Source organism: Streptomyces sp. NPDC002602, from assembly GCF_042889445.1.
Taxonomy (GTDB): Bacteria; Actinomycetota; Actinomycetes; order Streptomycetales; family Streptomycetaceae; genus Streptomyces.
The window spans coordinates 1-55,698 of sequence record NZ_JBIAQX010000005.1; the positions used below are offsets into that span (position 1 = coordinate 1).

The following is a 55,698-nucleotide window of genomic DNA, read 5'->3' on the forward strand; positions in this document are numbered from 1 at the left end:
AAGGAACCTCATCCACCGAAATGGACGGGGTATCAACTTTTGGCGTTGATTTTTGGCACGCTGTTGAGTTCTCAAGGAACGGACGCTTCCTTTGTTCCTGTTTCCAGGCCCTCCGGGCGCTTCCTTCGTTTCCGACTCTATCAGACTCTTTCGTGTCCGAATCCCGGTCGAAGCGGGTTTTGCTTTTGCCTTCCAGGGGGCCGCTTTCGCGTTTTCCCTTTTCGGCGATTCCGACTCTACCAGTGGATTCTCGCGACTCCGACCACTTGCCGTTCTGCCAAAAAGGCACACGAAAAGGCGGAGAGTGAAGATCAATACTGGAGAGGGGGTTCCCGTCCATCAGCAGTTCGCGAGATGTTCACGCGGTGCGTCCCGGCGGGAGTCACGACAGTACAGGTCGACCAGTGCCCAGGCAAATCGATTCAGGCGTATGGTCTAGTCCACTACGTTGGTGTCGCGGCCGCACGTCGCAGCCCCTTCCAAGGGGTGCACTTCGTGCGGAACCGGGACATCTCATGACTTACCCTTCTCAAAGTATGCCGTCCAGGACAGGTTGTGACGGCGACACGAAGAAGCCCCACCCCTGGGAGGCCCTCCATGACCAGCGTGACGTCCCCACTTGCCGGGCGCGCCATCGGACTCGCGGCAGTGCCCGATCCGGTGTTCTCCGGCGCGATGGTGGGACCGGGCACAGCCATTGATCCCGTGCGCGAGCCCTCGGAGGCGGTGTCCCCCGTCGACGGTGTGGTCGTCTCGCTGCACCCGCACGCGTACGTGGTCGTCGACGGCGAAGGCCACGGGGTGCTCGTACACCTCGGCATCGACACCGTTCAGCTCAACGGCGAGGGCTTCGAGCTGCTCGTGAACAAGGGCGACACCGTGACGCGCGGCCAGGCCGTCATCCGTTGGAACCCCGCCGCGGTCGAGGCCGCCGGCAAGTCCCCGGTCTGCCCCGTCGTGGCGCTCGAGGCGACTGCCGACTCGCTCTCCGACGTCGTCGACGAGGGTGACGTCAAGACCTCGGACGTTCTCTTCAGCTGGCAGTGACGTGTCCGCCTCCACAAGTGGGTCGGACATTCAACGCGGCGGCGGGGCCGTCGCTCAATCGGAGACGGGTGTAATGGAGACAACGCTGCGAGGCGTCGGCGTGAGCCACGGTGTGGCGATCGGCGAGGTACGGCACATGGGCACGGCCGTTCTCGAACCGCCGGCCAAGCAGATCACCGCGGCCGAGGCGGAGCGCGAACAGGGGCGCGCCCGTCAGGCCGTGGAGGCCGTGTCGGCCGACCTCGTCGCGCGGGGCCAACTGGCCGGCGGCGAGGCCCAGCACGTGCTGGAGGCCCAGGCGATGATCGCGACGGACCCCGAGCTGATGGCGGACGTCGACCGTCGGATCGCCGTCGGCAGCACGGCCGAGCGCGGCGTCTACGACGCGTTCGCCTCCTACCGCGACCTGCTCGCGGGGGCCGGTGAGTACATGGCGGGGCGCGTGGCCGACCTGGACGACGTGCGCAACCGCATCGTGGCGCGCCTGCTCGGTGTGCCGATGCCGGGCGTGCCCGACAGCGACGAGCCGTACGTGCTGATCGCCCGGGACCTCGCTCCCGCCGACACCGCGCTGCTCGACCCCGCGCTGGTCCTCGGTTTCGTGACCGAGGAGGGCGGGCCGACCAGCCACAGCGCCATCCTCGCGCGGGCCCTGGGCGTACCGGCGATCGTGGCGCTGCCGGGTGCCGGTGAGATCGCCGAGGGCACCCTGATCGCCGTCGACGGCAGCACGGGTGACCTGTTCGTGGACCCGTCGGCCGAGAAGCGGGCCGAGCTGGAGGCCTCGGCCGCCGAGCGCAGGGCGGCTCTCGCCGCCTCGTCCGGTCCGGGCGCCACCTCCGACGGTCACAAGGTGCCGCTGCTGGCCAACGTCGGTGGTCCGGCGGACGTGCCGGCGGCCGTCGAGGCGGGGGCCGAGGGTGTGGGCCTGTTCCGTACCGAGTTCCTGTTCCTGGACGACAGCAAGAAGGCGCCGTCCGAGGAGAAGCAGGTCGAGTCGTACCGCAAGGTGCTGGAGGCCTTCCCCGAGGGGCGGGTCGTGGTCCGTGTGCTGGACGCCGGCGCGGACAAGCCGCTGGACTTCCTGACCCCGGGCGACGAGCCGAACCCGGCGTTGGGCGTGCGCGGGCTCCGGTCGCTCCTGGACCACCCGGACGTGCTGCGCACGCAGCTCACCGCGCTGGCCAAGGCCGCCGCGGGGCTGCCGGTCTACCTTGAGGTCATGGCCCCGATGGTGGCCGACCGGACCGATGCCAAGGCGTTCGCGGACGCGTGCCGCGAGGCCGGTCTGCGGGCGAAGTTCGGCGCGATGGTGGAGATCCCCTCCGCCGCGCTCCGGGCGCGCTCGATCCTCCAGGAGGTCGAGTTCCTGTCGCTGGGCACGAACGACCTGGCGCAGTACGCGTTCGCCGCCGACCGGCAGGTCGGGGCCGTGTCGCGGTTGCAGGACCCGTGGCAGCCGGCGCTGCTCGACCTGATCGCCATGTCGGCCGACGCCGCCAAGGCCGAGGGCAAGAGCTGTGGTGTGTGTGGCGAGGCCGCCTCGGACCCGCTGCTCGCCTGTGTGCTGACGGGTCTGGGTGTCACCTCGCTTTCCATGGGTGCCGCCTCGATCCCCTACGTGCGGGCGACGCTCGCCAAGCACACGCTCGCGCAGTGCGAGCGTGCCGCCGCGGCGGCGCGTGCGACGGACACCGCCGAGGAGGCCCGCGCGGCCGCCCAGGCGGTGCTGTCCGGGGAGTAGCCGGGGCACGTCTTCGATGGAGGGGCCTTCGCCGGTGGCGAGGGCCCCTCGGTCGTTTCCGCGGTCGTCTCCCCACACGTCCGGGTCAGTGGTGGGGGCCGGGATCGTCCACCTCGTAGCCGGGGCAGTACTCGACGCCCGGTTCGGGGGCCACCGGGTCACCGGTGTCGGCGTCGGTGCAGTAGGCGTTGAACACCGCCGCCGCGGAGAGGGGGACCAGCCGGCCCCGGTCCAGGCGCCAGCCGTGGACGCGGTCCTTGAACTCCTCGGTGGTGCTGCGCAGGACCAGTCCCCCGGCTCCGCCCAGGGCGATGCCGGCGGCCAGGACCGTCATGAAGTCGAGGCCTTCGCGGCCCTCGATGCGGGGTGGTCGGTCCTGGTCGGCGGTGGTGTCCGCGTGCAGCACGGCGACGAGCTGTTCCGTGTCGGTGGGGATGCTGCACACGAGGTGGTGGTGGCCGGGGCCGGCCCCGTCGACCAGGCGTTTCACCGCGTCGGCGGCCCGCTCGAAGGAGGCTCGGCCGATGTCCTCGCCGCAGTCCGCGCAGGTGCCGGCCTCGGCGAGGAGCGTGCCGGCGTACTCCCAGGTGGCTTGTCGGACGGCCTCGTCGAGCAGGAGCGGGACCAGTTCCTCGATGGGTTGGCCCTGGTACGGCAGGCCGGCGCCGCTGCCGGCGAGCCCGGCGGTGTAGCGGGTGCGGGTGTCGGCGGTGTCCGGATCCAGGCCGTGGTGGGCGCAGTAGTCGGCGTACTCCTCGGGATCGAAGAGGGCGACGGTGGTGTGGATGCCCTGGGCCGCGAGGGAGCGGAGCAGGGCGTCCATGTGGCGGAGGTAGTCCTGGTGGTCGTCGAAGGTGAAGCTGCGGTAGCCGCGCATGGCCGCGAAGTCCCCGGCGTCGGCCAGGAGGCCGACCGTGCCGGGGACTTCACGACGCAGGGTGCGGCGCAGGACCCGGTGGCGTCGGGTGCCCGGGGTGTCGTTCGAGCGGGTGTACTTCGATGGCATGGCTCCCCCTGAGTGATGCGACGATTCGCTCACTCACCGTAACCATGACCACTGACAGTCACTTTCGGGTGCGGGCCAGCTCCGCGTAGAAGTCGAGGAGTTCCGGACGGTCGACCGAGCCGAGGTTGACCGCCTTGGCCAGGGGTGCGCCCTGGAGGAGGCGCTTGACCGGGACCTCGATGCGCTTGCCCGTGAGGGTGTGCGGGACCGCCGGTACCTCGATGATCTCGTCGGGGACGTGTCGCGGGGAGAGTTCGGCGCGGATCGTCGCCTTGATGCGGTCGCGCAGGTCGTCGTCGAGTGTGGCGCCGGGCGCGAGGTGGACGAACAGCGGCATCCAGTAGCCGCCGTTCGGTTCCTCCAGGCCGATGACCAGGGACTCCTTGATTTCCGGGAGGCGTTCGACGGCCTCGTAGATGTCGGCGGACCCCATGCGGACGCCCTGCCGGTTGAGGGTGGAGTCGGAGCGTCCGTGGATGATCACCGATCCGCGGTCGGTGAGGGTGATCCAGTCCCCGTGGCGCCAGGCACCGGGGAACATCTCGAAGTAGCTCTCGCGGTAGCGGCTGCCGTCGGGGTCGTTCCAGAAGTGGATCGGCATGGAGGGCATGGGGTTGGTGACCACGAGCTCGCCGACCTCGCCGATGACCGGCTTGCCGGAGGGGTCCCAGGCCTGGAGGTCGGTGCCGAGGCCGGGCGCCTGGAGTTCGCCGATGTACACGGGGAGGGTCGCGACCCCGCCGGCGAAGCAGCTGCACACGTCGGTGCCGCCACTGACGGAGACGATCCACAGGTCCTCGGCCACCTCGTCGTGCAGCCAGCGGAAGCCGTCGGGCGGGAGCGGGGAGCCGGTGGTGGCCACGGCCTTCACGGCGGACAGGTCGAAGTCACGGGAGGGATGGACCTCCGCCTTGCGGCAGGCCATCACGTACGCGGCGGAGGTCCCGTAGAGGGTGGCCCCGGTCCGCTCCGCGATCCGCCACTGGGCACCGGTGTCGGGGAAGCCGGGGCTGCCGTCGTAGAGGACGACCGTGGTGCCGGTGAGCAGGCCGGAGACCAGGAAGTTCCACATCATCCAGCCGGTGGAGGTGTACCAGAAGAACCGGTCCTCGGGCCCCAGCTCGCAGTGCAGGCCGATCTGCTTCAGGTGTTCGAGGAGGATGCCGCCCTGGGACTGGACGATGGCCTTGGGCAGGCCGGTCGTGCCGGAGGAGTAGAGGACCCACAGCGGGTGGTCGAAGGGGACCGCCTCGAAGACGGGCTCGGTGTCGGCGGCGGTGAGGTCGGCCCAGGCGCGGGTGCCCTCGGGGGCGGGGGTGCCGAGGAGGGGGATGTGCACGACGGCGCGCAGGGAGGGGAGCTCGGCGCGCAGTTCGGCGACGGTTTCGCGGCGGTCGTGTTCCTTGCCGCCGTAGCGGTATCCGTCGACGGTGAACAGGACGACGGGTTCGACCTGCTGGAAGCGGTCCAGGACGCTGCGGGCGCCGAAGTCGGGGGCGCAGGAGGTCCAGACCCCGCCGACGGAGGCGGTGGCGAGGAAGGCGACGACGGCTTCGGGGATGTTGGGGAGGTAGCCGCTGACACGGTCGCCGGGGCGCACGCCCGCGGCGCGCAGTTCGGCGGCGAGCGAGCCGACCTGGCGGCGCAGCTCGGCCCAGGTGACGGGGGTGGGCTCGTGGGTCTCGTCGACGCTGATCAGGGCGGGTTCGTCGGCGCGGGCCGGGTCCTCGCCGGCGCGCAGGGCGTGTTCGGCGTAGTTGAGGGTGGATCCGGTGAACCAGCGGGCGCCGGGCATGGAGCGGTCGGCGAGCACGGAGGTGTACGGGGTGGTGAACCGTACGTCGAACCATTCCGCGATGGCCTGCCAGAAGGTGTCGAGCGCGTCGACGGACCAGCTGTGCAGGGCCGGGTAGCCACCGTCGGCGGGGGCTCCGAAGCGCTCGGCGGCCCAGGCCTGGAAGGCGGTGATCCTGGCCGCGGCGATCCGGTCGGGGCTCGGGGACCAGAGGGGTTCCGGCTGGGTGGCTGAGGTCATGGGTCGGCTCCCGGTCAAGTCTGTGGCTCGCGCTTCGTGTGCGTGGGTGCCGTCGCGCGTTCGGTGCGCGCGCGGCGGCTCACAGGGACCATGCCATGTGATCGACATCAGCACCAGGGTCGTCATGGGCGGCGCGTTGTCCCCCGGCGTCGCCCCGCCGGTGGGTGAACGGGAGCTGAACGCGGCCCGCGCGGCCGAGGGCCGGTGGCAGGGTGAGCGGCATGGACGGTCGTGATCTGGTGCGTGCGGTGATGGAGATCGGTACGGCGGGTGGGAGGCGCGCCTGGCGTTCGGCGTTGCGCCATCGGCGCGCGGACGCGGTGGGGCTTGCGCGCCGGGGCGCGGAGCGGGCGCGGGTGCCGGGGGTGCTCACGGGTACGGAGCCTCGGCCGGGCGGTGGTGTGCTGCGGTTCGCGCGTTCGGAGCTGCTGGTACGGGTGACCGTGGGCGGGGCGGTGTTCTGGGGCTGGGACGGGGCGGAGCCGACCCCGTCGTACGCGGTGGTGGGCGGCGGGCCGGAGCCCGATCCGCGGGCGGTGCTGGAGCCGGACACCGGGGGTGGCTGGCGGGTGGTGTCGGAGCGGGTGACGGTGGCGGTGTCCCGGCACGGGGCGGTGGAGGTGCGCACGCCGGGCGGGACGGTGTTGCGGCGGGAGTTGCCGCCGCGCTGGTGGGAACCGGTGGAGGGGTCGGCCGGCGAAGGGGCCGGCGGGGCGCGGTGGCTGGTGCGGGCGGAGGTGCCGGCGGACGCCCGGTTCTTCGGGCTGGGGGGTCGGGCGGGCGGGCCTCGGCTGCGGGACGGGTCGTACCGGCTGTGGAACACCGATCCGAAGGGTGGGTTCGGGCCGGGGGACGATCCGCTGTACATCACCATGCCGGTGCAGTGGGTGGTGGCGGACGCGGGCACGCACCTGGCGTTCCACGACAACACGTGGGACGGGCGGGTGCTGCTGCGCGAGGGTCAGGAGGGGGCCGGGTCGGGGGCGGATCGGCCCGGTACGAGCGAACTGCGCCTGGAGGGCGGGCCGTTGCGCTGCTGGGTGTTGGTGGGGACGCCGGCCCGGGTGGCGCAGGGCTGGGCGGCGCTGACGGGGTCGCCGGCGGTGCCGCCGGAGTGGGCGCTGGGGTACCAGCACGCGCGGTGGGGGTTCGGGAGCGCGGCGGAGGTGCGGCGGGTGGTGGCGGGGTACGTGTCGCGGGGGTTGCCGCTGTCGGCCGTGCACCTGGACATCGACCACTACGACGGGCACCGGGTGTTCACGGTGGACCGGGAGCGGTTCCCGGACCTGTCGGGTCTGGCGCGGGAGTTGTCGGATCAGGGGGTGCGGCTGGTGTCGATCGTCGACCCGGCGGTGAAGACCGGCGACGCGCTGCACGACGCGGGTCGGGAGGTGGGGTCGCGGGGGGCCTTCGTCCGGGACGCGGCGGGTGAGGAGGTCCGGGGTGAGGTGTGGCCGGGCGAGTGCGTGTACCCGGACTTCACGGATCCGGCGGTGCGCGCGTGGTGGGGCGGGTTGTACGAGGAGCGGCTGAAGCAGGGCTTCGCCGGGGTGTGGCACGACATGAACGAGCCGGTGTCGTTTGCCCCGTTCGGGGACGCGACCCTGCCGAGGTCGGCGCGGCACTCGCTGGAGGGGGTGGGCGGGGATCACCGGGCCGCCCACAACGTGTACGCGCTCGGGATGGCGCGGGCGGGGTGGGAGGGGTTGGTGCGGTTGCGGCCCGAGGAGCGGCCGTTCCTCTTCTCCCGTTCGGGGTGGGCGGGGATGCAGCGGTACGGGGGTACCTGGTCGGGGGACGTGGAGAGCGGGTGGGAGGGGCTGCGGGCCTCGCTGGCGCTGGTGTTGGGGCTCGGTTTGTGCGGGGTGCCGTACTCGGGGCCGGACGTGGGCGGGTTCGGGGGTTCGCCCTCCCCCGAGTTGTACCTGCGGTGGTTGCAGTTGGGGGCGTACCTGCCGTTGTTCCGGACCCACTCGGCGATCTGGGCGGGGCGGCGGGAGCCGTGGGAGTTCGGGCCGGAGGTGGCGGAGCACGCGCGGGGGGTGTTGGCGGAGCGGGAGCGGCTGCGGCCCTACCTGGTGTCGCTGGCCCATCTGGCGCGGCGGACCGGGGCCCCTTATGTGCGGCCGTTGTGGTGGGGAGCGCCCGAGGACCGGGTGTTGCGGGACTGCGAGGACGCGTTCCTGCTGGGGGACGCGCTGCTGGTGGCGCCGGTGTTGGAGTGCGGGGCGGACCGGCGGGCGGTGCGGCTGCCGCGCGGGCGCTGGTACGACACGGTGACGGAGGTGGTGTACGAGGGGCCCGGGCAGGTGCTGTTGGACGCTCCGCCGGGCCGGATGCCGGTGTTGGCGCGGGCGGGTTCGGTGGTGCCGGTCCGGGGCGGGGACGGGTCGGTGGTGTGGGAGGTGTGGGCTCCGGCGCGGGGGCGCACGGGCGGCGGGGTGGTGATCCGTGATCCGGGGCCGGGGTTCGAGCCGGGGGTGGTGGAGCGGTACTCCGTGCGGTGGGTCGGGGAGTCGGTGGTGGTGGAGGACGAGGCCGGGGAGGTGGTGGAGGGGGTCGTGGTGCGGGGGCTCTGAGGGCCCCCGCCGGGGGGCGTCAGGCGTAGGCGCCCGCGAACCAGGCGGCCACCGCTTCGGTGTGCAGGGGGAAGGCCAGGTCGGTCGGTTCGCGCAGGAGGTGCCAGCCGGTGGTCTCGTCGGTGGCGACGGACTCCGGGAGGTCGGCGGCGGGGCGGCGGGGCAGCAGGCCGAAGAGGAGCAGGTGGCCCGCCGGCGAGCTCTTGGCGTCGGCCAGGGTGATGTCGGAGGCGGTGGCCTGAATGCCGGTCTCCTCGCGCAGTTCGCGGACCACCGCTTCGCGCCAGTCCTCGCCGAAGTCGATGAAGCCGCCGGGGAGGGCGACGCCGCCCAGGGCCGGTTCGATGGTGCGGGTGATGACGACGAGGCCGGTGCCGTCCGCGTCCTCGACGGGAAGGAGGGTGACGGCCACCGGGAGCGGGTTGCGGTAGGCGGTGGCGCCGCACGCGGCGCACCTGCGGGGCCAGGCGGTGGTGTCGAACGGGGCTCCACAGGTGGAGCAGTGGGCGTTCCTCGGCTGTTCCGGCATCCGGTGATGGTATGTCAAGGCGTATGAGGACGATGGTGGTCGTGGCATTGTCGGGTGCGCTGGTGACGGGTGTGACGGGTGTGACGGGGCCTCCCCCGCCGGGGTTGGTGGCGGAGGAGGTCGCGCCGCCGGGGTTCGTGGCGCTGGCGGACGTGGATCCGACGATCGGTCAGGACATGCGGTACGCGTCGGCGCGGAACTTCACGGGCCGGCCCGTCGAGGGGTACGAGGAGCCCGTCTGTCTGCTCGCGCGCCCGGCCGCCGAGGCCTTGCGGCGGGCTCAGGCCCGTCTCCTGCGCGAGGGACTGTCGCTGCTCGTGTACGACTGCTACCGGCCGCAGCGGGCCGTGGACCGGTTCGTGGAGTGGGCCGCGGACGAGGGGGACCAGTCGACGAAGGAGGAGTTCTACCCGCGGGTGGACAAGTCCCGGCTGATCCCGGAGGGCTATGTGGCCCCGAGGTCGGGGCACAGTCGCGGGAGCACCGTGGACGTGACGCTGGTGCGGGTGCCGGGCGGGGGGCCGGTGGACATGGGGACGCCGTTCGACTTCTTCGACCCGCTCTCCCACACCGACGATCCCCGGGTGGTCGGGGCGGCGCGGGGGAACCGGGAGGCGCTGGGGCGGGCGCTGGCCGGGCAGGGCTTCGTGAACCTTCCGCAGGAGTGGTGGCACTTCACGTACCGGCCCGAGGCCTTCCCCGACCGGTACTTCGACTTCCCGGTCTCTGTCGCGGCGGTGCGGCCCTGAGTACGGTGCCCGCATGACTTTCGGTTCGTACGAGGAATTCTGGCCCTACTACGTCGCCATGCACTCCAAGGCCGCGACCCGCTGGGTGCACCTCACGGGGACGCTCGGCGGGCTCGCCCTGTCCGTGTACGGGGTGGCGCGCGGGCGCGGGCGTTTCCTGGCCGCCCTGCCGCTGATCGGTTACGGGACGGCCTGGTCGGCGCACTTCCTCATCGAGGGGAACAACCCGGCCACCTTCGGGCATCCGGGGTGGTCGCTGCGCGGGGACGCGCGGATGATCCGGATGATGCTGGCCGGGCGGGACGCGGAGTTGGACGAGATCGCCCGGAAGTGGCTCGCCGAGAACCGGTGACCGGGAGCCTGCCCCGTGCGAGACTTTCTGACGATCCGTCAGGAGTCGATTCGGGGAGGGGCCTTGGAACGCACACGCACACCCGTCGTGAGCGGATGGTTCACCGGCACGGAGGCGGGCGGCGATTTCCGGCTGCTCGGCACCCGGTGTTCCGCCTGTACCGCCGTGTTCTTCCCGCGCGAGGACGTCTGCTGCCGCAACCCGCGCTGCCCGGGTGACGGGCGGCTCGCGGAAGTGCCGTTGTCCCCGCGCGGGCGGGTCTGGTCCTACACGGACGGGCGGTACCGACCCCCCGCGCCCTATGTGTCCGACCCCGCCGAGCCCTGGGAGCCGTACACCCTGGTCGCGGTCGAGCTGGAGGCCGAGGGGATGGTCGTGCTCGGGCAGGCGGCGCCCGGAGTGAGCGTCGCCGACCTGGCGGTCGGGATGGAGGTCGAGGTGGTCGACGGGGTGCTGAACGAGGACGCCGAGACCGTCTGGACCACCTGGCGGTTCCGGCCGGTGGAGGTGCGCGCGTGAGCGCCGACGTGGCCGTCCTCGGTGCCGGGATGCATCCGTGGGGCAAGTGGGGTCGGGGGTTCGTCGAGTACGGGCGGATCGCCGCCCGCTCGGCGCTGGCCGACGCCCGGCTCGACTGGACCGACGTGCAGTCGATCGTCGGGGCCGACACCGTGCGCTCGGGCTATCCCGGCTATGTGGCCGGGGCGACCTTCGCGCGGGCGCTCGGCTGGCAGGGCGCGCGCGTGACCAGCGTGTACGCGGCCTGCGCGTCCGGGGCCCAGGCCATCGGGGCGGCCCGGGCGCAGATCCTGGCCGGGCTGGCCGACGTGGTGCTGGTGGTGGGCGCGGACGCCGCCCCCAAGGGGTTCTTCGCCCCTGCCGGCGGGAACCGGCCGGACGATCCGGACTGGTTGCGCTTCCGGGTGCTGGGCGCCACCAACCCGGCGTACTTCGCGCTGTACGCCCGTCGGCGGATGGCGCTGTACGGGGACACCGGTGAGGACTTCGCGCGGGTCAAGGTGAAGAACGCGGCGGCCGGCGCGCTCAACCCGCACGCCCGCTACCGCAAGACCGTGACCGCCGAGGAGGTGGCGGCCTCCGCGATCGTCGCCGACCCGCTGCGGCTGTTGGACATCTGTGCCACCTCCGACGGGGGCGCCGCGCTGGTGCTGAGCAGCATGGACTACGCCCGCTCGCGGGGGGTCGCGGACCCGGTGCGGATACGGGCGGTGTCGACGGTGACGCCCACGTATCCCCGTACCGTCCTCGATCTGCCGGACATCGCGACCGATTCGATGACCGCCGTACGGCCGGCGGCCGGGTCCTTCCGGGCGTCCATCGCCCGCGCCGCGTACGAGGAGGCGGGGCTGGGACCGGACGACCTGTCGCTCGCGGAGGTGTACGACCTGTCCACGGCGCTGGAGTTGGAGTGGTACGAGGACATCGGCCTCTGCGGTGAGGGCGAGGGCGCCAAGCTCGTCCGGGAGGGGGCGACCTCGCTCGGGGGCCGGGTGCCGGTCAACACCAGCGGCGGGCTGGCCTCCTTCGGGGAGGCGGTGCCGGCGCAGGCGATAGCCCAGGTGTGCGAGCTGACCTGGCAGTTGCGGGGCACGGCCGGGGAGCGGCAGGTGCCGGGCGCGCGGGCCGGGATCACCGCGAACCAGGGGCTGTTCGGGCACGGATCGGCCGTCGTCGTCGTACGGTGACCCGCGCGCGGCGACGAGCGTGGTCCGGGGGCTTGACGACCCCTTGTGGTGGGTTCACACTCGCTGCACGGTCCCGCGCCGCGTCCGGGATCCCGTGACCCCCCATGAGAGCTGCGGCCCGTACCCCAGTCGGCGGGGGTACGGGCCGCCTCCATGCGCGGGGGTGACCCGAGAGTGGTGGGGATCGGTCGGCGAGTCCCTCGCGGGGCGTTCGTTCAGGCTCCGGCGGTCGTCATCCGGCGGCGGGCCCGGGCCAGTGACATGGCGTGCTCCACGACCCCCACCAGCACGTCCTTGACGGACTCGCGGTCGCGGGCGTCGCACAGCAGCACCGGTACCCCGGCGTCGAGGTCGAGGGCCTCCCGGACGGTCACCACCGGGTGCCGGTCGGCGCCGTCGAAGCAGTTGACCGCGACGACGAAGGGGATGCCGCGCCGCTCGAAGTAGTCGACGGCGGCGAAGCAGTCGGCGAGCCGGCGGGTGTCGGCGAGGACGACCGCGCCGAGGGACCCCTGGGCCAACTCGTCCCAGAGAAACCAGAAGCGGTCCTGTCCGGGCGTGCCGAACAGGTAGAGCACCAGGTCCTCGCGGAGGGTGATGCGGCCGAAGTCCATGGCCACGGTGGTGGTGGTCTTGCCCTCCACTCCCCCGATGTCGTCGATGCCGATGCCGGGTTCGGAGAGTTGTTCCTCCGTCCGCAACGGTCTGATCTCACTCACCGCACCGACCAGGGTGGTCTTGCCCACCCCGAAACCGCCCGCGACCAGGATCTTCAAGGTCAGCGGCTCGACCGGCGACACGGCATGCATCGCGCCGGTGCGGCTAGAGCGCCCGAAGGCCATTGATCACCTCTCGCAGAATGGATTCGTCGGGCAGTTCGGCCGGGGGTACCGGCCGGGTCACGTGGACCAGTTCGTCGTCCACGAGATCGCCGATCAGGACGCGGACGACCCCGATCGCCAGGTCCAGATCGGCGGCGAGTTCCGCCACCGACCGGGGGCGCCCCCGGCAGAGCCCGAGGATGTGGGCGTGTTCCGGGGACAGGGTCACGTCCCAGACCGGGTCGTCGGCAGCCGATTCGGCGACGACGAGCGCGATCAGGTCGAGGCGGTGCTGACCCGAGTGGCTGGTCCGGCCGCGGGTCATCGCGTACGGGCGGACGACCGGGCCCGCGTCGGCGTCGAACCAGAGCGTGGGCTCGGGCACGGTCTCGGGCACCGTCTCGGGGCTGCCGGGGATGTCGGCGGGATGGTCCTGACCTGAATGGCTCATGCCGTCCGACTCACCCTCCGGCTGGCAGCCCGGTGCGCGGGGTGGTCGCCAGGTGGTCGCCCACTCGCTTGACCATCAGGGTCATCTCGTACGCGACCTGGCCGACGTCGGACTCGGCGTCGGCGAGCACGGCCAGGCAACTGCCGTCGCCGGCGGCCATGACGAACAGGAAGGCCTCGTCGAGCTCGACCACGGTCTGGCGGACCCGGCCGGAGTCGAAGTGCCTGCCCACGCCCTTGGCCAGGCTGTGGAAGCCGGACGCCACGGCGGCCAGGTGCTCGCTGTCCTCCCGCGTCAGGTCCTTGGAACTGCCGGTGGGCAGGCCGTCACCGGAGAGGACCACCGCCTTGCGGATGCTGCCGACCTTGTCGACCAGCTCGTCGAGGAGCCAGTTGAGCGGGCCGGAGCCGCGGCCCCTGGTGTCGTTGCCGGTCTGCGGTGCGGTCATCGACCGTCCCCTTCGTTCTCGTTTCCGGGATCCGCGGCGGCGGGGGTGCCCGTCGCGGTCGCGGACTGCTGCGATGCGTGCTGATTGCGTCCCGCGGTCCAGCCGCGCTGGAGGGCGGACATGCGGGTGCGTACCTCCTCCGCGTCCCGGTCCTCGACCGGTTCGGCGGCGGCTTCGGCCGGGGCGGCGGCCGGGGAGTTCTTGAGCTGGGGCGCCAGATTGGCCTGGCGGACCCGGCGGGGCAGGCCGGCGGGGGCCTGGGCCGGCCTGGGGACCCGGGCGGCCCCGGAGGCCTGCGGGGATCCGGGGGCTTCGGGTCGGGGGGTCTCGGGTCGGGGGGTCGCCTCGGGCTGGAGTCGGCCGGCCTTGCCGACCGGCGAGAGCGGGGAAGCCGGGCGCGGTTCCACGCGGCGGCCGTGCTCCGCCACCAGGGTCGGGGCGGGACGACGGCGGGGCAGGGGCACCGTGCCCGAGCCTCGCGGGGCGTCCGGGTGGGCCGCGGACACGGTGTCCAGGCGCGGGCGCGGGGGCCGTACGGGGCCGGTCGGGGCCAACGGCTCGCGGTCGCCGTCGCCGTCGTGCTCGCGGTTGAGATCCCGCCGGCGGTCCGCGCCGCGGTCACCGATCCTGTCGCCCTTCCAGGCCGCGCCGCGCTCCGCGAGCCGGTCGGTGCTCGGGCGGCCGGCGGGGCGCAGGCCCAACAGGGCGCTGCGCGGTATGCCTCCGGGCGGGGTCTCGTCGTCGAGGGTGGCCATCGGCGGCCGGCCGCCGACTCCGGTCAGGCCGGTGATGCCGGCGGTGACCTCGTCGGGGGCGGCGGTTTCGTCGATGCCGTCCAGTCCCAGGAGGCCGAGTGGGCTCTCCAGTTCGACCGGGCCGTTCAGGACGCCGGGGGGCAGCGGCCGACCGGCCGGCGCCCCCTCGATGGAGGTGGATCCCGGCCGGCCCGCGCCCTTGCCGATCTTCGCGGCGGCGGCGGGCTTGAGGCCGTCGAGGCGGATGCCGGTGCCGTTGGTGTCGGGGGCCTCGGTGAGCAGTTCCACCGGGAGGAAGACCACCGCGGTGGTGCCCCCGTACGGGCTGGGCTGGAGGACGACCCGGATGCCGTGGCGGCGGGCGAGCCGGCTGACCACGAACAGGCCCAACCGGTCGGTGTCGGACAGTTCGAACTCGGGTGTCTCGGCGAGCCGGAGGTTGGCGTCGAGGAGCGCTTCGGGGTTCATGCCGAGGCCGCGGTCGTGGATCTCCAGGGTGAAGCCGTTGGCGACGCGTTCGCCGTGCACCTGGACCGCGGTGTGCGGCGGCGAGAACACGGTGGCGTTCTCCAGGAGTTCCGCGACGAGGTGGGTGACGTCGGCGACGGCGGGGCCCTCGATGCCGATGCGCGGCAGGCGCCGCACCTCGACGCGCTCGTAGTCCTCGACCTCCGCGACGGCGGCGCGCACGACGTCCATCAGCTGGACCGGCTTGCGCCACTGGCGGGAGGGGGCGGCGCCGGAGAGGATCACCAGTCCCTCCGCGTGGCGGCGCATGCGGGTGGTCATGTGGTCGAGGCGGAAGAGGTCCGCGAGTTCCTCGGTGTCCTCGGTGCGCCGTTCCATGGTGTCGAGCAGGGTCAGTTGGCGGTGCAGCAGAACCTGGTTGCGGCGGGCGAGGTTGACGAATACCTCGGAGACGCCCCGGCGCAGTTCCGCCTGCTTGACGGCCGCCTCCACGGCGGCGCGCTGGAGGCTGTTGAGCGCGAGGGCGACCTGGCCGACCTCGTCCTTCTCGAATTCCAGCCGGGGGGCTTCCGTCTCCACGTCGACGTGTTCGCCGGCGGCGAGCCGGCGCATGACGCCGGGGAGGCGGACGCCGGAGGCCTCGTGGGCGTCCTTGCGGAGCCGGGACAGGTCGCGGATCAGCTCGCGGCCGATGCGTACGGACAGGACGAGGGAGACGAGCAGGGCGATGAAGCCGAGGATGCCGGCGACGGCGGCCTGGACGAGGACGTTCATGGCGGCGGGTTCGACCCGCCGCTGGTAGCGGTCTCCGGCCTCGGTGCCCATGGTGGCGAGGCTGTCGAGGACCTTGCCGGCGGCCTCGTCCCACTGGGCGGCGGTGAAGGCGCGCGGGTTGCGGCGGGCGCCGGCGGTGATGAACCGTTCCTCGGCGTCGCGCAGGGCCTTGGTCTCGGGGCCGCTCCAGTAGTGCTCGAAGAGGGTGCGGTCCTCGGCCGGGAGGGTGGCGAGGTTGAACTCGTAGAGCAGCGCGCGGTTGGCGGCGAGATCCGAGACGCCGCGGACGTCGGCGGGGCTGACGACCTTGGCGGCCAGGGCCGCGGCGATGACGGCGTCCTCGCGGGAGAGCGTCTCGCGGGCCCGGGTGATGCCGACGAGGGCGCGACCCTGCTTGTCCATCTCGACGTTCTCCAGGGCGTGGAGATTCATGAGGAACTCGTGGCAGGGGTCGACGAGGCGGCTGTAGAGCTCCAGGGCCTGGTTCGTGTCGAGGCTGTTGCGGTCGACGGACCGGCGCAGTGCCTCGATGCCGCGGAAGGCTTCGAGGATGGAGCGCAGGCGTTGGGCGGTCTCGGGGGCGAGTTCGTCCATCACCTCCGGGTCCTTCGCGTTCTCGGTGATGGTCCGCACGGCGGCGTCGGTGGCGGCGCGGCTCCTGGTCAGCTCGGCGGTGGCGGCCGAGGCCCGCGGGTCGCCGATGAGGACGAGGGTCTGGCGGCGTTCCTTCTGGATGACCCGGACGACGTCCTCGATGGGGTATCCGACCTTCTCGATGACGTACGCGACGTCGAGGAGTTGGACGGCCTGTCGGCCGGTGATGACCGTCGAGAAGCCCCAGAGGGCGGTCAGGGAGACGAGCGGCACAAGGAGCAACGCCACGATCTTCCGGCGGATGGACTTCCCGCGAAAGCGCATGGCCTCCCCAGCCTCCCCCAGCTCAACCCCGTTGGCGGGGGTAGGTGTTCCGTCATTTAAACGGCGTGAGCCTACTACTGCCACCGGGCGCCTTCGAAGGCCTGTCCGGACGTTTTCGGCCGACACCTCCGGTGAAGATCACGAGTTGTCCGATAGATCCGGTCAAGTCCAGCCCGATATGTGGCACATGACACCTGGTGGCCCATCGGTTCCCGCACGGGGGCGGATGGCTGGAACTCTTCGTTCCGTGCTGTTCGGGCGCTCGGGAGAAGTCCGCGATGCGGGAATCTCCGGGCCGTCCCGGACGTCTGTCTGTTCGAGGGACGTTTTGGGGACACTTTGGTGGAGACGTTCGGATCGTCATCGTCGGGGACGCATGGCGGACCGCGTTGTGGGGAGTGAGCGGAACATGAGGATGTACGAAGAGGACGGCGCGGTGACGGAGGGGCCCGGGCACGGGCTGTGGATCGAGGAGCCGGCCGGGCGGTACCGGTTGCCCGACCCGGTACGGACGTCCGCGGTGCGGGCGGTGCTGATCGTCGCGGTCACCCTGACCCAGTCCACGATCACCTTCTTCCTCGCGTTGACCGGGTCCTGGCTGGTGCTGCCGATGGCGCTCGTCGCGATAGCGGGCACGGTCGTGGCCACGTGGGGCGTACTGGACGTACTGATCACCCGGCAGACGTGGAACCAGCGGTACGGGGTCGTCTCGGCGCCCGGCAGCGCCGCCCGCGCGGGGCGCCGGGAGCGGGGTTCGGACCGGGGGCACGCCGGTGCGGGACCGCCGGCGTCCCGGCCCGCCCGCATACGTCACCCCGCCGCCGGCCGGGGGTAGTCCGGCCCGGAGCGGGGTGGCGGGGGTACGAGGCGGCCTGAGCGGGTGCGGTCAGGCGCCCACCGCGGAGCGGCGGTACATGCGGGTGGCCGTGATCTCGCCGTGGATCGTCTCCTCGTCGGGCGACTGCTGGGGCAGGCCCGGACGCAGGTGCTCCTCGACGCTGATGTACTTCAGGCCCGCGCGCAGGTCCGCGTCGTTGCGCAGCCGGATGACCAGCGGGAACTCCGCGAGCGCCGTGGTGTCGAACAGGCCCGTGGTGTAGAGGAGTTGGACGCCGAGCGCGTCCGAGACGGCCCGCTGGAGCTCCAGCAGGTACGTGGCGTTCGCACGGCCGATCGGATTGTCGAGGAACAGCGTGCCCGCGTGGCGGTGCTTGTCGCGGCCCCGGTCGTTGCTGCGCAGCGCCGCCATCGTGCAGTACAGGGCGATGGCGGCGGTGAGCAACTGCCCGCCGGAGAACACGTCGCCCATCTGGCCGACCGGGACGCGCTCGGCGCGCAGGACCGCGTCCGGCTTGAGGATCTCGACCGCGATGCCCTTGGGCTCCAGTGCGGCCTGCACGCCGCGCAGCAGCAGGGACATGCCGTCGCGCCGGCCCTCGCCGAAGGAGGCCGCGCTGTTCTTCTTCACGGCAGCGCGGGTGGCCTCGTCGATGACCTCTCCCAGTCGCTCGGTGAGCGTGGCCTGGTCGGGCTCCTCGAAACGGATGCGCAGGAACTCCTGACCCGACCACTCCCCCAGGCCCTCGGGCAGTTGGGAGAGCCGTTGGGCGGAGCGCAGGGTGGCGAGGGCGGACTCCACCAGGCCGCGCAGCCGGTCGACGATGCTGCCCCGGTTGCGTTCCAGCTGTTCCAGCTCGTCGGTGAGCACGCGCAGTCGGGGCGCGAAGGCGGTGGCCCAGGCGGCGGCGTGTTCGGGCAGGGCGGAGGCGGGGAGTTCGCGGATCTGCTGGCGGGCGGGGGTGCGCACCTGCTCGTAGCGGTTGGCGTTGGCGTGCCGGACGAGGATGTCGCTCGCCTCGCGCACGGCGGATTCCGCCGCGGAGAGGTCGGCGGCGCAGCCGCGCAGGGAACGGCGTGCCTCGGTGGCCGACTGGCGGGCCTCCTCCAGGGACCCCGGGTGGGGCACCGGCTCCTGCTCGTCGTCCTGGTGGGTGTGGTCGCGCAGCAGGTCCCGGAGCAGGGCCGCGGTCTCGTCGAAGCCGCCGGCGCCGTCCTCGGCGGTGCGGTGGGCGCGCAGCAGGTCGGCGTGGGCGGCCCGGGCGCTCTCCACGGCGGCGGTGTGGGCGGCGAGCCGGGCGGTGGCGGCGCGCAGCATGCCCTGGGCCTGTTCCACGTTCTCGGGGACGAGGTCCTCGGGGAGTTCGGTGTGCGCCTCGCCCTCGGCGGGTGCGTGCCGTTCGGCCTCGCCGCGCAGTCGGCCGAGCTGCTCGCTCGCGGTGGAGGCGCGGGTCTCCAGCATCTGTACGAGGGATTCGGCGCGGGCGGCGGCGGCCTGCCGGGACGGGCCGTCGGCTCCGTCGGTGCCTTCGAGGAGTTGGGCGGCGCGGGTGCGGACCTTGTTGGTGAGACGGTCGAGTTCGGCGAGGGCGGCGCTCTCGGCGCTCTCGGCGCGGGCCTGTTCCGCGCGCAGGTCGGCGCCGACGCCGACCTTCTCGTAGAGCTGTGAGGCGGCCCGGTAGGCCTCGCGCAGGTCGGGCAGGGGGGCCTTGGCGGAGCCGTCGTCCGCCGGGAGCGGCTCGGGGGCGCCGGCGATCTCGGAGCGTTCGGACCGCAGCGCGCGGGAGGTGCGGCGGGCGTCGTCGGCGGCGCGCTGGGCGGCGCGGCGGTCCTCGTCGGCGGCGCGGGCCCGGTCCAGGCAGGCCTCGGCGCGGGCCTCGGACTCGGCGGCCTCGTCGGCGAGTTCGCGCAGCCTGGCCTGCCAGCCGGCGCGCTCGCGAAGGCGGTGGGCGAGGCCGGCGAGGGCGTCGGCGACGCGGCGGGCGCGCTGGGCGGTGTCCTGGCGTTCCTCGCGGACGCGGGCGGCGTCGGCGGCGGCCTCGTCCGCCTCGGCCCGTACGGTGCGGGCCTCGGCGAGTTCGGCGTCGGCCTCCTCGGCGAAGGCGCGGGCGGCCTCGACGTGCCGGGCGAGTTCGGCGAGGCGGCCGGGCGGGCAGCCGGTGCGCCAGGAGGCGAGTCGGGCGGCGAGTTCGCGGTCGCCGGAGAGTCGGGCGGCCAGGTCCCGGATCTCGGTGTCGCGGGCGGTGGCGCGGGTGCGCAGGGCCTGGCGCTCCGCGTCGGCGGCCTGCTCGTCGTGCATGGCCGGGTTCGGCGACACGATGAAGATGCCGGAGACGTCGTTGTCGGCGTCGGCCGGGGGCAGGGGCGCGAGCAGGGCGGCGGCGGTGCCGACCGCGACGGTGGAGCGGGGCAGCAGGGCGGCGCCGGAGAGGACCTCGCGGGCCCGGGCGTGGGTGTCGGGGTCGGTGATGACGACGCCGTCGACGAGTTCGGGGCGGGCGGCGAGGACGGCGGCGTGGTCGGCGGGGTCCACGGACTGGGCGAGGTAGCGCCAGCCGGGGAGGGCGGGGATGCCGTGTTCGCCGAGGTACTCGACGGTGGCGAGGACGTCGGGTCCGGGCGGCAGGAGTCCGCCGTCGCCGAGGGCTCCGAGGATGCGGGCGTCGTCGGCGGCGGCGGTGCGCAGCTCGAAGAGCTGGCGTTCGGCTGCCGCGACCGAGTCGGTGAGCAGGGTGCGGAGGTCGTCGGCGCCCCGGTCGAGGTCCTCGACGGTGAGGCCGCCGTGGACCGCGGGGCCGTCGGTGGTCTCGGGGCCCTGGTCGGGGTTCGGGGGCGTGTCGCTCGGGCCGTCGTCGCCGCGCGGGTGCGGGACGGTGGCGTCGGGGGCGCCCGGGAGGCCCAGGAGCGCGGCCAGGCGCGGGGCTTCGGCGAGCGAGGCGGCGGCGCGGGCCTCGGCCTCGTGGGCGGACTCGGCGGCGTCGGCGGCGTCCGCGGCGCGGGCGGCGGTGAGTTCGGCACGGGATTCCGCGGTGGCGGCCTCGCGGGCGGTCTCGGCGGCGCCGCGTGCGGCCTCGCGGGACTCGTCCCAGGCGGCGACGGCGGTCTTCTCGGCGTCGCTGGCGGCGAGGGCGGCGCGGGCGGGGTCGGCGTCGGGTTCGGAGTCGTCGAGCCAGCCGGCGCGGACGGCCTCGGCGGTCTCCTGTCGGACCTCGTCGAGGCGGGCCCGGAGGTGTTCGGCCTCGCTGCGGGCGCGCTGGGCGGAGGTGGCGGCGGAGGTGGCGTCGCGGTGGGCGGTCTCGCCGACGGCCTGGAGTTCCGCGGACCGTTCCTCCTCCTCGTTGGCGAGGGTCTCGCCTTGTTCGGCGGCGGTGTGCAGGGCCCGTACGAGTTCGGCGGCGGCGGTGGCGCGGGCGGCCAGCGCCGGGGCGGCGTCCCGTTCGGCTTCGAGGATCGCGGCGGCGACGCGGGCGGAGCGGTCGGCGGCGGACCGGTGGCGCAGCACGATCTCGGCGGCCTGCCAGGCGGAATGCAGGGTGCGGGCTTCGAGGAGTTCGCGGCGCTGGGCGGCGGCGGCCTTGTCGGCGACGGTGAGGGCCAGCGAGGCGTGCCGGTAGGCGAGTTCGGCCGACACGGCGGCGCTGCGGCCGCGGGCGGTCTCGGCTCCGGTGACCTGGTGGGCGGCTTCGGTGACGCGCTGGGCGAGGTCGGCGGCGCGGCCCCGTTCCTCGACGGCGCGGGCGGAGAGCCGCCGGGCGAGGGTGCGGGTGCGGCGTTCGGCGCCGGCGTGGACGTCGCGCAGCCGGGAGCGGGTCTCGGCGGCTTCGACGATGCGGTGCAGGAGGTCGACCGAGCCGGCGGTGAACTCGCGTTCGGCCATGAGTTCGGCGCGGCGGCCGAGTTTGTTGCCGAAGCCGTGGACGAGGTCGGCCAGTCCGTCGGTGTCGCGGGTGTCGGTGACGGCGCGCAGCAGCAGGTCGGTGAAGTCGGAGTCCTTCTTGACGGCGAAGAGGCCGGCGGCCTCGCCCTCGTCGGCGTTCATCTCGCGCTGGTAGCGGAACAGTTCGGGGTCGAGGCCGACCTCGGTGAGGTGTTCGTTCCAGCGGTCGTGGATCTCCTCCCAGTACACCTCCAGGTGCGGGTACGCCTTGCCGGCGTCGGTGAGGGCGTCGCGGAAGCCCTTCATCGTGCGGCGGCGGCCCTGGGCGCCGGACGCGCCCTCGACGGGGGGTCGGACGGCGGTGGCCTCGGCGACGGGGAGGTTGTCGAGGCCGAGTCCCGGTCCGGGGCGGAAGGAGTACCAGGCCTCGGCGAACTTGCGGGGGTCGTTGGAGACCTGGCGGCCGCGCCATTCGCTGACCTTGCCGACGACCACGCACTCGCCGGTCCGGGTGTGCTGCCATTCCAGGGCGACGTGGCCGCAGTCGTCGGCGAGCAGGAACTTGCGCAGGACGCCCGAGCTGGCGCCGCCGAGGGTGTTGCGGTGGCCGGGCAGCATCACCGAGAAGATCAGTTTGAGGAGGACGGACTTGCCGCCGCCGTTCTCCAGGAAGAGCACGCCCGCGGGCGCCGGGCGCCGGGGCGGGCCGGTGGGCTCGTCCTCGAAGAACTCCGCCTGGGCGGGCGCCGGGTGGGGCACCGGTTCGCCGACTCCGCGCAGGTCGAGCACGGTGTCGGCGTAACGCGCGCCGGCGGGCCCGATGGAGTAGAGGCGGATCCGGGACAGCTCGTACATGGCGGCGGACTCTCGTGGTCTCTCGTGGGTCGTACGGAGGACAGGTGGCGCGGTGGCTCGCTCAGGCGTGGAAGGGGAGTCCGGCGTCGGCGGCGAGCTCCAGGTCGTCGCCCTCGGGCGGCGGCAGCAGGGTGGCGGAGCCGTCGCTGACGGGGACCACGCCGAGTTCCAGCAGTTCGGCCATGGCCGCGCTGCCCGCCATGTCGCGGACCTGGAGCTGGTAGCGGGGGGTGGTGCGGTAGGTGCCTCCGGCGTCGTCGCCGGTGCGCTGGAGGAAGCCGGATTCGGTGAGGAACGCGGCGGCCTTGCCGACGATGCCGGTGGTGGAGCCGGCGAGCCGGCGGGCGTCCTTGGTGGCGCCGGTGGCGGAGCGGCGGGCGTAGACCCGCCAGCCGGCCTCCAGGCCGGGGGCGTCGGAGGCGGGGTCGGTGTTCTCGCCGAGTTCGTCGGCGCGCTCTTCGAGGCGCCGGCAGGTCTGCCGGACGAAGGCGTCGACGCCGTTGACGGTGATCCGGCCGATGTAGCCGTCGTCGGCGAGGTCCTCGGGGCGCGGGAAGGCGAGGGCTGCGACGGCGAGGTGGGCGAGGCCGTGCAGGAAGCGGTCGCCGCCGTCGGCGGTGGTGCGGCGGGCGTAGTCGCCCATCCGGACGGCGAAGACGGAGTCCTCGCCTGCGGCCACGGCCATGCCGGCGCGGGGGGAGACCTCCAGCACGATCAGGCCGAGGCCGGTGGCGACCGCGTCGGCGAGGCGGCCGAAGGCGGGTTCCTCGCGGTAGCGGCGCAGCAGTTCGGCGTACTCGGCGTCGCGGGCGGGCAGCAGCTTGGGCTGGAGTCCGAACGCGACGAGGCGCGCCGCGTCGGCGGCGTCCGCCGGGGTCACGGGGTGGGTGGTCCCGGTCGGAGCCGACGCCGCGTCGGGCTCGCTCCACGCGGGGTGCTCGGCGTGGGTCTCGCTCACGGGTGCGGCTCCTCGGCAATGCGGTACGGGTGGTGGTCTCGGTGGGCGGGGGCCGGGTCGGCGCCGGGCCGGGGGGCGGCAAGCCGCCGGGGCCGCGGGAGTGCGTGCGACGGGGGCCGCGAGCCGTCCGGGCCGCGGTCGGCCCGCGCCGGGGCGGTGGTCGCGCCGGTGGCGGTGACGCGGGTGGTGCTCACGCCGCCTCCGTGCGGTCCGCGGTCATCGCCGCGGAGTCGAGGAGCGCGGTGCCGACGATCAGGTCGGCGCCGCCGAACTCCGGGTCGTCGAGTTCGGCGCCGTCGTCCACGGCGAACAGCAGTCGTTCCTCGCCCTGGCGGTAGGCCGTGCCCACGGCGGGGCTCGCCGCGTGGACGGCCAGGAGTGCCACCAGGTACGGCAGGTCGGGGTCCTCGCGCCGGGCCTCGGCGAGCAGGCCGGAGAGCCGGCGCGGGGCGTCGTGCGGCAGGTCCAGCAGCTTCATGGCGGCGGCGAGTTGTTCCTCGCTGAACCGGCTGTCGTCGGGGGTGGCGATGAGGTCCGGTTCGGGCATCTCCACGCCGAGGTGTTCGCGTTCCTGGGGCGGGGTCAGCAGGATCTCGACCAGGTCCGTCATCCGGACCGAGACGGGGGTGCGCAGTCCCGTGCCCGCCGCGAAGAAGGCGTCGGTGACCCGTGTCGCCTGCTCCAGCGGCAGCGGCAGGACCGGGGAGACGAGTTGTCCGTACAGGTCGATGCCGGTGCGCGGCGCGGGGGCGGCGAAGGCCTGGCGGTCCTGTTCGGCTCGGAAGAGCGGACCGGCGTCGAGCAGCCGGGACTGGAGCTGGGTGTGGCGGCGGATGCAGTCCTTGACGATGTCGACGAGTTCGGCGGCGCGCCGCTTGTTGTCGGGGTCCTCGGCCTCGTCGCGTGCCTTGCGGATGTTGGTCAGGATCGCGTTCTCGTGCCGGTAGCGGTCGGCGACGTGGTCCAGCGCTTCGGCGATCATGTCCGGGACGGCCTCCAGCCAGTCCACGGCGCGGACGTTGCGGCGGGTGGCGTCCAGGGTGCGGCGCAGGGTCTCGGCGTACTGGACGGTGCGGTAGCGCGCCTGTTCGGCGGCCAGTTGGGCGTCCGCGAGGCGGCCCCGGCTGATCAGCACCTCCAGCTTGACCTCGGCGGCGATCTGCGCGCTCGTGACGTCGGTGTCGAGGGCTCCGACGAGGACGTTGACGGCCTCGTCGGTGGTGCGCAGGTAGACGGCCCCGCCGTGGCCGGGGACCTCTTCGATCAGCTTGAAGTCGTAGTCGCGGCGGACGTAGACGCCGTCCGGGCCGAAGGTGCCGTAGATCGCCCGGAAGCCCCGGTCGACGCTGCCGACGTTGATCAGGTTCTCCAGGACCCAGCGGGCCACCCGCTCGTGCTCGGCGACCGGCCGGGCGGGCGCCTGTGCCGCGACGCGCGGCAGCAGCCTGGCCACTATCTGCTCGTGGTCCGCGCCGGTGTCGAAGTCCATGTTGAGCGTGACCAGGTCGATCGCGGACAGGGCGACCTCGGCCATCGCGTAGACCCCGTACTCGCCGGCCAGATTGGCCTTGCGCACGTCGAGGTCGTGGAGCGGGGCGGTGCAGGCGAGGGCGCGCAGCCGCCGGGCCAGGCCCTCGTCGGCGGCCGGGCCCGGCGCCGGGGACGGAAGGGTCTTCGCCGGGGCAGGGAGAGTCACGACGGAAAGACTAGGCGCTGACACGGACAACATCCCAAACGGCATGGTTCGGCCGGATCGTCCCCGGTCGCTCGGAGCGGGCGCTGTTCTACGCTCACCGCATGGCTTCCATGATCACACCGATGGCCACGCCCGCGCACCCGCCCGTGATCGACCTCAACGCCGATCTCGGCGAGGGCTTCGGTCGCTGGACGCTGACCGACGACGAGGCGCTGTTGTCCGTCGTCACGAGCGCCAACGTGGCCTGTGGTTTCCACGCCGGGGATCCGTCCATCATGCGTCGCGTGTGCGAGCTGGCCGCCGAGCGGGGGGTTCGGATCGGGGCGCAGGTCTCCTACCGGGACCTCGCGGGTTTCGGCCGGCGGGCGATGGACGTGCCGGCGGGCGAACTGGCGGACGAGGTGGCGTACCAGATCGGGGCGCTGGAGGTGTTCGCGCGGGCGGCCGGTTCCCGGGTGTCGTACGTGAAGCCGCACGGCGCCCTGTACAACCGCACCGTGCGCGACGCGGGGCAGGCGGGGGCGGTCGTCGCGGGCGTGCGGATGGCGGCCGGTACGGGCGGGCTGCCGGTCCTGGGCCTGCCCGGGTCGCTGCTCCTGTCCGCCGCCGGGGAGGCGGGGTTGACCGCCGTGCCGGAGGCGTTCGCGGACCGGGCGTACACGGCGGCGGGGACGCTGGTGCCGCGCGGCGAGCCGGGGGCGGTGGTGCACGACCCCGACGCTGTGGTCGCGCGCGCGGTGCGGATGGCCGCCGAGCGGTCCGCGACCGCGATCGACGGGTCCCCGGTGGCCGTGCCGGCGCGTTCGCTGTGCCTGCACGGGGACACGCCGGGGGCGGCGGACCTCGCCCTGCGGGTGCGCCGGGCCCTGGGCGCGGCCGGGGTACGGGTGGAGGCGTTCGCGTGAGGGCGCTCGCGGTGGGCGGCCGGGCGCTGCTGCTGGAGGCGGACTCGGCGCAGGAGGTGGCCGCGCTGCACGCCGAACTGCTGCGGCGGCGTGCGGAACTGGGCGGCGTACGGGAGATCGTGCCCGCCGCGCGGACGGTCCTGCTGGACGGGGTGGCGGAGCCCGCCGCGTTGGCGGCCCGGATCGCCGGGTGGGAGGTGCCGCCGCTCGCGGGGAGCGAGGGGCCGCTGATCAGTGTCGCGGTCCGCTACGACGGGCCGGACCTGGCGGAGGTCGCACGGCTGTGGGGGGTGGGGCCGGGTGAGGTGCCGGGGATCGTGGGGTCGGTCGAGTTCCGCGTGGCGTTCTGCGGGTTCGCGCCCGGTTTCGGGTACCTGACCGGGCTCCCCGAGCGCTTCCACCTGCCTCGACGGGCCACGCCGCGTACGGCCGTGCCGGCGGGCTCGCTGGCCCTGGCGGGCGCCTACGCGGGGGTCTACCCGCGCTCCTCCCCCGGTGGCTGGCAGTTGATCGGAACCACCGGGGCCGTGTTGTGGGACGCGGGGCGGGAGCCGGCGGCGCTGTTCGCGCCGGGGGTGCGGGTGCGGTTCGAGGAGGCGGGGTCGTGAGCGGGCTGCTGGTGGTGCGGGCGGGTGCGCTGACCACCGTCCAGGACCTCGGCCGGCCGGGGTACGCGCACCTGGGCGTCCCCCGTTCGGGTGCGCTGGACGTCGGGGCGCACACCCTGGCCAACCGGCTGTTGGGCAACGCCCCGGGCGCGGCGACGCTGGAGACCACCCTCGACGGGGTCGCGCTGCGGGCGTCCGGCCCGGTCACGGTGGCGGTCACGGGGGCGCCCTGCGCGGTACGGGTCTCGGGGCGCCCGGTGGCCTGGGGGGCGCCTGTCCCGCTGCGGGCGGGGGCGGTGCTGGAGGTGGGGGCGGCCGAGTCGGGGCTGCGCGGCTACGTCGCGGTGCGCGGCGGGTTCGCCGTGCCCCCGGTGCTGGGGAGCCGGGCCACGGACCTGCTGTCGGGCCTGGGGCCGCCGGTGCTGTCGGCGGGCGTACTGCTGCCGGTGGGGCCGCCGGGCCGGGACCCGGTGCGCGGGGTCGACGCCCTGGGGGTGCCGGGGCCGCCGACGGAGCTGGTGCTGCCGCTGGGGCCGGGTCCGAGGGCCGACTGGTTCGAGCCGGACTCGGTGGCCCGGCTGCTCCGGGCCCCGTACCGGGTCTCGGCGAGGTCCAACCGGATCGGGCTGCGCACCGAGGGGGGTCCGGCGCTGGTACGGCGCCGGATCGGGGAGCTGCCGAGCGAGGGGATGGTCCTGGGCGCGGTCCAGGTCCCGCCGGACGGGCTCCCCGTGGTCTTCCTGGCCGATCACCCGGTCACCGGCGGCTATCCCGTGGTGGGCGTGGTTCCCGCGGGCCCCGCCCTGGACGCGGCGGCGCAGGCCCGGCCGGGGGTGACGATCCGCTTCGTGCGGGGTCTGTGAGGCGCCCGGGGTGTCACCGGGGTGCGGGCGGCCCGGCGAGCCGCCCGCCATGGCCCGGCGGGGTCCGGAAGAAGGGTCCGCCGGGGTCCGGGAGGGACGGCCTACACCGCCGGGGTCCGGAAGGGACGGCCTACACCGTGGACTCCGGCGCGATGCGGCTGCGCACCGCCGACTGCACGTCCTCCTCCTCCGCCGGGTCCGCCGCCAGGCGGCGCAGCCGGGGGGCGACGCGGGCGTCGGCCGTCTCCGCGTGGCGGGCGGCCACCTCGCGGGTGGTCTCCTCGCAGTCCCACAGGCATTCCACCGCGAAGCCGGCGGCGAACGAGGGGTCGGTCTGGGCCAGGGCCCGGGCGACGCGGCCGCGCAGGTGGGACGAGGCGGTTTCGCGGTAGACGTGGCGCAGTACGGGCGCCGCGCAGCCGATGGCGAGGCGTCCGGCCCCGTCGACGAGGGCGAACAGGCTCCGGGTGTCGGGTCCCGAGCCGCGCACCGTGGAACGCAGGGCGCCCAGGACGAGTCCGGCGTCCTCGGCTCCGCCGCGGGCCGCGAGGAGGGTCGCGGCGGCCGCTCCGAGGGCGTCGGGGCGGTGCACCCAGCGGCGTGCCCGATCCACGGCCCCGGGGCCGCACATGCGTTCGTAGGCGGCCACGGCGGGCTCGTCCCCGGCGGCTTCGATGAGGTCCAGGACGGCCGGGTTCTCCGGTTCGGCGAGGACCAGGTGGTGCAGGGCGGTGGCCCGGGCGGCCTCGCCCGAGGCGCCGGCCGCGGCGGCGAGGATCGCGGAGCGGTCCTCGGGCGCGGCCACGGCGGCCAGACAGCGGGCCGCGGGGACGTGCAGCGGGGTGCCGCGGCTCAGTCCGTCGGCGGCCCAGTCGAAGACGGCCTGGACTCCCCAGCCGGGCTGCGGGCCCTTGGGGGTGAGCTGGCGCTGCCAACGGTCGAAGGAACCCTGTCGGCGGGCGGCGCGCAGTCGCTCCCCGTGGGGGGCGGACTCCTCCCACAGGCACCAGGGCCGGGGTTCGTAGGCGTCGCGGATGGCGGCGGCCAGCCGCGCCTCGCCCTCGGCGGTGACGGGGAAGCGGGCGACGACGGGGCCCGCGAGGGAGCGCAACCCCTCGTCGTCGTCGCGCAGGGCGAGCTCGTCGAGGGCCCAGGCCCAGTTCGCGCCGGAGGCGGCGTAGCGGCGCAGCAGCATGAGCGCGTCGTCACGGCCGTACGAGGCGAGGTGGCCCAGGACGGACAGGGCGAGCCCCGTGCGGTGGTCCTCCTCGTCGAGGAGGTCGTCGGCGCTGAAGAGGTGGCTCTCGATGGCGCCGAGGGGGCCGTCGAGATCGAGGTAGAGCCGGGCGTAGTAGAGCGAGCGGTTCTCGACCTGCCAGTCCTGGCGCGGATCGCTGATCACGCACTGGTCGAGGGCCTCCAGGGCCTCCGCCCGGGGCGCCGCGAGTGCGTGCAGCGTGCCGTCGCCGCGGCCCCTCTGGAGGAGCCCGAGCAGGGTGCCGCTTGGCGCTATGACTGGTTCGAACATGGGAATGGCCTCAAATCAAGCTGGGGACGCAACCGGGAATCGGGATTCACAGGGCCGCGTAACAGCATGTGAGGACGTTCGCCGTCATGTTCCGCTCGATGTAGACCATTGCCTTCTCACTCTCGTCGGTGCTCCGCGACCAGGGCGGCCGGTTCGGCAGGGAGGGTATGGACACCTCTTGTGTCCAGCCCGCTCCTGCCCGTCCGTCAAGTTCGCGAATCGAATCCGACGCCATGATGACCCAGTCGGTTTGTGCACCGCGACCACATTTACGGCCGCCGTGACCAACCCGTGAGGTAGGGGACCGGTCGGACCTTGCCAGGTCACGGCCAAAACCGGACTACTTGGCTCCGAACAGTTCCAGCAGGTCGGCCTTGGCGAACATGCGCGCCGTGTCCACGGCGGAGGGGGTACCGGCCTCGGGGTCGGCCCCACCGGCGAGCAGCGCGCGGATGACGGCCTCCTCGCCCTTGAAGACGGCGCCCGCGAGCGGGGTCTGGCCCCGGTCGTTGGCGCGGTCGGCCTCGGCGCCGCGGGCGAGCAGGGCCGTGACGGCGTCGGCGTGGCCGTGGTAGGCGGCGAGCATGACGAGGGTGTCGCCGCGGTCGTTGGTGAGGTTCGCCGGGACCCCGGCGTCGAGGTACGCGGCCAGCGTCTCGGCGTCACCCTGGCGGGCGAGGTCGAAGATCTTGGTGGCCAGTTCGATGACGTCCTCGTCGGGAACGCCCTGCGGGCCGGCGCCTTCCGGGGTGTGCTCGCTCATCGTTCGTACCGCCTTTCGCTTCGCTGTCACGACACCCGTTTCCCCAGGCCGGCGGGCTGGGCAAGGCACGGCGCAGCGTCCGTGCGGGTGAAGCGTCAGAGTAGCGCCCGATCCGACACATGACGGGCGCGGCCCGAGGCAAGGATCACCCCCACCCCCTGATCGCCCGGCGCGCCAGTCGGGCGGGTCCAGTCAAGTGAAAAATTGGAGCATTCACCCGTATGCACCTTTTGTCGCATTGATACTTGCTGTGAGCCTGGAAGGACTGACGGTGACCTTCCCCACCCCACCAGGAGAACTGCTCATGGTCCTGTCCATCTCAGGTGTCGTCCTGCTCGGAATCATCTGCTTCCTCTTCTTCAAGAAGGACGGGATGAAGCTGTCGCACGCGTTCGTGTGCGCGCTCTTCGGCTTCTTCCTCGCCGGCTCCGCCATCGCCCCCAGCATCACGGCGAGCACCGCGAGCCTCGCGAGCCTTCTCGGCGGGATCAAGCTCTAGGGAACGTCGTCGAAGTGGCACCTGCCGGCCGCCCGCCGGCGGGCGGGACTTCGACGACACGCCCCAGGCCCCCGACCGCACCGTCCCGCCACCACCCCGACTCCAGGAGACGCCCGTGGCCAGGCGCCCACTCCCCCGCATCCTCAGCAGCGGCACCGTGTCGCCGGCCCGGGTCCGCGACTTCGCCCGCACGGCCGCCGACGGTGCCACGGACGTCCTCCATCCGCTCCTCGTCATCGCACGCGGCCTGCGCGTCCTGGCCGCCGCCGGGCGGCGCAAGTGGTCCGACACCCCCAAGGACAAGCGTGGTCCCGCGCTGTTCCTGGGAGTCGCCTGCGTCCTCGTCGTCGCGCTCGTCCCGTACGGCCCGCTGATCGCCCTGCTGGGCCTGATGGCGGCGGCGGGCTGGCACGGACGCGACCGCACCCCTGTCAAGACCGGCCCCAGCGAAGCCGAGACGGAGCGCCTCGCCTCCCTCTACGAGGCCCTCGTGCCGTACTTCTCCATCCCCGAGGACCCGAACCCGCTCTTCGCCCACGGCGGGGAATGGGACCGGGCCTTCAGCGGCCACGCCTTCGACGACGCGGGCCGCGTCACCCGGCTCCGCATCCGCTACCCGGCGGCCTACTTCGCCGACGGTGAGCTCGCCTCGCGGGCCCGGATCGAGGCCCTGTTGCACTCCAAGTCCGGGCGCGGTCGGGAGTACCTCTTCGACTGGGACGAGGAGGCCAACCAGCTCGACCTGAGCGTGCTGGAGGCGCTGCCGACGGGCATCGCCGCGCAACGGTTCGTCACCTCCCCCGGCGAGACCGTCCTCGGCCTCACCGACGCGGGCGGCGTCCGGCGCACCCTGCCCGTCGTGGAGGGGGAACAGACCCGGGACGTGCCGCCGGTGATCTGGCGCACCGGGCCCCGCTCCACCGAACCGCACCTGCTGGCCGTCGGCCAACCCGGCAGCGGGACGTCCACCCTGCTGCGCTCCATCGCCCTCCAGGCGCTCCACCACGACGGCGACGTGCTGATCGTCGAGGGTGGCGGCAGCGGCGAGTACTCCTGTCTCTCCGGCCGCGCGGGCGTCCTGGCCGTCGAGTGCGGCCCCGCGGGGGCACCGGCCACCCTGGAGTGGGCCGCGCACGAGACCGAGCGACGACTCGTCGCCACCCACCGGGCCCGCGAGGCGGGTCGGCCGCTGCCCGAGGACACCCGGCGCCCCCTGTGGATCCTGCTCGACCGCCCCAGCGTGCTCACCCACCTCGCGGCGGCCGAGGGGCGGCCCGACCCCCTCGCGCGGCTCCAGGTGCCGTTGCGCCACGGTCGGGCCGCGCACGTCACGGTGGTGGTCGCGGAACAGTTCGAGCACCTGGAGCTGCTCGACGACGCCGTCTGGCAGCACACCCGGGCCCGCGTCGTGCTCGGCTCGGCCTCGATCCAGCAGATCGCCGACGTGCTCGGCCTGCCCCCGCACACCACCCCGACGGCGATGGTGCCGCCCGGGCGCGGGTACGCGCGGCTCGGCACGGGCCCCGTGCACCGGGTGCAGGTGCCCGCGACCCCGGACCCGTACGACGACGCCGCGCATCCGGCGCACCGTCAGGCGGTGCTGGAGCTGCTGCCGGAGCGGCAGGCCCGGCCGACGGCGGTCGCGGAGCGCGTCACGCTGACGAAGCCGCTGCACATCGTCCAGCCCCCGGCCCAGGCTCAGGCCCCCTCGATCGATGCCCGGGAGATCACGGAGGTGCCGGCGGAGACACCGCCCGCGCGCGGCCCGTGGCCGGTCGGGCCGTAGTGGGGCCCCGGGGACGGCCTGGCCGATCGGGCCGGGCCCGGCGCCCCTTCGACGACAGGGCCTACGCGACGAACGTGCGCGGGGGTTCCGCCCCGCTGCCGCCGGCGCCCGTGCCGACCAGTCGGGCCGCCGCCGCGAGACGCGAGGCGGCCTCCTCGGCCACCGGGCCGCCGACCGTGAACGGGAGCCGGACGTAGCCCTCGAAGGCCCCGTCCACGCCGAACCGGGGGCCCGAGGGGACCCGTACGCCGACCCGCTCCCCCACCTCGGCCAGCCGGGACCCGGACAGTCCGCCCGCGCGGGCCCACAGGGTGAGGCCGCCCCGGGGCACCTGGAACTCCCAGTCGGGCAGTTCCCGACGCACCGCGGCGACGAGCGCGTCGCGGTTCTCCCGGGCCTGGTCGCGGCGGATCCCGACGGCCTCCTCCCAGCCCCCGGTCCGCATCAGCCAGTTCACCGCGAGCTGTTCGAGCACGGGCGTGCCGAGGTCGGCGTACGCGCGGGCCGCGACCAGGCTGCGGATGACGTCGGGGGCCGCGCGGACCCAGCCGATCCGCATGCCTGCCCAGAAGGCCTTGCTGGCGGAACCGACGGTGACGACCGTGGAGCCGGCGGGGTCGAAGGAGCAGACGGGACGGGGCATCTCCACGTCCGGGTCCAGCCGGAGTTCGGCCATGGTCTCGTCGGCGACGAGCACGGTGCCGGCCGAACGGGCCGCCTCCACCATCGCGCGGCGCTGCTCGTCCGAGGCGAGGGCGCCGGTGGGGTTGTGGAAGTCGGCGACCACGTAGGCGAGCCGCGGGGCGGAGTCGCGCAGCACCTGCCGCCAGACGTCCATGTCCCAGCCGCTCAGCCCGGCGGCCATCGCCACCGGTACGAGGCGCACCCCGGCGGCGCGCATGAGCTGGAGGATGTTGGCGTAGGACGGGGATTCGACGGCGATGCGCTCGCCGCGCCCCGCGAAGAGGCTGCAGATGGCGTCGATGGCACCCATGGCGCCGGTGGTCACCATGATCTGTTCGGGCATGGTGGGGATGCCGCGCTCGGTGTAGCGGTCGGCGAGCATCCTGCGCAGGGCGGGCAGGCCGGCGGGGTAGTCGCCGTGGGTGTGCGCGTACGGCGGCAGTTCCTCCAGGGCTCCCTGGACGGCCTTGGTGAGCCACGGCTCCGGGGCCGGCAGGGCGGCGCAGCCGAGGTCGATCATCGAGCCGAGGGACTCGGGCGGCAGGGGTTCCAGGCCCCGGGCGGGAAGCGGGTTCCCGGCGGGCACGGCGGTCCAACTGCCCGCGCCCCGGCGGGATTCCAGGAACCCTTCGCCGCGCAGCGCCTCGTAGGCGGCGGCGACGGTGGTGCGGCTGACGGTGAGCGCGACGGCCAGCTCCCGTTCGGCGGGCAGCCGGGCGGCGACGGGGACGCGCCCTTCGAGGACGAGGAGCCGGATGCCGTCGGCGAGGCTGCGGTAGGCGGGCGGTTTGCGCGTGCCGGACGTGGCGGAGCGCCCCTGCTGCGAGGTGATCAGGCGGGCGAGCTGTGCGGCGCCGACCGCCGAGGTCCACTGAGCCATGCTGTCCGGTCCACCTTCGTCGAATTGGCCCCGTCCGACCCCGGAGGGCGAGCGGCATTGGATTGGTTCCGCGTGATCCAGGGTGTCACGGGGCAGTCCACTCCGGCCAGGGGGCTCTCGGGAGGGCTGATGGGGGTGCGGCGGGGGCCCGTCGCGGGCGCGTTCACCCCGCGGCCATCCGGACGCTCCCGTCCCACCGGCGACAGGGGGCATACTGCCGCCGTGACGCACGTACGCCTTCGGCACCCGTATCTGGACCACCCCGCACCCATCCCCTTCGCTCACCGGGGAGGGGCCGCGGACGGGCTGGAGAACACCGCCGCCGCCTTCCGCCGGGCGGCCGACGCGGGTTACCGCTACTTCGAGACCGATGTGCACGCCTCGGTCGACGGGAAGCTGGTCGCCTTCCACGACTCCACCCTGGACCGGGTCACCGATGCGCGAGGGCGGATCGCCGAACTGCCGTGGAAGCGGATCCGGGAGGCCCGGGTGGCGGGCACCGAGCCCCTGGCCCTGTTCGAGGACCTCCTGGAGGAGTTCCCGGAGGCCCGCTGGAACGTCGACGTCAAGGCGGAGAGCGCCCTGTACCCGTTGGTGAACCTGATCGCGCGGGCCCGGGTCTGGGACCGGGTGTGCGTGGGCTCCTTCTCGGAGAGCCGGGTCGCCCGGGCCCAGAAGATCGCCGGTCCCCGGCTGGCGACCTCGTACGGGGTGCGCGGCGTGGTGGGGCTGCGGCTGCGGTCGTTCGCGATCCCGGCGGCGCTGCGCGCGGGAGCGGTGGCGGCGCAGGTTCCGGAGACGCAGGCGGGCGTCCGGGTGGTCGACCGGCGTTTCGTCCGGACGGCGCACGAGCGGGGACTGCAGGTGCACGTGTGGACCGTGAACGAACCGGAACGCATGGACTCTCTTCTCGACATGGGAGTCGATGGCATCATGACCGACCGGATCGACATCTTGCGCACGGTGCTGGACCGGCGCAGAGCCTGGGCCTGACGGCCCTTCCGGGCTCCGCGCGGGCCGCGGCGGCCGAGGCGGTACGTACAGCGAGGGGGCACCGGAGTGAGCGCGCGAGACATATCTCCACCGGAGGAAGCGGAACCGGGAACGGAGGGCGACAGAGCCGGCGCCGCCGCCCGCAAACGCGAACAGCACGGCTGGTACTTCTACGACTTCGCCTGCTCGGTCTACTCGACCAGCGTGCTCACGGTGTTCCTCGGGCCCTACCTGACGTCGGTGACCAGGGCCGCGGCGGACGTCGAGGGCTATGTGCACCCGCTCGGCATCCCGATCCGGGCCGGTTCCTTCTTCGCGTACGCGGTCTCCGCGTCGGTGCTGCTGGCCGTGCTGATCATGCCGCTGGCCGGGGCCGTCGCGGACCGGAGCGGACGCAGGAAGCCGCTGCTGGCGGTGGCGGCGTACACGGGCGCGGCGGCGACGACCGGGATGTTCTTCCTCGACGGTGATCGCTATCTGCTCGGCGGGTTCCTGCTCGTCGTGGCGAACGCCTCGCTGGCGGTGTCGATGGTGTTGTACAACGCCTTCCTGCCGCAGATCGCCGCTCCAGACGAGCGGGACACCGTCTCCTCGCGGGGTTGGGCCTTCGGCTACACCTCGGGCGCCCTCGTGCTGGTCCTGAACCTGGTGCTCTACCAGGGCCACGACTCCTTCGGGCTGTCCGAGGGCGCGGCGGTGCGCATCTGCCTGGCCTCCGCCGGCCTGTGGTGGGGCGCCTTCGCGATCATTCCGCTGCGCCGGCTGCGCGACCGGGGGGTGGTCCGGGAGGCGGGTGCCGCGCCGCCGGTCAGCGGGTGGCGGCAGTTGGTGGCCACCTTGAAGGACATGCGGCGCCATCCGCTGACGTTGTCGTTCCTGTTGGCCTACCTGATCTACAACGACGGCGTGCAGACGGTGATCTCCCAGGCCTCGGTCTACGGGTCGGAGGAACTGGAGCTGGAGCAGTCCACGCTGATCGTGGCGGTGCTGCTGGTCCAGGTCCTGGCGGTGGCGGGCGCGCTGGGGATGGGCCGGCTGGCACGCGTGTACGGCGCCAAGCGGACGATCCTCGGTTCGTTGGCCGGGTGGACGGTGACACTGGCCGCCGGGTACTTCCTGCCCGCCCGTACACCGGTGTGGTTCTTCGTGCTGGCGGCGATGATCGGGCTCGTGCTGGGCGGGAGCCAGGCGCTGTCGCGTTCCTTGTTCTCGCACCTGGTCCCGGCGGGCAAGGAGGCCGAGTACTTCTCCGCCTACGAGATGAGCGACCGGGGGCTGAGCTGGATCGGACCGCTGGTCTTCGGACTGACGTACCAGGTCACGGGCAGCTATCGGGACGCGATCATCTCGTTGGTGGTGTTCTTCGCACTGGGTTTCGTGCTGCTCGCGAGGGTGCCGGTGCGGCGCGCGGTGGAGGCGGCGGGCAATCCTGTTCCCGAGAGGATCTGACAGCGGGTCCGAGAACGAATTCGGAACGAATTTCGACGTTCAAGCCAAGGGCCGGTAGTGTACGCCTTTGGCCTGCCAGGCGGACCGTTACTGCGCGCTCGAGAAGAGCGGACGTTGGGTGACATCTGCTGCCAGATGTGACAAAACGGGCACTGGTGGGTACAACAAGGGGCGGTACGACGGGCGACGCATGACCCGGAGCGGGAATCTATACCGCCGACCGGACGTTGACCGGATGACGACGACAGCGACACCTGTCCTGTGGGCGACAAGCCCGGGAGGCACGATTCATGAGTGAGCGAGCTCTCCGCGGTACGCGGCTCGTGGTTACCAGCTACGAGACGGACCGCGGCATCGATCTGGCCCCGCGCCAGGCGGTGGAGTACGCATGCCAGAACGGACATCGATTTGAGATGCCGTTCTCGGTTGAGGCAGAAATTCCGCCGGAGTGGGAGTGCAAGGCGTGCGGCGCCATGGCACTCCTGGTGGACGGGGACGGGCCCGAAGAGAAGAAGGGCAAGCCTGCGCGAACGCACTGGGACATGCTCATGGAGCGACGCACCCGCGAGGAGCTGGAGGAAGTGCTTGCCGAGAGGCTCGCGGTCCTTCGTTCCGGCGCCATGAACATTGCCGTGCATCCGCGGGACAGCCGCAAGTCCGCCTGACAACCGGACTGAGAACAAAGCCGAGGGCCCCCGCCACATCCGTGGCGGGGGCCCTCGGCTTGTCCGGCGCTGGTCCGACTCGAGTGCCGTCCGGTTCCCGTGCCGTCCGGCTCAAGGATCGTCTCTTCAGCGGGTCGGCTCGGGGGGCAGGGGGTTCGGCTCGGGGGGGGCAGCCTTCAGGGGGTCAGCGGCGGCCGGTGGCCGACGTCCGGGCCGGCCTGGCCCGGTCCGGGCCCCGGTCGGTCCTCGCGGATGACCTCGCCCTGGACGACCTTGCCGTCGGGCCGGCGGATCCGGGCCTGCTGGAAGGCGTCGCCGAAGGTGCCGGCGGGCGCCGCGGCCATCCTGCGTTCCAGGGAGCGCGTGGCACGGCGGCTGATCAGAGCCCGGACGGGCGGGAGCAGCAGGAGCAGTCCGGCCGCGTCGGAGATCAGGCCCGGCAGCATCAGGAACAGGCCCGCGAGCATGAGCAGGCCGTTGCCCTGACCGGGCTGCTGCCTGGCCTGCTCGGGCGCCTGGCCCTGCTGCGCCCGCTGGAGGGTGTCGGTGAGGTTCTTGAAGGCCCGTCGCCCGGCGCGCTTGATGACCACTGCGCCGAGCAGCATCCCGCCCGCGATCAGCAGGGCGACGGTCAGCCCGCCTGCGACGCCGGCGACCAGGCTGAGCAGCCAGATCTCCAGGATCAGCCAGGCGGCGACCGCCAGGGGAAGCAGCGTACGGACGGGCGAGCGCCGTCGTGGGGCCGTCGAAATGCCGGTCGTCATGTCACCAGTGTGCCTGGGGCGGTGTAAAAGCGACCTCAGTCGGAGGTATCGGACATCCCTTAGGGGTTTCGGGGAGACGGGTCTCGGTAAGGGGGCCGGCCGGTCAGCTTGGCGGCCCGGGCCTTGATGCCCCACTGGGTGACCCGCCACAGGGCCTCCACCACGATGTCCCTGCTCATCTTGCTGTCGCCGAACTCGCGCTCGACGAAGGTGATGGGCACCTCGACGACCCTGAAGCCCTGGCGGATGGCCCGGCGGGCCAGGTCCACCTGGAAGCAGTAGCCGGCGGAGGCCACCTCCTCCAGGCCCAGGCCCTCCAGCGTCTCGCTGCGGAAGGCGCGGTAGCCGCCGGTCACGTCGCGGATCGGCACGTCCAGGAGCAGCCGGGAGTACGTGGAACCGCCGCGGGAGAGCATCTCGCGGCTCTTGGGCCAGTTGACCACGCGGCCGCCCGGCACCCAGCGGGATCCCAGGACCAGGTCGGCGTTGCCGAGGGCGGTGAGCAGCCGGGGCAGTTCCTCGGGTCGGTGGGAGCCGTCGGCGTCCATCTCCACGAGGACCCCGTAGCCGTGCTCCAGGCCCCAGGCGAAGCCGGCCAGGTAGGCGGCGCCGAGGCCTTCCTTGCCCTTGCGGTGCAGCACGTGGACCTGCTCGTCGGCGCAGGCCAGCTCGTCGGCGAGCTTGCCGGTGCCGTCGGGGCTGTTGTCGTCGGCGACCAGGATGTGCGCTGCGGGGACTGCGGCCCGGACCCGGCCGACGATGGGGCCGATGTTCTCGGCCTCGTTGTACGTCGGAATGATCACCAGGGTGGTGCCGAGCGGCCCGTAGGTCCGCTGTCCGCCATCGCTCACTGGGTCCCCTTGCGTGTTTCTCGTCCGGCCGGCCTCGTACGTCCCGTCACAGCAGGATGATTTTAGAACAGCGATCGGAGCCGGCGGTCCTTCGGGCCGGCCCGGCTCCCGCTGGCTGCGGGTCACCGTGACCGTTGTCTACTGGACCGCCGGGCCCCGACCTGGGGCCACCAGCCGCCGGCGAAACCTTCCCTCGCCCCCGAGGCGCGGGTGCGCTGAGCGGACGGATCCGTCCGGTACGGACGTCCTGTTGGTGGACCCGGCCGAACCTATCCGGGTCGGGCCGCCGGGACCGAACCGAGGCCGGTCGGATCACCCCTGTGGGCGTACGAAAACCTCCCGGCCGCCGACGACCGTCGCCAGGCACACCGGCAGATCCCCGCCGGGGGTCAGGTCGGGCAGCCCCGGGGTGCCCGAGCGCGGGTCGGTGGACCAGCGGGCGACCCGGTCGTCGGGGGCCTGGACGACCAGTTCCTCGGTCCGCCAGACGGCGTAGTCGGCCGGGGCCCCGGGAACGAGGATGCCGGCGTCGTCGCGGCCGAGGGCCCGCCAACCGCCGCGGGTGTGGGCGGCGAAGGCGGCCCGTACGGAGATCCGGTGCTCGGGGGTGCGGTGGAAGGCGGCCGCCCGGACGGTGCCCCAGGGGTCGAGCGGGGTGACGGGCGCGTCCGAGCCGAAGGCGAGCGGGACGCCGGCCTTCAGCAGGGCCGCATACGGGTTGAGGGTGCGGGCGCGCTCGACGCCGAGCCGATCGGCGTACATGCCGTCCTCGCCGCCCCAGGCCGCGTCGAAGGCGGGCTGCACGGAGGCGGTGAGGCCCAGTTCCGCGAAGGCGGCGATGGTGGCCGGGGTCATCATCTCGGCGTGCTCGACCCGGTGGCGGGCGGCCCGCACCCGGGCGAGGCCCACCGTGTCGGCTGCGGCCCGGACGCCTTCGACGACGGCGCTCACCGCGGCGTCGCCGATGGCGTGGAAACCGGCTTGGAGCCCCTGTTCGGTGCAGGCGGCGACGTGCGCGGCGACGTCACGGGCGTCCAGGTAGCCGGTGCCGGTGTGCGCCGCGTCGGTGTACGGGGCGTGCAGGCAGGCGGTGTGGGAGCCGAGGGCGCCGTCCACGAAGAGGTCGCCGGCGGCGCCGACCGCGCCGAGCCGCTTGGCCAGGTCGAGGTCCCGATCGGCCCAGTAGCCGAAGACGCGCGGGCCGGGGTGGCTGCGGGCGAGGTCGAGCAGGGCGGTGAAGTCCTCCGGGGAGGAGATCTCCGGGCCGCCGCACTCGTGCACGGAGCCGATGCCGAGGGAGGCGGCCCGGTCCAGGGCGGCCCGCTGGGCCTCGGCGCGCTGGGCGGGGCCGACGGCGCCGAGCGCGACCGCGCGTACGGCGTGGTGGGCGTCGGCGGTCAACGGCTCGTCGCCGGCGACGAGGCCCGCGCCCCCGGGGACGAGGTCGAGGAGCGCGGTGGTGACCACGGCCGAGTGGACGTCGATGCGGCTGAGGTAGAGCGGGCGGCCCCCGGTGGCCCGGTCCAGTTCCTCGCGGCGCGGGGCGCGGCGCTCCGGCCAGCGGGCGGCGTCCCAGCCGTGTCCGAGGAGCACCCGGTCGTCGGGGCGGCGCTCGGCGTGGGCCCGTACCCGGTCCAGGGCGTCCGCGAGGGTGCGGGCGTCGGAGAGGTCCAGTCCGGTGAGGGCGAGACCGGTGGAGGTGGTGTGCACGTGGGCGTCGGTGAACGCGGGCGTGACGAGCGCCCCGTCGAGGTCGACGACCTCGTCGACGCCCTGGGCGAAGGCGTCGGCGGCGCCTTCCGAGCCGACCCAGGCGACGTGCCCGCGCTCGACGACCATCGCGGTGGCGAACGGGTCGGCGGGGCTGTGCACCTCGCCGCCGCGAAGGAGGACGGTGCGGTCGGGTACGGGGGCTCCGGCGGCGTCGGCGGAGGCGGTGCGGTCAGTCATGGGACCCAGTCTCCCGCCTCGGCCGGCCGGGCCCGACCTCGGGTCCCCCGGGGCGGGGAGCCGGGGCCGGGCGGGGCCACGAGGGGTCAGGGGGCCGTCACACGCGGGGCGGGCGGGACTCGTACGGAGTGGACAGCACCACCGTCGTGCGGGTCGAGACGTGCGCCAGGGCGCGCAGTCGGCCCAGCAGGTCCTCCAGCTCCAGGGGCGTGCCCACACGGACCTTGAGGATGTAGTTCTCGTCTCCGGCCACGCTGTGGCAGGCCTCGATCTCCGGGACACCCGCCAGGCGTTCGGCGATGTCGTCCGGCGCGCTGGGGTCGAACGGTTTGACCGAGATGAACGCCGTCAGGGGCAGCCCGACGGCCTCGGGGTCGACCACGGCGGCATAGCCGCGGATCACCCCGCGCTGCTCCAGGCGGCGTACTCGCTGATGGACCGCCGACGTGGACAGTCCCGTGGCCTTGCCCAGATCCGTGTAGCTCATTCGCCCGTCCCGCACGAGCAGATCAACGATCTGGCGGTCCAGCTCCTCCATTGCGCTCATAGCCGCTCAACCTATTGCCCAATGCCGCTCCAGGCACAGCGGTGTCCACGGGTTGGGTGGCACCTGCGGCGGGCATGTGACCAAGCCCACAGGGGTACGGGGGCGTACCGGGGGTGGTTGTGGTTACTCGTGCCGCTCGACGGGAAGTGCTTGGTGTGGCCGTGGCCGAAGAACCTGCCCGCCCGGCCCATTCAAGGGGGAGTACATCCATGCTGAACGCCAAGCGCGCCGGTCGCATCGAACCGGAGCCTCCGGAACTGCTCGATTCCGACGAGGACGGCTACCTCGACGAGGCCGAGGGGTTCGAGATCCACCACGCGATCTGCCCCGACTGCGGCCAGTCGATCGCCCTCGTCGCGGACGAGGAGTACCTGCCGCAGCACGCCCTCTGCCCGTCCCCGTGGAACCCGTTCGGGCTCACGGTGTGCGCGGGTACGGGCCGGCCGGCTTCCGACGCGCTGCCGACCGTGGGCGGGTTCCAGCACGACGTGCAGGAACTCGACCCGATCGTGCACCTGTCGCTCCCGCAGGGCCTCGACTGGCGGACGCAGCCCTTCTCGCACGTCGGCGGTCCGGGCTCGCGTCCCGTCCGCGTGACGGCCCCGCTGCCGCCGCAGATGCGCCAGCACGCGCAGGCCGCCTGACGGGTCGCCCGCCCTACCAGTACGTTCCCCGCACCATGGCGTCGAGCGTGGCGTGGTGCAGGATCAGGCCGTCCGGGTCCGCCGGGACCTCGACCTCGCCGAAGTGCGCCTGCCGGTAGGCGATGCGCAGCATCACGATCCCGTGCCGCAGGGCGGCGTAGAGGGTGTGGAACTCCATGTCCCGCGGGGTGTGCCCGGTGAGTTCGGCATACCGGCGTTCCACGTCCTCGCGGCGCAGGAAGTCGGGCAGTCCCGGCCGGCCGAACCCGACGGTCAGGTCCTGGAAGAAGCGGTGCAGGTAGACGGTCCAGCCCAGGTCGACCTCCCGGGGGGCGTACGAGGCCATCTCCCAGTCGAGGACGGCCACCGGCTCGAAGCCGTCGGCCTGGTAGACGACGTTGCCGATGCGGGCGTCCCCCCAGTTGAGGACGGGGTCGCCCTCGTCGGCCGGCCAGAGTTCCTCCAGCCGGTCGAAGGCCCGCTCCAGGAGCGGTGAGGGGGCCAGTCCGGCCACCACCCATGCGTAGTAGGCGCGTTGGGCCTCGACGTGGCGGCGCAGTGGGCTTCCCTCCCCGGGTGGGAGGAGGAAGCGGGCCTCCCCGGTGGGGAACTGGTCGTGGAGGCGGGCGAGCAGGGAGACGCTCGCCTCCTGGAGCCGTGCGCGTTCTGCGTCGGTGGCGGAGTGCAGCCAGTTGCCGTCGTACGTGTAGGGCATGACGTCGGGCGGTACCCGGCCCTCGGCGCGGGCCATGACGAGGAAGGGCGCGCCGAGCGGGCCCGGGTCCTCCTCCAGCCAGCGCACGCGCGGCACGGGCAGGTCGGTGTGCGCGGCGACCAGGCTCATCACCCGGTACTGGCGGGGCAGGTCGTAGACGGGGAAGACGGTGTACGCGGCCGGGTCCGCGGCCAGGCGCAGGGCGCAGGCCCGCTCCGGGGTGTCGGGGTGTTCGATGTCGAAGAGCAGGGTCTCGCTGGACATGCCGTTGGAACCGGGGACGGAGATGTTGGTGACCTTCGCGCCGGGAAGGGTCGCGTCGAGCCAGGCGGCGAGGCGGCGGCCGAGTTCCTCGGGCTCGCGGGTCGAGGTGCGGGGACGTGGTGCCGTTGCCATGGCGGGTCCTGCCTTCCTTTCCGATGGAGCGTCCCCCTCGGGGCTTTCGCGACGCCCGCTCGGGGTCACGGGGCCACGGAGGTGTGGTCGGTGAAGCCGCTGGGGTCGTGACGGCCGAAGCTGCCGTGCTCGAAGATGCCGTGTCCGACCCGGCCGTCGAGGGTGAAGCGGGCCGAGTGGTCGGTGACCCCGAAGGCGGCCATGGGGTGCGCGGTGGGATCGGAGAGGTCGTAGACGCGCCGGTCGGCCCAGGCGCGGCCCTGCCAGGTGCCGTGCTGCCAGTCGGCGGCGGGCGGGTAGCCGGCGCCGACGGCGAGGGGGGAGGAGTTGAGGACGTGGACGCGGAGTTCGAGGGGTTTGCGGGTCGGGTCGGTGAGGTGGACGACGGCGCTCTCGGGGTGGCGGCTGCCGGGGCGGTAGCGGATGTCGGTGTGCGGCCAGCCGAGTTGGACGTCGTGGCGGCCGTCGCCCTCGGGGAAGACCTGGACGGCCTCGTTGAGGATGCGGTGGCCGTCGGCGTCCTCCTGGACGATGACCATGAGGAACCGGTCCTCGAAGCGGACGGGTATCCAGAGCCAGTGGAAGCCCTCGGTGCGGTGTTCCTCCGCCGCCCGGCCGCCGTCCTCGCCGGGGATCGGGCGCACGCCCCAACTGCGATCGCGGGTACCGGTCCACGCGCCGGGGGTCAGGGTGAGTTCCTCGCCCCTGACCCGGATGGTGCCGGTGACGTTGCCGGCCTGGACGAAGCGGCGGCCTTCCAGCATCAGCCGGTCGCCGCGGCGCTGCACGTGGTGGGGCTCCCAGACGGCGGGGAACTCCGCGGTCCAGGTGATGTCGTACGAGAGGCCCTCGGGGTCGTCGGGGTCGGGGTCGCAGTGGAGGCCGATCCGCTTGAGGGGCTCGTCGACGGTGATGCGGAGCGGGCCGACGGAGAGGTTCATCCGGTCGTCGCCGAGGGCGTCGGAGGCACGGACGGCGAGGAGTTCGTCACCGACGCGCAGGGTGGCGTAGGCGTCGATGACGCCCGCGTTGGGGTAGACGCCGAGGCCGAGGATGAGGACGGCCCTGCCGGCGTGGTCGAAGACGTGGAAGATGCAACGGTCGTAGGCGTTTCGATCACCGCTGACGAGGTGCTTCATCGACAACGGCGCCTGGTGGATGGGGTACTCGTCAAGCGGGACGGGCCGGTCGGCGGGCATGGCGGACCTCCTGGGCGCGGCGGCGTGGCGGCGCGTGACGTGGTGTGGCGTGGCGCGGGTTGGCCTGGTGTGCGGCGACGGCGTGCGGCGGTGTGCGGCGGTGTGCGGCTCAAGCAGATATGACGGTACGTCAGAAACTGTTTGGAGGAACAGACTTGTGGCACTACGCGACAGGAAGGCACGTCCGGACACCTCGCGCCCGAGAGACGCGGGCGGTGACGGGGAGCGCGATGTTCGTCCGCCGACCACCCGCGGACCGCCCACCGGCGGGGCGGGGCGACCGGCGGGCACGTCGCGACGCCGGGACGTCGGGATGCCGGGGCGTCGGAACGCCGGGACGCCGGGACGTCGGGGACACGTCGAACGGATGGCCGTGGGCGGGGGCCGGTTACCCGTGGGCCGATCTCGCGTTCTGCCGTGCATGACCACGCTTGAGACGTCCACGCCGAGAACGGGTCGCAGGCGGCGGCCCACGCCTCACGGATACGAAGAATCGGTTCCGCCGAGGAACCCCGACACACCCGTCCACAACGCGCTCCTGGCCCGCTGGACCGCCGAGGGCCGGACGGTGCCGGGGCGGCGCGATCCGGAGTGGTCACGGATCACCTCGTCCCCGATCTGGCCCAGCGGCCCCCTGTACGGAGGCTGAGCGGGACGGGCCGACGTACCGTCGGGACGGGCCGACCGTCCGACGAACCGGGGCCGGGCCGACCGGGCCGCGTCACGACGGCGGCCGGCCCGCCGACCGGTGCGGTGCGACGGCCGGGTCCGCCGGTCCGCGGCACGACGGCCGGGCTCGCCGGGACGGACGGCGCCCCCGGCCCGGCCCGGGCGCCTCAGCGGGTCTCGGGGCCCGCGAGGTGGCGGGCGATGACCATGCGCTGGATCTGGTTGGTGCCCTCCACGATCTGGAGCACCTTCGCCTCGCGCATGAGCCGCTCCACCGGGAAGTCGGCGGTGTACCCGTAGCCGCCGAGGACCTGCACCGCGTCCGTCGTGACGGCCATCGCGGCGTCCGTGCAGAACAGCTTGGCCATGGCGGCCTGGCGCGAGAAGGGCTTGCCCGCGTCCCGCAGGCGCGCGGCGGCGAGGTACAGCGCCCGGCCCGCCTCGATCTTGGTCGCCATGTCGGCCAGCATGAAGCGCAGCCCCTGGAAGTCCGCGATGGGGTGCCCGAACTGCTTGCGGTCCAGGGCGTAGACCAGGGCCTCGTCCAGGGCCGCCTGGGCGACGCCGATCGCGCAGGCGGCGATCCCGAGCCGGCCGGCGTCCAGGGCGGCGAGGGCGATGGTGAAGCCCTGACCCTCCTCACCGATGCGCCGGGTGTCGGGGACGCGTACGCCGTCGAAGTGCAGTTGGGCGGTGGGCGAGCCCTTCATGCCCATCTTCTTCTCGGGGACGGCAGCCGTCAGACCGGCCGCGTCGCCGGGGACGAGGAAGGCCGTGATGCCCTTGGGGCCGTTGACACCCGTGCGCGCGAGGACGGTGTAGAAGTCGGCGACCCCGCCGTGCGTGATCCACGCCTTGGTGCCGGTGATGATCCAGTCGTCGCCGTCGCGGACGGCCTTGGTGGTCAGCGAGGCGGCGTCGGAGCCGGCGGCCGGCTCCGAGAGACAGTAGGCGCCGAGCAGGCCGCCGCCGAGCATCGCCGGGAGGTGCGCGCCCTGCTGCTCCTTGGTGCCGTAACCGGCGAGGCCGTGGCAGGCCAGGGAGTGCACGCTGACACCGAGGCCGACCGTCAGCCGGGCCGCGGCGAGCTCCTCCAGCACCTGGAGGTAGACCTCGTACGGCTGCTCACCGCCCCCGAACTCGCCGGCGTACGGGAGCCCCAGCAGGCCGGCCTCCGACAGGAGCGTGAAGACCTCGCGGGGGAAGCGTCCGTCGTCCTCCTCCTCGGCGGCCCGGGGGCGGATCTCCCGCTGCGCGATCTCTCGTACGAGCGCGAGCAGATCACGGGACTCTTCGGTGGGCAGTTGTCGGTCCACCGGCTGCGGGGCGCGGTCGGTCATGGCGGCGCTCTCCTCCCTGGTCGGGCACGGCGGCGGCGCGTGAGGTGTGGGACGCGCCACCGGATCTCGGTGCTCTCACAGCCGATACTGCCCTCCCGGATCACGGAAGGGCCTGTTCAGTGGCTGCGGCGGCTTGAGTATGCCCGATCAGGGGCTTCCCGTCACCGGTGCATGATCATCTGGATCCTCCGGGACCTCGTGCGCGGGTGGAGCGGGGTGGTCGGGGGCGAACTCCTCGATCACCGTCAGGGTCGCGCGCCCGGTGGTGTTCGGCGTCGTACAGGTGGCCGTCGATGGTGCGGCGGGCGCGTTCGGAGCCGGCCGGTTCGGTTCCCGCGGCCGCGCGGGCGACGGGTTCGGCGACGGACTCCTCGACGATGGCGAGGTGGTGGCCGCGCTTGCTCTTGAAGTGGTGGCAGACCAACCCCTTGGCGACACAAGCGTGTTGGGCGATGTCGTCCATGGAGAGCGCGCCGTACGAGGTGTCGGCCGTGCCCGCGGTGGGGCTGCCGTGCGTCACCTTCAGCCCCGAGGGGTCGCCCGCTCCCCCGGCGATCCCGCGTTCGTCTTCATGACGCGGGTGAGCGCCGAACAGGCGCCGGTCACCTCGGATGTGATCGCCGCCGACGGGCTGCGGCCGGACGCCTCGCGATCCGTCCGGCGGCGCCGTTCCGCACGTCGCCGAGGGCCCGCCAGTGCTGTGATCGGAAAGGGTCACCGTGTCACGGCGCCCGGCACGGCACCAGGCCGTCTCTTTCGGATCTTGCCGGTCAAGCCCGCGTCGTCAGGTGCCGTGCATCGCAAGGCGGAGAGGCTCCCGAGTACTGGACGTCCTCGGGTGCCTCGACAACGCGGCGAGGTGCGGTGCCGGGCGGCGCGGGTCAGGCAAGATCCGGAAGAGACGGCCTAGAGCCAGCCGACCTGGGTGACGAACATGGCGATGACGACCACCAGGGTCCAGCCGAGCACGTGCTCCAACCAGCCGGAGCCGTCCTTGGGGCCACCCGTGCGGGCGAGGCTGCGGGCGCGGTCGGTCGGAGCTGCGGCATGTGTGGTCATACCGTCCAATGTGGCAGCATTCGCGACTCTCGCGGTAGGGACGAGAGACGAGCGTCACGAGTGGCGCACGTCACGCCCGCCGGAGTCCGGCGGGCGTGACGGGGCGGTGCGGTGCGGTCAGCCGGCGCGGCGGTCCCGACCGGCCATGCCCGCCATGGCCAGTGCCAACAGCAGGGCGACGGCGCCGGCGATGATGTTGCTCAGCACGGTGCGGGTCGTGGAGACGTCCCCCGCGATGACCCACGGGGCGACGATCGTCCAGGCCGCGATGACGACGGCGGTCCACGCCATCGCGTGCGTGCGCTCGTAGGCGGACCCCAGGCCGCCCATGCACAGGCAGTACGCCAGTCCGGCGATCAGGTTGTTGACCGCCAGCGAGCCGAAGCCGCTGAACCCGGCGATCCACGGCGATGCCGCGATGTAGAGACCGGTGATCAGGGCCATCGCCTCGACCGCCTGCGCGCGGGGCGTACTGGTGACCTGCTCGAAGCGCGTGCGCATCTCGGCGAGGTCGGGGTGTTGTTCGATGTTCGGGTGGGTGGTCATGGCGGGCCGCCTCCTGTTGAAGCTTGAATCTGCCCTGTGCCTACACACGTTCTGTGCCCTTTATGTTCCACTTACAACCCATTCGGGTCAACGGAAACGGGCGCGGGTTTCTTCGCACTTCCGACAAGCGGTGCGCACGTGCGACAAGCGGACCGCCGACCCCGTCAGAGCACCCCCACCGTCCGCAGCGCCCGGATCGCGGCCGCCGACGGGCGGGCGGGGACGTACAGGTAACAGATGCCCCCGGTGCCCGAGACCGCCTTGCCCGCAGCGTTGCGGCGCTTGGTGCGGAGCCAGATGGTCTCCCACTCCTTGCGCCGGTAGACGCGGCGGACGGAGGGGTTGTCCGCCGAGTTCGGGTCGTTGGCGATCACGTCCCCGGCGGCCGTGAAGCCGATGACGGTCATCAGGTGGCCCGCCGTGCCGTAGCCGGCGCCGGTCAGCTCCTCGGCGCGGAAGCACTGCGAGGTGATGGCGGGGATCCCGGCGCGGACCAGGACTTCCAGGTCGGCGAGGGACGTCAGCCGGGTGACGACCCCGGCCATGTCCGGGTACGTGGCGGCGTAGGCGGCGTTGAAGGGCCAATTGCCGCAGCCCTTGTACGCCGCGTCGTACGTGGAGCGGGCGGCGTGGCAGACCTGCGGGTCGGAGTACCCCTTGCGGACCCAGCCCAGGGCCGCCGGGGTCGCCCTGCGCCCCCAGAACTCGATGATCATCTGGGAGGAGGTGGGGCTGCACCAGGCCTCGCCGCCGTTGTCGTACTCGGGGTACCGGCCGATGTGGACCTCCTGCGAGTACCTCGGGACCTTCAGTTCGTGGGCCGGGCCGGACGGGGTGGAGGCGGGGACGGTGAAGCGGTCCGGGATGTCGGAGACCATCGCCCCGGCCAGCCAGACCGTCGGCCCGCGCTCGGCTCCGGGCTTGCGGTGGAGGGTCAGGCGCAGTTGCCAGTCGCGCAGGCGCAGGCCGGCGGCCTTGGCGGGTCCGTCGAGGGCCAGCGTGTCGGTCCACACCGTGCTGCGCCCGTCGCTCTGGCCGTCGACCGAGGTGCGCCGGATGTCCCCGTCGCCGGAGGCCCAACGGCCCATGACGTACCACGGGGTGGCCGTGCCGTCGGTGTACGTGCCGCGCAGTTCGATCCGGATCCAGGTGCCCGCCGGGGTGCGGGCGTTCCAGGACGCGATGGCCTCGGTGGCGGGAACGGTCGAGCGGTGCACCGGCGAGGTCCAGGAGGCGTACTCCCAGGCGGCCTTCCGCGCGGTGTGCGGGTCGGTGTACTCGGTCCGGCCGGCCGGGGTCCTCATCTCCAGTCCGGGTCGGACGCCGCCGACCGCCGCGGTGCCCTGGTGGGTGCCGGCCTGCCAGTGCGCCTGGGAGTACCAGAAGCGGTTGTCGACCCTCCGGCCCGTGGCGGCCTCGGCGGGCGTGCCGGCGCCCGGGGCGGAGGGGGTCTTCGCTCCGCTCCGCGACGCGCCGGCGGCCGAGGCCGCCCCGCCGGGAACGGTGGCCGCGGCGGCGGCCGCGAGGGCGACGGCGAGCAGGGCCCTGCGTGGGGTGGGTGCGGTCATCGGTGGTGCCCCCATGGGTCGGTGCGGTGGCTCGGCTGGTCCACCCTTCCAGTTCCCGGCTGCCGGGCGGCGAAGCCACGGGCCCCGTGTCGGCCCTGCCACTCGGCCGGTCCCGCGACGCGGACTCCCCCGCCGCCACCGCCTGAGGGCTGTCCCGCAATCCCTGGCGGGACAGCCCTTAGGCTGGCCGGGTGGAGCCGCACCCGTCACCCCCGTCACCCGATCCCCGTTCGGCCGTCGAGCCCCTCGGGTCCGCCCGGGCCGGCGGTTCCCTCGAGCGGCTCGCCCGGGAGCTCGCCTCCCTGCCCCCCTCGCTCGGTCCGGTACGGCTGATCGGCATCGACGGGCACGCCGGCTCCGGGAAGAGCACCTTCGCGGAGCGGCTCGCCGAGGCCCTGGGCGGGGCGCCGGTGATGCACCTGGACGACGTGGCCACCCACGAGGAACTGTTCGCGTGGGACGGGCGACTCGGTGCCCAGGTGCTGGAGCCGCTCCGCGCCGGCCGGTCCGCGCTCTGGACGCCGTACGACTGGGTGGAGCGCCGGTTCGGCCCCGCGCGGGAGCTGGAGCCGGCCCCGGTGCTGCTCGTAGAGGGGGTCGGGGCGGGGCGGCGGACGATCCGGCCGTGGCTGGCGAGACTGCTGTGGATGGAGACACCGCGCGCGAAGTCCTGGGGGCGCGGGCGAAACCGGGACGGGCGCGAACTGTCCGACTTCTGGGACGGATGGGAGCGCGCGGAGCTCGCGCACTTCTCGGACGACCCTTCGCGCCCCTTCGCCGACACCCTGGTACGCCAGAGCGGTACGGGATACGAGTGGACTTCCGGGGTCGGTGCGACCGCGGGAACCACCTCTTCCGTCACGGAAGGTGACGGGCTCCCCCGCGCCTGAGCGGGTCCGGAAATCCGTCCGCACGGGCCCTCTCCGACCGGCTTGACCTGGCGCCCGCGGCGGCCTTACGTTCTGAATGCCCGGTCCGCAAGGACCGCGGCGGACGTCGAGCCCCCGGTTGTTCCCCCGTGACCGGGGGCTTCGTTCTGCCCTCCGCCGGGTCCGCCACCCCCCGCCCTTCACCCTGTGTCACCACAGGAGCCCGAAACGCGCCCCCGACGCACACCCCCCGCACCCTGGGTAAGGTGCGTCACCGCAGGTACGATGCAGCCCTGATTTCATCTGGCGCGGTGGGCAACTCGCGGGACTGACGCGGGGGTTGCCGCGTACCACGGGGGCAGGCTTGTGGGGGATGTGATGGACTTCGGCACGCCGGGCAGCGCGCACGCCCCGGCCGAACTCGCCTGGCTGCGCGGAGTGGACGCCTGCACGATGGGCGCCTACCCGCAGGCCGAGGAGGAGTTCCGGGCGGCCGTACGGCTCGATCCCGCGATGGCCGACGCCTGGCTGGGTCTCCACGCGCTCCGGGTGGACACCACCAACGCGTTATTGCGCATGTACGCCCATCGGGACCGGTTCGGCGAGCAGCGGGCACGTCACCGGCGCATGCTGAACTCCTGGTACTGGCTGGGCTGGTGGGTACAGCCGGTGTTGGAGAGCCGCCGGGACCTGCTGTTGGCCCATGCCTCGCACTGGCTGGACGGCCGTCACGTGCCCGAGTTGGACCAGGCGTTGGCGGCCCTGCCGCCGGTGGACACCGATGCCCAGGTGCGGTTCCTGCACGCCTGCCGGGCGTACCTGGTCAAGGACTGGGACCAGTTGGTCCGGCACACCGAGCCGCTGGTGGACGATCCGCTGCTGGGCATCGAGGCGGGTCTGTTCGGCGGGATGGCCCGGGTCCGGCTGGAGATGTACGGGCAGGCCGAGCCGATGCTGTCGGCGGCGTTGATGCGGTGCCGCAGCGAGCAGCCCCAGCGCAAGGAGCTGCGGTACTGGCTGGCGCGGGCGCACGAGGGCACGGGGCGCAGCGCGGCGGCGCTGCCGCTGTACCGCGCCGTGCACCGGGTGGATCCGGCGTTCATGGACACGGTGGCGCGGCTGACGGCGATCGAGGACGCCGACTTCGTCGACGGGGCCGACGGGTACGCGGGGTACGGGCACTCCGGCGAGGGCTTCGCCGGGCACGGGCTCTCCCCGTCCGGCGGGGATTTCGCGGCGGTGGCGCTGGGCGGTGGCTCGGGCCCGGTGCAGGACATCGCGGCGGACGGGCAGGTTGAGCCGGACCCGCCGACGGTCCTGGAGCCGCCGGATCAGCGGTTCGTGCCGGGCGGCGGACCTCCCGGCACGAACCGGTTGGAGGGCGTGCGCCGCAAGGTGGTGGTTCCGCCCCGGGCGGCGGGGCTGCCGGCCGGGCCCGCCGATCCGCAGGCGTTGGCCGAGGCGCTCGCCGAGTTGGAGCGCATGGTGGGTCTGGAGCCCGTCAAGCGGCAGGTGAAGGCCTTGTCGGCGCAGTTGCACATGGCCGGTCTGCGGGCGAGCCAGGGGCTGCCGGTACAGCCGCCGAAGCGGCACTTCGTCTTCTCGGGGCCCTCGGGCACGGGCAAGACCACGGTCGCGCGCATCCTGGGCCGGGTGTTCTACGCGCTCGGCCTGCTGGGTGGCGATCATCTGGTGGAGGCCCAACGAGCCGATCTGGTGGGCGAGTTCCTGGGCCAGACGGCCGTGAAGGCGAACGAACTGATCGATTCCGCGATCGGCGGGGTGTTGTTCGTCGACGAGGCCTACAGCCTGTCCAACTCCGGCTACAGCAAGGGTGACGCGTACGGGGACGAGGCCCTCCAGGTCCTGCTGAAGCGGGCGGAGGACAATCGCGACCACCTGGTGGTGATCCTGGCGGGCTATCCGGCGGGGATGGACCGGTTGTTGGCCACGAACCCGGGGCTCTCGTCGCGGTTCACCACCCGGGTGGACTTCCCGAGCTACCGGCCGCCGGAGCTGACCGCCATCGGCGGGGTGCTCGCGGACGCCAACGGGGACTGCTGGGACGAGGAGGCCCTGGACGAGCTGCGCAGCATCAGCGGGCACGTCGTCGAGCAGGGCTGGATCGACGAGCTGGGCAACGGCCGCTTCCTGCGGACCCTGTACGAGAAGAGCTGCGCGTACCGGGACCTGCGGTTGGCCGGGTTCGCCGTGGACCCCTCGCGGGAGGACCTGGCCACGCTGCGGTTGGCCGATCTGATGCAGGCGTACGGGGAGGTCCTGTCGGGCCGGGGCCCCCAGGACCGCACGGAGCCCCCGCCGCTGTAGGCGACGGGGGCTCCGGGGCGGGCCGCCGGCGGGGTCAGCTCGCCATGGCCTCCTCCGAGACGGGTGCCCGGCGGGCCGGCGGTGCGGTGCGGTGCGCGGGATCGCGTACCTCTCCGACCAGCATCTCCAGTACGTCCTCCATCGCGACCAGGCCCAGCACCCGTCCGGCCGGGTCCGCGACCTGGGCCAGGTGGGTGGCGTCCCGGCGCATGACGGTGAGGGCGTCGTCCAACGGGAGGGTGGAGCACACGGTGGTCATCCTGCGCCAGACCCGTTGGGGCACGGCTCGTTCCCGGTCCTCCAGGTCGAGTACGTCCTTCACGTGCAGGTAGCCCATGAAGGCACCGGTGTCGGACTGGACGGGGAAGCGGGAGTAGCCGGTGCGCACCGTCAGCTGTTCGATCTGGCGCGGGGTGACCGCCGGACTGACCGACACGAGCCGGTCGCGGGCCAGCAGCACCTCGGTCACGGGGCGGCTGCCCAGTTCGAGGGCGTCCTCCAGCCGTTCGTGCTCCACCGGCTCCAGGAACCCGGCCTGCCGGGAGTCCTTGAGGAGACGGCCGAGCTGGGCGCTGGTGTAGACGGCCTCGACCTCGTCCTTCGGCTCGACCTTGAAGAGTCGCAGGACGATCGTGGCGCAGGCGCCGAGGGCGGTCGTGACCGGGCCGCAGACCCGGGCGAAGGCCACCAGGCCGGGGCTGAACCACAGGGCGGTCTTCTCGGGGGCGGCCATGGCGAGGTTCTTGGGGACCATCTCGCCGATGACCAGGTGCAGGAAGACCACGGCGGCCAGCGCCACGGCGTAGCCGAGGGGGTGGATCAGGCCTTCCGGCACGTGAGCGGCGTGGAAGACGGGCTCCAGCAGCCGGGCCACGGTCGGTTCGGCGACGGCGCCGAGGGTGAGTGAGCACATGGTGATGCCGAACTGGGCGGCAGCCATCATGCGCGGCAGGTTCTCCAGGCCGTGGAGGACCTGGCGGGCCCGCTTGGATCCGGCCGCGAGGGGCTCGATCTGGCTGCGGCGTACGGAGACGAGAGCGAACTCGGCGCCGACGAAGAACCCGTTGGCCAGGACCAGGAGCAGGGCGAAGACGAGCTGGAGCGCGTTCACCGACCCACCGCCTGGGGCTCGGCCGGGGCGGGGACGGGGGCCGTGCGGACCAGCCTGACCCGTTCGGCGCGGTAGCGGCCGACCTGGCGGACGGACAGCTTCCAACCGGGGAGCTCGGCCCGGTCACCGGGGGCGGGGATCCGGCCGAGCAGGTCGGCGACCAGTCCGGCGACGGTCTCGTAGGGGCCCTCGGGCACCTCCAGGCCTATGCGGCGCAGGGTGTGCACGCGGCAGCTTCCGTCGGCCTCCCAGGAGGGGCGGCCGTCCTCGGCGGGCACGGCGGCCAGTTCGGGCGTGCCGTCCTCCGCGAGGTCGTGCTCGTCGCGGACCTCTCCGACGAGTTCCTCCACGATGTCCTCCAGGGTGACGACACCGGCGGTGCCGCCGTACTCGTCGACGACCACGGCCATCGGTTGTTCGCTGCGCAGCCGCTCCAGCAGGGGCTGTACCGGCAGGGAGCCGGGGACCAGGAGCGGGGCGACGCAGATCCGGCCCACGGTGGTGCGGGCGCGCTCGGACTCGGGCACGGCGAGGGCGTCCTTGAGGTGGACGACGCCGGTGATCTCGTCGATGCGTTCGCGGTAGACCGGGAAGCGGGACAGGCCGGTGGCCCGGGTCAGATTGAGCACGTCGGCCGCGGTGGCCGTGTGCTGGAGGGCGCTGACCTTCACCCGGGGGGTCATGACGTGCTGGGCCGTGAGCTCGCCCAGCGAGAGGGTCCGTACGAAGAGGTCGGCGGTGTCCTGTTCGAGGGCGCCGGCCTGGGCCGAGTGGCGGACCAGGGAGACCAGTTCGCCGGGGGTGCGGGCGGAGGCCATCTCGTCGGTCGGCTCCACCCCGAGCGCCCGGACGAGCCGGTTGGCGACGGCGTTGAGGGCCGCGATGACCGGTCGGAAGGCGCGGGAGAAGACCTGCTGGGGGCCGGCCACGAACCGGGCCACCTGGAGCGGCCGGGAGACCGCCCAGTTCTTCGGTACGAGCTCGCCGACGACCATCTGAACGGCGGAGGCGAGCAGCATGCCGATGACGACGGCGACGCCGGAGACGGCTCCCCCGGGCAGGCCGGTCGCGGCGAGCGGCCCGGACAGCAGGGCCGCGAGGGCCGGTTCGGCGAGCATGCCGACGACGAGGGAGGTGATGGTGATGCCGAGCTGGGTGCCGGAGAGCTGGAAGGACAGTTCCTTCAGGGCCTCGACCACCGTGCGGGCACGGCGGTCGCCGTCGGCCGCGGCGCGTTCGGCCTCGGGTCGCTCCACCGTGACGAGGCCGAATTCGGCTGCCACGAAGAAACCGTTGGCGAGGATCAGGACGAAAGCCGCCACGAGCAGGAGTAGCGGGATGGTCATGCCGCCGCCTCCATCGGGAGGGCGGCGCGGGTACTACCGGACGATCCGTCCATTGCTGGAGGGAGTCACTCCTCAAGTCGCAGTTGCCCGCGGGCCACGGGGTCCCGGGGCCGGTGGGAGGGCGCACGGCTGCGCCCCGCCACCAGGGTAGTCACTCGGATCGCCGCCGCAATGGGACGCAGCGACGATCCTGGGCGGGGTCAGTGGTCGTGTCCGCCCGTTCCGCGGCTCTCGGCCAGGGCGCGCAGGGCGCGGGCGTCGCCGATCGCCTGGGCCTTGGCGACGCCGGGCTGGATGCCGAGCGCGGGCAGGCTGGTGCCGTCGTTCAGGTCGAGGAACACCCACGGGTCGCCGGGGCGGAGGTTGACGCGCAGGATCTGCGCCCACTCCAGCCGGCGGGTGGTCGTGAGGTTGACCACGGTGACGCCGGCCTCGTCCGCGACCACCTTGGGGCGGCTGAGCAGGACCAGAACGGAGCTGAGGAGGATCGCCACGAAGATGAAGCTGATCCGCTCGCCCGGATGGAGGGTGTCGAGGATCAGGGCGATGGCCGAGATGGTCACGAACATGGCGAGCCCGACGCTCAGCAGCACGACCCGGGTGCGGGTCGGCCGGAAGGTGACCGGCAGGGCGGGCGGTGCGGACGGGGCGGCGGACTCGGCCATGGTTTCGCTCGGTTCTGCTCGGGATGCGGTCAAACGGAGGGCCCGTGGAGTGGCGGATCCGCGGTGACGGCGGATCCGCCGGGAGGGACGCGTCAGAGCCGGCAGGCGTGGATCGAGGTGGTGAGGATCGCGCGCGCGCCGAGTTCGTACAGGTCGTCCATGATCCGCTGGGCCTCCTTGGCGGGGACCATGGCGCGGACGGCGACCCAGCCCTCGTTGTGCAGCGGGGAGACGGTCGGCGACTCCAGGCCCGGGGTGAGGGCGACCGCGCGCTCCAGGTGCTCGGCGCGGCAGTCGTAGTCCATCATCACGTAGCTGCGGGCCACCAGGACGCCCTGGAGGCGGCGCAGGAACTGCTGGGTGCGCGGGTCCTCGGCGTCGGCGGTGTTGCCGCGGATGACGACCGCCTCGGAGGTCATGATCGGCTCGCCGATGACCTCCAGACCGGCATTGCGCAGGCTGGTGCCGGTCTCGACGACGTCCGCGATGATCTGGGCGACGCCGAGCTGGATGGCGGTCTCGACCGCGCCGTCGAGGTGCACGACGGAGGCGTCGATGCCCTGGTCGGCGAGGTGCTTGGCGACGATTCCCTCGTACGAGGTCGCGATGGTCATCCCGGTGAAGTCCTCGGGGCCGTTCGCGGTGCCGGGGATCGTGGCGTAGCGGAAGGTGGACCGGCCGAAGTTCAGCGGCAGGATCTCCTCGGCGCTGGCGCCGGAGTCGAGCAGCAGGTCGCGGCCGGTGATGCCGATGTCGAGCTTCCCGGAGGACACGTAGATCGCGATGTCCTTGGGGCGGAGGTAGAAGAACTCCACCTCGTTCTCGGGGTCGACGACCACGAGCTCCTTGGACTCCTTGCGCATCCGGTAGCCGGCCTCATGGAGCATCGCCGACGCAGGTCCG

Annotated in this window: 49 protein-coding genes (1 of these 49 only partly in view); 20 read left to right on the forward strand and 29 right to left on the reverse strand. The window is 73.3% G+C overall.

The window, feature by feature from the left end; all coding sequences use genetic code 11:
* The first annotated feature begins 597 nt into the window (after positions 1 to 597).
* On the forward strand, positions 598 to 1,047 hold the full coding sequence (locus ACFYW3_RS16105; RefSeq protein WP_351760759.1) for a PTS glucose transporter subunit IIA: 450 nt from the start codon (positions 598 to 600) through the stop codon (positions 1,045 to 1,047).
* 73 nt (positions 1,048 to 1,120) lie between these two features.
* Positions 1,121 to 2,791: a phosphoenolpyruvate--protein phosphotransferase gene (gene ptsP / locus ACFYW3_RS16110; RefSeq protein ID WP_351760762.1), complete on the forward strand. Its 1,671-nt coding sequence runs from the start codon at positions 1,121 to 1,123 to the stop codon at positions 2,789 to 2,791.
* An 85-nt stretch (positions 2,792 to 2,876) separates the two neighbouring features.
* On the opposite strand, the gene ACFYW3_RS16115 is transcribed toward ptsP, so the two are convergent.
* Together ACFYW3_RS16115 and ACFYW3_RS16120 are read right to left on the reverse strand one after the other, a co-directional pair.
* Positions 2,877 to 3,797, reverse strand: coding sequence for a hypothetical protein (locus ACFYW3_RS16115; RefSeq protein WP_389386601.1), 921 nt, complete (start codon positions 3,795 to 3,797; stop codon positions 2,877 to 2,879).
* A gap of 58 nt (positions 3,798 to 3,855) precedes the next feature.
* Positions 3,856 to 5,832, reverse strand: a complete 1,977-nt coding sequence (locus ACFYW3_RS16120; RefSeq protein WP_351760768.1) for an acetoacetate--CoA ligase — start codon at positions 5,830 to 5,832, stop codon at positions 3,856 to 3,858.
* A 97-nt stretch (positions 5,833 to 5,929) separates the two neighbouring features.
* On the opposite strand from ACFYW3_RS16120, the gene ACFYW3_RS16125 reads away from it, so the two are divergent.
* Both ACFYW3_RS16125 and ACFYW3_RS16130 read left to right on the forward strand, forming a co-directional pair.
* Positions 5,930 to 6,067, forward strand: a complete 138-nt coding sequence (locus ACFYW3_RS16125; protein WP_351760771.1) for a hypothetical protein — start codon at positions 5,930 to 5,932, stop codon at positions 6,065 to 6,067.
* Positions 6,054 to 8,411: a glycoside hydrolase family 31 protein gene (locus tag ACFYW3_RS16130; protein WP_351760773.1), complete on the forward strand. Its 2,358-nt coding sequence runs from the start codon at positions 6,054 to 6,056 to the stop codon at positions 8,409 to 8,411. The genes ACFYW3_RS16125 and ACFYW3_RS16130 overlap by 14 nt, the downstream gene beginning before the upstream one ends.
* Positions 8,412 to 8,430: 19 nt before the next feature.
* On the opposite strand, the gene ACFYW3_RS16135 is transcribed toward ACFYW3_RS16130, so the two are convergent.
* Positions 8,431 to 8,940 (reverse strand): NUDIX domain-containing protein, encoded by a 510-nt coding sequence (locus ACFYW3_RS16135; RefSeq protein ID WP_389386602.1) that lies wholly within the window; start codon positions 8,938 to 8,940, stop codon positions 8,431 to 8,433.
* Positions 8,941 to 8,972: 32 nt separating this feature from the next.
* On the opposite strand from ACFYW3_RS16135, the gene ACFYW3_RS16140 reads away from it, so the two are divergent.
* From ACFYW3_RS16140 to ACFYW3_RS16155, 4 genes are all read left to right on the forward strand, one after another.
* Positions 8,973 to 9,689, forward strand: a complete 717-nt coding sequence (locus tag ACFYW3_RS16140; RefSeq protein WP_389386754.1) for a M15 family metallopeptidase — start codon at positions 8,973 to 8,975, stop codon at positions 9,687 to 9,689.
* Positions 9,690 to 9,702: 13 nt separating this feature from the next.
* Positions 9,703 to 10,041 (forward strand): DUF962 domain-containing protein, encoded by a 339-nt coding sequence (locus ACFYW3_RS16145; protein WP_351760783.1) that lies wholly within the window; start codon positions 9,703 to 9,705, stop codon positions 10,039 to 10,041.
* A 63-nt stretch (positions 10,042 to 10,104) separates the two neighbouring features.
* On the forward strand, positions 10,105 to 10,560 hold the full coding sequence (locus ACFYW3_RS16150) for a Zn-ribbon domain-containing OB-fold protein (protein WP_389386603.1): 456 nt from the start codon (positions 10,105 to 10,107) through the stop codon (positions 10,558 to 10,560).
* Positions 10,557 to 11,747: a lipid-transfer protein gene (locus ACFYW3_RS16155; protein ID WP_351760787.1), complete on the forward strand. Its 1,191-nt coding sequence runs from the start codon at positions 10,557 to 10,559 to the stop codon at positions 11,745 to 11,747. The genes ACFYW3_RS16150 and ACFYW3_RS16155 overlap by 4 nt, the downstream gene beginning before the upstream one ends.
* A 215-nt stretch (positions 11,748 to 11,962) precedes the next feature.
* Here the strand turns inward: ACFYW3_RS16155 and ACFYW3_RS16160 are convergent, their stop codons facing one another.
* The 4 genes from ACFYW3_RS16160 to ACFYW3_RS16175 are packed head-to-tail and all read right to left on the reverse strand — an operon-like array spanning position 11,963 to position 16,382.
* Positions 11,963 to 12,589, reverse strand: coding sequence for an ATP/GTP-binding protein (locus ACFYW3_RS16160; RefSeq protein WP_351760790.1), 627 nt, complete (start codon positions 12,587 to 12,589; stop codon positions 11,963 to 11,965).
* Entirely contained in the window at positions 12,570 to 13,019 is a 450-nt protein-coding gene (locus ACFYW3_RS16165; protein ID WP_351760793.1) for a DUF742 domain-containing protein, read from the reverse strand. The genes ACFYW3_RS16160 and ACFYW3_RS16165 overlap by 20 nt, the downstream gene beginning before the upstream one ends.
* Before the next feature lie 10 nt (positions 13,020 to 13,029).
* Positions 13,030 to 13,467: a roadblock/LC7 domain-containing protein gene (locus ACFYW3_RS16170; protein WP_053681826.1), complete on the reverse strand. Its 438-nt coding sequence runs from the start codon at positions 13,465 to 13,467 to the stop codon at positions 13,030 to 13,032.
* Positions 13,464 to 16,382: a nitrate- and nitrite sensing domain-containing protein gene (locus tag ACFYW3_RS16175; protein WP_389386604.1), complete on the reverse strand. Its 2,919-nt coding sequence runs from the start codon at positions 16,380 to 16,382 to the stop codon at positions 13,464 to 13,466. The genes ACFYW3_RS16170 and ACFYW3_RS16175 overlap by 4 nt, the downstream gene beginning before the upstream one ends.
* A gap of 409 nt (positions 16,383 to 16,791) precedes the next feature.
* On the opposite strand from ACFYW3_RS16175, the gene ACFYW3_RS16180 reads away from it, so the two are divergent.
* Positions 16,792 to 17,217 (forward strand): hypothetical protein, encoded by a 426-nt coding sequence (locus ACFYW3_RS16180; protein WP_389386605.1) that lies wholly within the window; start codon positions 16,792 to 16,794, stop codon positions 17,215 to 17,217.
* Between the two features lie 51 nt (positions 17,218 to 17,268).
* Here the strand turns inward: ACFYW3_RS16180 and ACFYW3_RS16185 are convergent, their stop codons facing one another.
* The 4 genes from ACFYW3_RS16185 to ACFYW3_RS16200 all read right to left on the reverse strand — a co-directional run bounded on the left by ACFYW3_RS16185 (position 17,269) and on the right by ACFYW3_RS16200 (position 24,650).
* Positions 17,269 to 21,951, reverse strand: a complete 4,683-nt coding sequence (locus ACFYW3_RS16185; protein ID WP_389386606.1) for a hypothetical protein — start codon at positions 21,949 to 21,951, stop codon at positions 17,269 to 17,271.
* Between the two features lie 61 nt (positions 21,952 to 22,012).
* Entirely contained in the window at positions 22,013 to 22,909 is an 897-nt protein-coding gene (locus tag ACFYW3_RS16190; protein ID WP_053681823.1) for a hypothetical protein, read from the reverse strand.
* Positions 22,906 to 23,103, reverse strand: coding sequence for a hypothetical protein (locus ACFYW3_RS16195; RefSeq protein WP_389386607.1), 198 nt, complete (start codon positions 23,101 to 23,103; stop codon positions 22,906 to 22,908). Before ACFYW3_RS16195 ends, ACFYW3_RS16190 begins: the two co-directional genes overlap by 4 nt.
* Positions 23,100 to 24,650: a hypothetical protein gene (locus ACFYW3_RS16200; RefSeq protein WP_389386608.1), complete on the reverse strand. Its 1,551-nt coding sequence runs from the start codon at positions 24,648 to 24,650 to the stop codon at positions 23,100 to 23,102. Before ACFYW3_RS16200 ends, ACFYW3_RS16195 begins: the two co-directional genes overlap by 4 nt.
* A gap of 101 nt (positions 24,651 to 24,751) precedes the next feature.
* Between ACFYW3_RS16200 and ACFYW3_RS16205 the strand changes: the two genes are divergently transcribed.
* The 3 genes from ACFYW3_RS16205 to ACFYW3_RS16215 are packed head-to-tail and all read left to right on the forward strand — an operon-like array spanning position 24,752 to position 26,981.
* On the forward strand, positions 24,752 to 25,510 hold the full coding sequence (locus ACFYW3_RS16205; protein ID WP_389386755.1) for a LamB/YcsF family protein: 759 nt from the start codon (positions 24,752 to 24,754) through the stop codon (positions 25,508 to 25,510).
* Entirely contained in the window at positions 25,507 to 26,118 is a 612-nt protein-coding gene (locus ACFYW3_RS16210; protein ID WP_351760811.1) for an allophanate hydrolase subunit 1, read from the forward strand. Before ACFYW3_RS16205 ends, ACFYW3_RS16210 begins: the two co-directional genes overlap by 4 nt.
* Entirely contained in the window at positions 26,115 to 26,981 is an 867-nt protein-coding gene (locus tag ACFYW3_RS16215; protein WP_389386609.1) for a biotin-dependent carboxyltransferase family protein, read from the forward strand. Before ACFYW3_RS16210 ends, ACFYW3_RS16215 begins: the two co-directional genes overlap by 4 nt.
* Positions 26,982 to 27,111: 130 nt before the next feature.
* On the opposite strand, the gene ACFYW3_RS16220 is transcribed toward ACFYW3_RS16215, so the two are convergent.
* Together ACFYW3_RS16220 and ACFYW3_RS16225 are read right to left on the reverse strand one after the other, a co-directional pair.
* Positions 27,112 to 28,509 carry a HEAT repeat domain-containing protein gene (locus ACFYW3_RS16220; protein WP_389386610.1) on the reverse strand — a complete coding sequence of 466 codons (1,398 nt, stop codon included), beginning with the start codon at positions 28,507 to 28,509 and terminating at the stop codon, positions 27,112 to 27,114.
* 340 nt (positions 28,510 to 28,849) lie between these two features.
* Positions 28,850 to 29,272, reverse strand: a complete 423-nt coding sequence (locus ACFYW3_RS16225; protein WP_267799453.1) for an ankyrin repeat domain-containing protein — start codon at positions 29,270 to 29,272, stop codon at positions 28,850 to 28,852.
* A 304-nt stretch (positions 29,273 to 29,576) separates the two neighbouring features.
* Here ACFYW3_RS16225 and ACFYW3_RS16230 point away from each other — a divergent pair, with 304 nt between their 5' ends.
* Both ACFYW3_RS16230 and ACFYW3_RS16235 read left to right on the forward strand, forming a co-directional pair.
* Positions 29,577 to 29,771, forward strand: coding sequence for a hypothetical protein (locus ACFYW3_RS16230; RefSeq protein WP_008743136.1), 195 nt, complete (start codon positions 29,577 to 29,579; stop codon positions 29,769 to 29,771).
* Positions 29,772 to 29,886: 115 nt separating this feature from the next.
* Positions 29,887 to 31,557 (forward strand): hypothetical protein, encoded by a 1,671-nt coding sequence (locus ACFYW3_RS16235; RefSeq protein WP_389386611.1) that lies wholly within the window; start codon positions 29,887 to 29,889, stop codon positions 31,555 to 31,557.
* Positions 31,558 to 31,618: 61 nt separating this feature from the next.
* Here ACFYW3_RS16235 and ACFYW3_RS16240 read toward each other — a convergent pair whose 3' ends face one another.
* A complete protein-coding gene (locus ACFYW3_RS16240) occupies positions 31,619 to 33,121 on the reverse strand; it encodes a PLP-dependent aminotransferase family protein (protein ID WP_389386612.1) in 1,503 nt (500 codons plus the stop codon).
* 222 nt (positions 33,122 to 33,343) lie between these two features.
* Between ACFYW3_RS16240 and ACFYW3_RS16245 the strand changes: the two genes are divergently transcribed.
* From ACFYW3_RS16245 to ACFYW3_RS16255, 3 genes are all read left to right on the forward strand, one after another.
* Complete coding sequence (locus ACFYW3_RS16245; RefSeq protein WP_389386613.1) at positions 33,344 to 34,114, forward strand: glycerophosphodiester phosphodiesterase family protein; 771 nt, start codon at positions 33,344 to 33,346, stop codon at positions 34,112 to 34,114.
* Between the two features lie 81 nt (positions 34,115 to 34,195).
* On the forward strand, positions 34,196 to 35,563 hold the full coding sequence (locus ACFYW3_RS16250; RefSeq protein ID WP_351760832.1) for an MFS transporter: 1,368 nt from the start codon (positions 34,196 to 34,198) through the stop codon (positions 35,561 to 35,563).
* A gap of 290 nt (positions 35,564 to 35,853) precedes the next feature.
* The gene (locus tag ACFYW3_RS16255; RefSeq protein ID WP_007262928.1) at positions 35,854 to 36,228 is read left to right on the forward strand and encodes an RNA polymerase-binding protein RbpA; all 375 of its coding nucleotides are present in this window, start codon (positions 35,854 to 35,856) and stop codon (positions 36,226 to 36,228) included.
* 176 nt (positions 36,229 to 36,404) lie between these two features.
* Here the strand turns inward: ACFYW3_RS16255 and fxsA are convergent, their stop codons facing one another.
* The 4 genes from fxsA to ACFYW3_RS16275 all read right to left on the reverse strand — a co-directional run bounded on the left by fxsA (position 36,405) and on the right by ACFYW3_RS16275 (position 40,331).
* Positions 36,405 to 36,992, reverse strand: a complete 588-nt coding sequence (fxsA, locus tag ACFYW3_RS16260; RefSeq protein ID WP_389386614.1) for an FxsA family membrane protein — start codon at positions 36,990 to 36,992, stop codon at positions 36,405 to 36,407.
* A gap of 59 nt (positions 36,993 to 37,051) precedes the next feature.
* The gene (locus ACFYW3_RS16265) at positions 37,052 to 37,843 is read right to left on the reverse strand and encodes a polyprenol monophosphomannose synthase (RefSeq protein ID WP_351752523.1); all 792 of its coding nucleotides are present in this window, start codon (positions 37,841 to 37,843) and stop codon (positions 37,052 to 37,054) included.
* 312 nt (positions 37,844 to 38,155) lie between these two features.
* Positions 38,156 to 39,793 carry an amidohydrolase gene (locus ACFYW3_RS16270; RefSeq protein WP_351752520.1) on the reverse strand — a complete coding sequence of 546 codons (1,638 nt, stop codon included), beginning with the start codon at positions 39,791 to 39,793 and terminating at the stop codon, positions 38,156 to 38,158.
* A 97-nt stretch (positions 39,794 to 39,890) separates the two neighbouring features.
* Positions 39,891 to 40,331 carry an Lrp/AsnC family transcriptional regulator gene (locus ACFYW3_RS16275; RefSeq protein WP_351375600.1) on the reverse strand — a complete coding sequence of 147 codons (441 nt, stop codon included), beginning with the start codon at positions 40,329 to 40,331 and terminating at the stop codon, positions 39,891 to 39,893.
* Positions 40,332 to 40,549: 218 nt separating this feature from the next.
* Between ACFYW3_RS16275 and ACFYW3_RS16280 the strand changes: the two genes are divergently transcribed.
* Positions 40,550 to 40,984 (forward strand): hypothetical protein, encoded by a 435-nt coding sequence (locus ACFYW3_RS16280; protein WP_351752517.1) that lies wholly within the window; start codon positions 40,550 to 40,552, stop codon positions 40,982 to 40,984.
* Positions 40,985 to 40,997: 13 nt separating this feature from the next.
* Here the strand turns inward: ACFYW3_RS16280 and ACFYW3_RS16285 are convergent, their stop codons facing one another.
* The 7 genes from ACFYW3_RS16285 to ACFYW3_RS16315 form a co-directional block, all read right to left on the reverse strand.
* A complete protein-coding gene (locus tag ACFYW3_RS16285) occupies positions 40,998 to 42,095 on the reverse strand; it encodes a phosphotransferase family protein (RefSeq protein ID WP_389386615.1) in 1,098 nt (365 codons plus the stop codon).
* Between the two features lie 65 nt (positions 42,096 to 42,160).
* The gene (locus ACFYW3_RS16290) at positions 42,161 to 43,294 is read right to left on the reverse strand and encodes a hypothetical protein (RefSeq protein WP_389386616.1); all 1,134 of its coding nucleotides are present in this window, start codon (positions 43,292 to 43,294) and stop codon (positions 42,161 to 42,163) included.
* 836 nt (positions 43,295 to 44,130) lie between these two features.
* On the reverse strand, positions 44,131 to 45,303 hold the full coding sequence (locus ACFYW3_RS16295) for an acyl-CoA dehydrogenase family protein (RefSeq protein ID WP_267799440.1): 1,173 nt from the start codon (positions 45,301 to 45,303) through the stop codon (positions 44,131 to 44,133).
* Positions 45,304 to 45,478: 175 nt separating this feature from the next.
* Positions 45,479 to 45,823, reverse strand: a complete 345-nt coding sequence (locus ACFYW3_RS16300; protein WP_389386617.1) for a TetR/AcrR family transcriptional regulator — start codon at positions 45,821 to 45,823, stop codon at positions 45,479 to 45,481.
* A gap of 386 nt (positions 45,824 to 46,209) precedes the next feature.
* Positions 46,210 to 46,362 carry an SCO1431 family membrane protein gene (locus tag ACFYW3_RS16305; RefSeq protein WP_267799437.1) on the reverse strand — a complete coding sequence of 51 codons (153 nt, stop codon included), beginning with the start codon at positions 46,360 to 46,362 and terminating at the stop codon, positions 46,210 to 46,212.
* 117 nt (positions 46,363 to 46,479) lie between these two features.
* Complete coding sequence (locus ACFYW3_RS16310; RefSeq protein ID WP_389386618.1) at positions 46,480 to 46,908, reverse strand: SPW repeat protein; 429 nt, start codon at positions 46,906 to 46,908, stop codon at positions 46,480 to 46,482.
* 164 nt (positions 46,909 to 47,072) lie between these two features.
* Positions 47,073 to 48,476 carry a peptidase C39 family protein gene (locus ACFYW3_RS16315; protein WP_389386619.1) on the reverse strand — a complete coding sequence of 468 codons (1,404 nt, stop codon included), beginning with the start codon at positions 48,474 to 48,476 and terminating at the stop codon, positions 47,073 to 47,075.
* A gap of 302 nt (positions 48,477 to 48,778) precedes the next feature.
* Here ACFYW3_RS16315 and ACFYW3_RS16320 point away from each other — a divergent pair, with 302 nt between their 5' ends.
* Both ACFYW3_RS16320 and ACFYW3_RS16325 read left to right on the forward strand, forming a co-directional pair.
* Positions 48,779 to 49,366 (forward strand): uridine kinase, encoded by a 588-nt coding sequence (locus tag ACFYW3_RS16320; protein ID WP_389386756.1) that lies wholly within the window; start codon positions 48,779 to 48,781, stop codon positions 49,364 to 49,366.
* Positions 49,367 to 49,723: 357 nt separating this feature from the next.
* Positions 49,724 to 51,673 (forward strand): AAA family ATPase, encoded by a 1,950-nt coding sequence (locus ACFYW3_RS16325; RefSeq protein WP_351752502.1) that lies wholly within the window; start codon positions 49,724 to 49,726, stop codon positions 51,671 to 51,673.
* 34 nt (positions 51,674 to 51,707) lie between these two features.
* Here the strand turns inward: ACFYW3_RS16325 and ACFYW3_RS16330 are convergent, their stop codons facing one another.
* The 4 genes from ACFYW3_RS16330 to hisG form a co-directional block, all read right to left on the reverse strand.
* Positions 51,708 to 52,784, reverse strand: coding sequence for a hemolysin family protein (locus ACFYW3_RS16330; protein ID WP_389386620.1), 1,077 nt, complete (start codon positions 52,782 to 52,784; stop codon positions 51,708 to 51,710).
* Entirely contained in the window at positions 52,781 to 54,130 is a 1,350-nt protein-coding gene (locus ACFYW3_RS16335; protein ID WP_351375088.1) for a hemolysin family protein, read from the reverse strand. Before ACFYW3_RS16335 ends, ACFYW3_RS16330 begins: the two co-directional genes overlap by 4 nt.
* Before the next feature lie 200 nt (positions 54,131 to 54,330).
* On the reverse strand, positions 54,331 to 54,795 hold the full coding sequence (locus ACFYW3_RS16340; protein ID WP_351752497.1) for a PH domain-containing protein: 465 nt from the start codon (positions 54,793 to 54,795) through the stop codon (positions 54,331 to 54,333).
* Between the two features lie 92 nt (positions 54,796 to 54,887).
* A protein-coding gene (gene hisG, locus ACFYW3_RS16345; RefSeq protein ID WP_351752494.1) for an ATP phosphoribosyltransferase crosses the window boundary here: on the reverse strand, positions 54,888 to 55,698 show its 3' portion. The gene runs 38 nt beyond the window's last position; the window shows 811 of its 849 coding nt (coding positions 39–849); its start codon lies beyond the right edge, outside the window; it ends in the stop codon at positions 54,888 to 54,890.

Coding starts and splice junctions, on each gene's coding strand:
- ACFYW3_RS16160 (WP_351760790.1), bottom strand. CDS start 12,589: ATGGCCTTCGGGCGCTCTAGCCGCACCGGCGCGATGCATGCCGTGTCG.
- ACFYW3_RS16185 (WP_389386606.1), bottom strand. CDS start 21,951: ATGTACGAGCTGTCCCGGATCCGCCTCTACTCCATCGGGCCCGCCGGC.
- ACFYW3_RS16335 (WP_351375088.1), bottom strand. CDS start 54,130: ATGACCATCCCGCTACTCCTGCTCGTGGCGGCTTTCGTCCTGATCCTC.
- ACFYW3_RS16275 (WP_351375600.1), bottom strand. CDS start 40,331: ATGGAGGAGCTGGACCGCCAGATCGTTGATCTGCTCGTGCGGGACGGG.
- ACFYW3_RS16170 (WP_053681826.1), bottom strand. CDS start 13,467: ATGACCGCACCGCAGACCGGCAACGACACCAGGGGCCGCGGCTCCGGC.
- ACFYW3_RS16180 (WP_389386605.1), top strand. CDS start 16,792: ATGAGGATGTACGAAGAGGACGGCGCGGTGACGGAGGGGCCCGGGCAC.
- ACFYW3_RS16285 (WP_389386615.1), bottom strand. CDS start 42,095: ATGGCAACGGCACCACGTCCCCGCACCTCGACCCGCGAGCCCGAGGAA.
- ACFYW3_RS16115 (WP_389386601.1), bottom strand. CDS start 3,797: ATGCCATCGAAGTACACCCGCTCGAACGACACCCCGGGCACCCGACGC.
- ACFYW3_RS16230 (WP_008743136.1), top strand. CDS start 29,577: ATGGTCCTGTCCATCTCAGGTGTCGTCCTGCTCGGAATCATCTGCTTC.
- ACFYW3_RS16290 (WP_389386616.1), bottom strand. CDS start 43,294: ATGCCCGCCGACCGGCCCGTCCCGCTTGACGAGTACCCCATCCACCAG.
- ACFYW3_RS16105 (WP_351760759.1), top strand. CDS start 598: ATGACCAGCGTGACGTCCCCACTTGCCGGGCGCGCCATCGGACTCGCG.
- ACFYW3_RS16340 (WP_351752497.1), bottom strand. CDS start 54,795: ATGGCCGAGTCCGCCGCCCCGTCCGCACCGCCCGCCCTGCCGGTCACC.
- ACFYW3_RS16315 (WP_389386619.1), bottom strand. CDS start 48,476: ATGACCGCACCCACCCCACGCAGGGCCCTGCTCGCCGTCGCCCTCGCG.
- ACFYW3_RS16240 (WP_389386612.1), bottom strand. CDS start 33,121: ATGGCTCAGTGGACCTCGGCGGTCGGCGCCGCACAGCTCGCCCGCCTG.
- ACFYW3_RS16120 (WP_351760768.1), bottom strand. CDS start 5,832: ATGACCTCAGCCACCCAGCCGGAACCCCTCTGGTCCCCGAGCCCCGAC.
- ACFYW3_RS16295 (WP_267799440.1), bottom strand. CDS start 45,303: ATGACCGACCGCGCCCCGCAGCCGGTGGACCGACAACTGCCCACCGAA.
- ACFYW3_RS16270 (WP_351752520.1), bottom strand. CDS start 39,793: ATGACTGACCGCACCGCCTCCGCCGACGCCGCCGGAGCCCCCGTACCC.
- ptsP (WP_351760762.1), top strand. CDS start 1,121: ATGGAGACAACGCTGCGAGGCGTCGGCGTGAGCCACGGTGTGGCGATC.
- ACFYW3_RS16165 (WP_351760793.1), bottom strand. CDS start 13,019: ATGAGCCATTCAGGTCAGGACCATCCCGCCGACATCCCCGGCAGCCCC.
- ACFYW3_RS16145 (WP_351760783.1), top strand. CDS start 9,703: ATGACTTTCGGTTCGTACGAGGAATTCTGGCCCTACTACGTCGCCATG.
- ACFYW3_RS16220 (WP_389386610.1), bottom strand. CDS start 28,509: ATGTTCGAACCAGTCATAGCGCCAAGCGGCACCCTGCTCGGGCTCCTC.
- ACFYW3_RS16310 (WP_389386618.1), bottom strand. CDS start 46,908: ATGACCACCCACCCGAACATCGAACAACACCCCGACCTCGCCGAGATG.
- ACFYW3_RS16140 (WP_389386754.1), top strand. CDS start 8,973: ATGGTGGTCGTGGCATTGTCGGGTGCGCTGGTGACGGGTGTGACGGGT.
- fxsA (WP_389386614.1), bottom strand. CDS start 36,992: ATGACGACCGGCATTTCGACGGCCCCACGACGGCGCTCGCCCGTCCGT.
- ACFYW3_RS16135 (WP_389386602.1), bottom strand. CDS start 8,940: ATGCCGGAACAGCCGAGGAACGCCCACTGCTCCACCTGTGGAGCCCCG.
- ACFYW3_RS16280 (WP_351752517.1), top strand. CDS start 40,550: ATGCTGAACGCCAAGCGCGCCGGTCGCATCGAACCGGAGCCTCCGGAA.
- ACFYW3_RS16130 (WP_351760773.1), top strand. CDS start 6,054: ATGGACGGTCGTGATCTGGTGCGTGCGGTGATGGAGATCGGTACGGCG.
- ACFYW3_RS16200 (WP_389386608.1), bottom strand. CDS start 24,650: ATGCCGTTTGGGATGTTGTCCGTGTCAGCGCCTAGTCTTTCCGTCGTG.
- ACFYW3_RS16305 (WP_267799437.1), bottom strand. CDS start 46,362: ATGACCACACATGCCGCAGCTCCGACCGACCGCGCCCGCAGCCTCGCC.
- ACFYW3_RS16255 (WP_007262928.1), top strand. CDS start 35,854: ATGAGTGAGCGAGCTCTCCGCGGTACGCGGCTCGTGGTTACCAGCTAC.
- ACFYW3_RS16175 (WP_389386604.1), bottom strand. CDS start 16,382: ATGCGCTTTCGCGGGAAGTCCATCCGCCGGAAGATCGTGGCGTTGCTC.
- ACFYW3_RS16225 (WP_267799453.1), bottom strand. CDS start 29,272: ATGAGCGAGCACACCCCGGAAGGCGCCGGCCCGCAGGGCGTTCCCGAC.
- ACFYW3_RS16325 (WP_351752502.1), top strand. CDS start 49,724: ATGGACTTCGGCACGCCGGGCAGCGCGCACGCCCCGGCCGAACTCGCC.